This window comes from Metabacillus halosaccharovorans (assembly GCF_002019635.1).
In the GTDB taxonomy this organism is placed as follows: Bacteria; Bacillota; Bacilli; order Bacillales; family Bacillaceae; genus Metabacillus; species Metabacillus halosaccharovorans.
Genome location: NZ_KV917371.1, coordinates 2,104,120 through 2,161,790 on the forward strand (window position 1 = coordinate 2,104,120; position 57,671 = coordinate 2,161,790).

General features: G+C 35.1%; 63 protein-coding genes (2 of these 63 only partly in view). 58 read left to right on the forward strand and 5 right to left on the reverse strand.

The genetic code is table 11. From position 1 onward, the window contains the following. The 3 genes from BK577_RS09890 to BK577_RS09900 form a co-directional block, all read left to right on the forward strand. Positions 1–574 carry the 3' portion of a bifunctional 3,4-dihydroxy-2-butanone-4-phosphate synthase/GTP cyclohydrolase II gene (locus tag BK577_RS09890; protein ID WP_078432733.1) on the forward strand. 620 nt of this gene lie to the left of the window's left edge, so 574 of the gene's 1,194 nt are visible here — the last part of the coding sequence; its start codon lies beyond the left edge, outside the window; its stop codon occupies positions 572–574. 23 nt (positions 575–597) lie between these two features. Beyond that, positions 598–1,065, forward strand: coding sequence for a 6,7-dimethyl-8-ribityllumazine synthase (gene ribH / locus BK577_RS09895; RefSeq protein ID WP_026560266.1), 468 nt, complete (start codon positions 598–600; stop codon positions 1,063–1,065). A gap of 217 nt (positions 1,066–1,282) precedes the next feature. Then, the gene (locus BK577_RS09900) at positions 1,283–1,639 is read left to right on the forward strand and encodes a GNAT family N-acetyltransferase (protein ID WP_078432734.1); all 357 of its coding nucleotides are present in this window, start codon (positions 1,283–1,285) and stop codon (positions 1,637–1,639) included. 89 nt (positions 1,640–1,728) lie between these two features. On the opposite strand, the gene BK577_RS09905 is transcribed toward BK577_RS09900, so the two are convergent. Continuing rightward, positions 1,729–2,280: a DUF309 domain-containing protein gene (locus BK577_RS09905; RefSeq protein ID WP_078432735.1), complete on the reverse strand. Its 552-nt coding sequence runs from the start codon at positions 2,278–2,280 to the stop codon at positions 1,729–1,731. Positions 2,281–2,406: 126 nt separating this feature from the next. Further along, entirely contained in the window at positions 2,407–2,499 is a 93-nt protein-coding gene (locus BK577_RS09910; protein WP_026560263.1) for a YjcZ family sporulation protein, read from the reverse strand. Between the two features lie 208 nt (positions 2,500–2,707). Here BK577_RS09910 and BK577_RS09915 point away from each other — a divergent pair, with 208 nt between their 5' ends. The 15 genes from BK577_RS09915 to BK577_RS09985 all read left to right on the forward strand — a co-directional run bounded on the left by BK577_RS09915 (position 2,708) and on the right by BK577_RS09985 (position 17,583). Continuing rightward, positions 2,708–3,457, forward strand: a complete 750-nt coding sequence (locus tag BK577_RS09915; RefSeq protein WP_078432736.1) for a segregation/condensation protein A — start codon at positions 2,708–2,710, stop codon at positions 3,455–3,457. Further along, positions 3,458–4,051, forward strand: coding sequence for an SMC-Scp complex subunit ScpB (scpB, locus tag BK577_RS09920; protein WP_078432737.1), 594 nt, complete (start codon positions 3,458–3,460; stop codon positions 4,049–4,051). Between the two features lie 147 nt (positions 4,052–4,198). Then, on the forward strand, positions 4,199–5,350 hold the full coding sequence (locus BK577_RS09925; RefSeq protein WP_078432738.1) for a D-alanyl-D-alanine carboxypeptidase family protein: 1,152 nt from the start codon (positions 4,199–4,201) through the stop codon (positions 5,348–5,350). After that, entirely contained in the window at positions 5,343–5,930 is a 588-nt protein-coding gene (locus BK577_RS09930) for a nucleoside recognition domain-containing protein (RefSeq protein ID WP_026560259.1), read from the forward strand. The genes BK577_RS09925 and BK577_RS09930 overlap by 8 nt, the downstream gene beginning before the upstream one ends. 6 nt (positions 5,931–5,936) lie before the next feature. After that, positions 5,937–6,467 (forward strand): spore maturation protein, encoded by a 531-nt coding sequence (locus BK577_RS09935; protein WP_026560258.1) that lies wholly within the window; start codon positions 5,937–5,939, stop codon positions 6,465–6,467. A gap of 434 nt (positions 6,468–6,901) precedes the next feature. Beyond that, positions 6,902–7,636, forward strand: coding sequence for a 23S rRNA pseudouridine(2605) synthase RluB (gene rluB / locus BK577_RS09940; protein WP_078432739.1), 735 nt, complete (start codon positions 6,902–6,904; stop codon positions 7,634–7,636). A gap of 91 nt (positions 7,637–7,727) precedes the next feature. Further along, positions 7,728–8,249, forward strand: a complete 522-nt coding sequence (gene resA / locus BK577_RS09945) for a thiol-disulfide oxidoreductase ResA (RefSeq protein ID WP_026560256.1) — start codon at positions 7,728–7,730, stop codon at positions 8,247–8,249. A 17-nt stretch (positions 8,250–8,266) separates the two neighbouring features. Beyond that, positions 8,267–9,889, forward strand: coding sequence for a cytochrome c biogenesis protein ResB (resB, locus tag BK577_RS09950; protein WP_078432740.1), 1,623 nt, complete (start codon positions 8,267–8,269; stop codon positions 9,887–9,889). 18 nt (positions 9,890–9,907) lie between these two features. Continuing rightward, positions 9,908–11,083: a c-type cytochrome biogenesis protein CcsB gene (gene ccsB / locus BK577_RS09955; RefSeq protein ID WP_078432741.1), complete on the forward strand. Its 1,176-nt coding sequence runs from the start codon at positions 9,908–9,910 to the stop codon at positions 11,081–11,083. A 218-nt stretch (positions 11,084–11,301) separates the two neighbouring features. After that, positions 11,302–12,024, forward strand: a complete 723-nt coding sequence (locus BK577_RS09960; RefSeq protein ID WP_078432742.1) for a response regulator transcription factor — start codon at positions 11,302–11,304, stop codon at positions 12,022–12,024. After that, complete coding sequence (locus BK577_RS09965) at positions 12,021–13,826, forward strand: ATP-binding protein (protein WP_078432743.1); 1,806 nt, start codon at positions 12,021–12,023, stop codon at positions 13,824–13,826. The genes BK577_RS09960 and BK577_RS09965 overlap by 4 nt, the downstream gene beginning before the upstream one ends. A gap of 167 nt (positions 13,827–13,993) precedes the next feature. Next, the gene (locus BK577_RS09970; protein ID WP_078432744.1) at positions 13,994–14,572 is read left to right on the forward strand and encodes a cob(I)yrinic acid a,c-diamide adenosyltransferase; all 579 of its coding nucleotides are present in this window, start codon (positions 13,994–13,996) and stop codon (positions 14,570–14,572) included. A gap of 232 nt (positions 14,573–14,804) precedes the next feature. Beyond that, a complete protein-coding gene (gene sigX, locus BK577_RS09975; RefSeq protein WP_078432745.1) occupies positions 14,805–15,356 on the forward strand; it encodes an RNA polymerase sigma factor SigX in 552 nt (183 codons plus the stop codon). Next, on the forward strand, positions 15,334–16,521 hold the full coding sequence (locus BK577_RS09980) for a hypothetical protein (RefSeq protein WP_078432746.1): 1,188 nt from the start codon (positions 15,334–15,336) through the stop codon (positions 16,519–16,521). The genes sigX and BK577_RS09980 overlap by 23 nt, the downstream gene beginning before the upstream one ends. Positions 16,522–16,692: 171 nt before the next feature. Beyond that, on the forward strand, positions 16,693–17,583 hold the full coding sequence (locus BK577_RS09985) for a M23 family metallopeptidase (protein WP_139367292.1): 891 nt from the start codon (positions 16,693–16,695) through the stop codon (positions 17,581–17,583). A gap of 136 nt (positions 17,584–17,719) precedes the next feature. Here BK577_RS09985 and BK577_RS09990 read toward each other — a convergent pair whose 3' ends face one another. Next, a complete protein-coding gene (locus tag BK577_RS09990) occupies positions 17,720–17,968 on the reverse strand; it encodes a ferredoxin (protein WP_026560247.1) in 249 nt (82 codons plus the stop codon). A gap of 304 nt (positions 17,969–18,272) precedes the next feature. Here BK577_RS09990 and BK577_RS09995 point away from each other — a divergent pair, with 304 nt between their 5' ends. The 10 genes from BK577_RS09995 to BK577_RS10040 all read left to right on the forward strand — a co-directional run bounded on the left by BK577_RS09995 (position 18,273) and on the right by BK577_RS10040 (position 28,090). After that, entirely contained in the window at positions 18,273–19,334 is a 1,062-nt protein-coding gene (locus BK577_RS09995) for a YpbB family protein (protein WP_078432747.1), read from the forward strand. After that, a complete protein-coding gene (locus BK577_RS10000) occupies positions 19,331–20,821 on the forward strand; it encodes a RecQ family ATP-dependent DNA helicase (RefSeq protein ID WP_078432748.1) in 1,491 nt (496 codons plus the stop codon). The genes BK577_RS09995 and BK577_RS10000 overlap by 4 nt, the downstream gene beginning before the upstream one ends. A 3-nt stretch (positions 20,822–20,824) precedes the next feature. Continuing rightward, positions 20,825–21,415, forward strand: coding sequence for a CPBP family intramembrane glutamic endopeptidase (locus BK577_RS10005; RefSeq protein ID WP_078432749.1), 591 nt, complete (start codon positions 20,825–20,827; stop codon positions 21,413–21,415). Beyond that, positions 21,412–22,104, forward strand: coding sequence for a LysM peptidoglycan-binding domain-containing protein (locus BK577_RS10010; RefSeq protein WP_078432750.1), 693 nt, complete (start codon positions 21,412–21,414; stop codon positions 22,102–22,104). Before BK577_RS10005 ends, BK577_RS10010 begins: the two co-directional genes overlap by 4 nt. A gap of 88 nt (positions 22,105–22,192) precedes the next feature. Beyond that, a complete protein-coding gene (locus tag BK577_RS10015) occupies positions 22,193–22,654 on the forward strand; it encodes a YpbF family protein (protein WP_078432751.1) in 462 nt (153 codons plus the stop codon). A gap of 186 nt (positions 22,655–22,840) precedes the next feature. Beyond that, positions 22,841–23,635 (forward strand): metallophosphoesterase, encoded by a 795-nt coding sequence (locus BK577_RS10020; protein WP_078432752.1) that lies wholly within the window; start codon positions 22,841–22,843, stop codon positions 23,633–23,635. A 127-nt stretch (positions 23,636–23,762) separates the two neighbouring features. Continuing rightward, positions 23,763–24,731 (forward strand): MerR family transcriptional regulator, encoded by a 969-nt coding sequence (locus BK577_RS10025; RefSeq protein ID WP_078432753.1) that lies wholly within the window; start codon positions 23,763–23,765, stop codon positions 24,729–24,731. A 64-nt stretch (positions 24,732–24,795) separates the two neighbouring features. Further along, the gene (locus BK577_RS10030) at positions 24,796–25,386 is read left to right on the forward strand and encodes a genetic competence negative regulator (protein WP_078432754.1); all 591 of its coding nucleotides are present in this window, start codon (positions 24,796–24,798) and stop codon (positions 25,384–25,386) included. A 275-nt stretch (positions 25,387–25,661) separates the two neighbouring features. After that, positions 25,662–26,933 carry a Glu/Leu/Phe/Val family dehydrogenase gene (locus BK577_RS10035; protein WP_078432755.1) on the forward strand — a complete coding sequence of 424 codons (1,272 nt, stop codon included), beginning with the start codon at positions 25,662–25,664 and terminating at the stop codon, positions 26,931–26,933. Positions 26,934–27,124: 191 nt separating this feature from the next. Continuing rightward, positions 27,125–28,090, forward strand: coding sequence for a YpdA family putative bacillithiol disulfide reductase (locus BK577_RS10040; RefSeq protein WP_078432756.1), 966 nt, complete (start codon positions 27,125–27,127; stop codon positions 28,088–28,090). 112 nt (positions 28,091–28,202) lie between these two features. Here the strand turns inward: BK577_RS10040 and BK577_RS10045 are convergent, their stop codons facing one another. Continuing rightward, entirely contained in the window at positions 28,203–29,174 is a 972-nt protein-coding gene (locus BK577_RS10045) for an asparaginase (protein ID WP_078432757.1), read from the reverse strand. Positions 29,175–29,348: 174 nt separating this feature from the next. On the opposite strand from BK577_RS10045, the gene prsW reads away from it, so the two are divergent. From prsW to fni, 9 genes are all read left to right on the forward strand, one after another. Then, positions 29,349–30,011 (forward strand): glutamic-type intramembrane protease PrsW, encoded by a 663-nt coding sequence (gene prsW / locus BK577_RS10050; protein WP_078432758.1) that lies wholly within the window; start codon positions 29,349–29,351, stop codon positions 30,009–30,011. Between the two features lie 144 nt (positions 30,012–30,155). Next, positions 30,156–31,394, forward strand: a complete 1,239-nt coding sequence (sleB, locus tag BK577_RS10055) for a spore cortex-lytic enzyme (RefSeq protein WP_245823459.1) — start codon at positions 30,156–30,158, stop codon at positions 31,392–31,394. Between the two features lie 15 nt (positions 31,395–31,409). After that, complete coding sequence (gene ypeB / locus BK577_RS10060; protein ID WP_078432759.1) at positions 31,410–32,750, forward strand: germination protein YpeB; 1,341 nt, start codon at positions 31,410–31,412, stop codon at positions 32,748–32,750. A gap of 165 nt (positions 32,751–32,915) precedes the next feature. Further along, on the forward strand, positions 32,916–33,575 hold the full coding sequence (locus tag BK577_RS10065; protein WP_078432760.1) for a flagellar brake protein: 660 nt from the start codon (positions 32,916–32,918) through the stop codon (positions 33,573–33,575). Between the two features lie 51 nt (positions 33,576–33,626). After that, the gene (locus BK577_RS25965) at positions 33,627–33,803 is read left to right on the forward strand and encodes a YpfB family protein (protein WP_169908183.1); all 177 of its coding nucleotides are present in this window, start codon (positions 33,627–33,629) and stop codon (positions 33,801–33,803) included. A 191-nt stretch (positions 33,804–33,994) separates the two neighbouring features. Further along, positions 33,995–34,663: a (d)CMP kinase gene (cmk, locus tag BK577_RS10070; protein ID WP_245823460.1), complete on the forward strand. Its 669-nt coding sequence runs from the start codon at positions 33,995–33,997 to the stop codon at positions 34,661–34,663. Between the two features lie 4 nt (positions 34,664–34,667). Beyond that, positions 34,668–35,243, forward strand: coding sequence for a lysophospholipid acyltransferase family protein (locus BK577_RS10075; protein ID WP_078432762.1), 576 nt, complete (start codon positions 34,668–34,670; stop codon positions 35,241–35,243). A 170-nt stretch (positions 35,244–35,413) separates the two neighbouring features. Then, positions 35,414–36,562: a 30S ribosomal protein S1 gene (rpsA, locus tag BK577_RS10080; protein ID WP_078432763.1), complete on the forward strand. Its 1,149-nt coding sequence runs from the start codon at positions 35,414–35,416 to the stop codon at positions 36,560–36,562. Positions 36,563–36,568: 6 nt separating this feature from the next. After that, the gene (gene fni / locus BK577_RS10085) at positions 36,569–37,627 is read left to right on the forward strand and encodes a type 2 isopentenyl-diphosphate Delta-isomerase (protein WP_139367337.1); all 1,059 of its coding nucleotides are present in this window, start codon (positions 36,569–36,571) and stop codon (positions 37,625–37,627) included. A 78-nt stretch (positions 37,628–37,705) separates the two neighbouring features. On the opposite strand, the gene BK577_RS10090 is transcribed toward fni, so the two are convergent. Next, a complete protein-coding gene (locus tag BK577_RS10090; RefSeq protein ID WP_078432765.1) occupies positions 37,706–37,837 on the reverse strand; it encodes a YpzI family protein in 132 nt (43 codons plus the stop codon). Positions 37,838–37,968: 131 nt separating this feature from the next. On the opposite strand from BK577_RS10090, the gene BK577_RS10095 reads away from it, so the two are divergent. The 21 genes from BK577_RS10095 to trpD all read left to right on the forward strand — a co-directional run. Then, positions 37,969–38,577, forward strand: a complete 609-nt coding sequence (locus BK577_RS10095; RefSeq protein WP_078432766.1) for a YphA family membrane protein — start codon at positions 37,969–37,971, stop codon at positions 38,575–38,577. 1 nt (position 38,578) lies between these two features. Beyond that, on the forward strand, positions 38,579–39,475 hold the full coding sequence (locus BK577_RS10100; protein WP_078432767.1) for a YIEGIA family protein: 897 nt from the start codon (positions 38,579–38,581) through the stop codon (positions 39,473–39,475). Continuing rightward, positions 39,472–39,660, forward strand: coding sequence for a capping complex subunit for YIEGIA (locus tag BK577_RS10105; RefSeq protein WP_026560226.1), 189 nt, complete (start codon positions 39,472–39,474; stop codon positions 39,658–39,660). The genes BK577_RS10100 and BK577_RS10105 overlap by 4 nt, the downstream gene beginning before the upstream one ends. 363 nt (positions 39,661–40,023) lie before the next feature. Further along, positions 40,024–41,334, forward strand: a complete 1,311-nt coding sequence (der, locus tag BK577_RS10110; protein WP_078432768.1) for a ribosome biogenesis GTPase Der — start codon at positions 40,024–40,026, stop codon at positions 41,332–41,334. 113 nt (positions 41,335–41,447) lie between these two features. Beyond that, entirely contained in the window at positions 41,448–42,479 is a 1,032-nt protein-coding gene (locus BK577_RS10115) for an NAD(P)H-dependent glycerol-3-phosphate dehydrogenase (RefSeq protein WP_078432769.1), read from the forward strand. Between the two features lie 583 nt (positions 42,480–43,062). Continuing rightward, the gene (locus BK577_RS10120; protein WP_078432770.1) at positions 43,063–43,263 is read left to right on the forward strand and encodes a DUF2768 domain-containing protein; all 201 of its coding nucleotides are present in this window, start codon (positions 43,063–43,065) and stop codon (positions 43,261–43,263) included. Positions 43,264–43,290: 27 nt separating this feature from the next. Beyond that, entirely contained in the window at positions 43,291–44,013 is a 723-nt protein-coding gene (locus tag BK577_RS10125; RefSeq protein WP_078432771.1) for a hypothetical protein, read from the forward strand. Positions 44,014–44,227: 214 nt separating this feature from the next. Then, complete coding sequence (gene spoIVA, locus BK577_RS10130) at positions 44,228–45,706, forward strand: stage IV sporulation protein A (RefSeq protein ID WP_026560221.1); 1,479 nt, start codon at positions 44,228–44,230, stop codon at positions 45,704–45,706. A gap of 450 nt (positions 45,707–46,156) precedes the next feature. Next, positions 46,157–46,435, forward strand: coding sequence for a non-specific DNA-binding protein Hbs (gene hbs / locus BK577_RS10135; RefSeq protein ID WP_034332307.1), 279 nt, complete (start codon positions 46,157–46,159; stop codon positions 46,433–46,435). Between the two features lie 227 nt (positions 46,436–46,662). After that, positions 46,663–47,229, forward strand: coding sequence for a GTP cyclohydrolase I FolE (folE, locus tag BK577_RS10140; protein ID WP_078432772.1), 567 nt, complete (start codon positions 46,663–46,665; stop codon positions 47,227–47,229). A 109-nt stretch (positions 47,230–47,338) separates the two neighbouring features. Continuing rightward, the gene (gene mtrB, locus BK577_RS10145; RefSeq protein WP_026560218.1) at positions 47,339–47,563 is read left to right on the forward strand and encodes a trp RNA-binding attenuation protein MtrB; all 225 of its coding nucleotides are present in this window, start codon (positions 47,339–47,341) and stop codon (positions 47,561–47,563) included. A 430-nt stretch (positions 47,564–47,993) separates the two neighbouring features. Next, entirely contained in the window at positions 47,994–48,761 is a 768-nt protein-coding gene (locus BK577_RS10150) for a heptaprenyl diphosphate synthase component 1 (RefSeq protein WP_169908185.1), read from the forward strand. 2 nt (positions 48,762–48,763) lie between these two features. Further along, complete coding sequence (locus BK577_RS10155) at positions 48,764–49,471, forward strand: demethylmenaquinone methyltransferase (RefSeq protein WP_078432774.1); 708 nt, start codon at positions 48,764–48,766, stop codon at positions 49,469–49,471. A 234-nt stretch (positions 49,472–49,705) separates the two neighbouring features. Then, entirely contained in the window at positions 49,706–50,668 is a 963-nt protein-coding gene (gene hepT / locus BK577_RS10160) for a heptaprenyl diphosphate synthase component II (RefSeq protein ID WP_078432775.1), read from the forward strand. A gap of 110 nt (positions 50,669–50,778) precedes the next feature. Further along, positions 50,779–51,225 carry a nucleoside-diphosphate kinase gene (gene ndk, locus BK577_RS10165; RefSeq protein ID WP_078432776.1) on the forward strand — a complete coding sequence of 149 codons (447 nt, stop codon included), beginning with the start codon at positions 50,779–50,781 and terminating at the stop codon, positions 51,223–51,225. A 170-nt stretch (positions 51,226–51,395) separates the two neighbouring features. After that, positions 51,396–52,172 carry a CheR family methyltransferase gene (locus BK577_RS10170; RefSeq protein WP_078432777.1) on the forward strand — a complete coding sequence of 259 codons (777 nt, stop codon included), beginning with the start codon at positions 51,396–51,398 and terminating at the stop codon, positions 52,170–52,172. A 77-nt stretch (positions 52,173–52,249) separates the two neighbouring features. Further along, the gene (gene aroC / locus BK577_RS10175; protein ID WP_078432778.1) at positions 52,250–53,422 is read left to right on the forward strand and encodes a chorismate synthase; all 1,173 of its coding nucleotides are present in this window, start codon (positions 52,250–52,252) and stop codon (positions 53,420–53,422) included. Next, on the forward strand, positions 53,422–54,501 hold the full coding sequence (aroB, locus tag BK577_RS10180; protein ID WP_078432779.1) for a 3-dehydroquinate synthase: 1,080 nt from the start codon (positions 53,422–53,424) through the stop codon (positions 54,499–54,501). The genes aroC and aroB overlap by 1 nt, the downstream gene beginning before the upstream one ends. An 11-nt stretch (positions 54,502–54,512) precedes the next feature. Next, on the forward strand, positions 54,513–54,884 hold the full coding sequence (aroH, locus tag BK577_RS10185) for a chorismate mutase (protein WP_078432780.1): 372 nt from the start codon (positions 54,513–54,515) through the stop codon (positions 54,882–54,884). Positions 54,885–55,188: 304 nt separating this feature from the next. Continuing rightward, positions 55,189–56,730, forward strand: a complete 1,542-nt coding sequence (trpE, locus tag BK577_RS10190; protein ID WP_078432781.1) for an anthranilate synthase component I — start codon at positions 55,189–55,191, stop codon at positions 56,728–56,730. After that, positions 56,699–57,671 carry the 5' portion of an anthranilate phosphoribosyltransferase gene (gene trpD / locus BK577_RS10195; protein ID WP_078432782.1) on the forward strand. The gene runs 47 nt beyond the window's last position, so 973 of the gene's 1,020 nt are visible here — the first part of the coding sequence; its start codon is at positions 56,699–56,701; the stop codon falls past the right edge of the window. The genes trpE and trpD overlap by 32 nt, the downstream gene beginning before the upstream one ends.

A 57,671-nucleotide genomic window follows, 5' to 3' on the forward strand; every position in this document is an offset into this window, starting at 1 on the left:
AGTTGAAATTGAATTGCCAACTGAATTTGGTTCTTTTAGAGCAATTGGTTATTCTAATGTATTAGATCAAAAAGAACATGTTGCGTTTGTAAAAGGTGAGATTAACCCTGAAGAGGATATTTTAGTAAGAGTCCATTCAGAATGTCTTACAGGAGATGTATTTGGTTCTTACAGATGTGATTGTGGACCACAATTACATGCTGCACTCTCTCAAATTGAAAAAGAGGGTACAGGTGTATTACTCTACATGAGACAAGAAGGAAGAGGTATTGGTCTTATTAATAAAATGAGAGCTTATAAGCTTCAAGAACAAGGGTATGATACCGTTGTAGCAAATGAAAAGTTAGGATTTGGTCCAGATCTAAGAGATTATGGCATTGGTGCTCAGATACTTAAAGATTTAGGAATTGAAAAAATGAAGCTCTTAACAAATAATCCTCGTAAAATTGCTGGACTTGAAGGCTATGGCTTAACGATTATAGACAGAGTACCAATTGAAATGCCTGCAAGAGAAGAAAATGAGCAATACTTAAGAACAAAATTTGAAAAACTAGGTCATTACTTACATTTTTAAATAGAAAATTGGAGGAATTAAGGATGAAAAAAACATTTGAAGGTCATTTAATTGGAAGTGGATTAAAAGTTGCAATTGTGGTAGCGCGTTTTAATGAATTTATTACTTCAAAGCTACTAGGAGGAGCGGAAGATGCTTTAAAAAGACATGGTGTCGAAGAATCTGATGTAACCGTAGCTTGGGTTCCAGGTGCATTTGAATTACCATTAGTAGCAAAAAAATTAGCTGAGTCCGGCAAATATGATGCAGTTATTACTTTAGGTACTGTCATTCGCGGTGCAACGACTCACTATGATTATGTTTGCAACGAAGCTGCAAAGGGAGTTTCACAAGCATCATTAACAACAGGTGTACCGGTAATTTTCGGTGTATTAACAACTGAATCAATTGAGCAAGCAGTTGAAAGAGCAGGAACAAAAGCTGGTAATAAAGGCTATGAAGCTGCTGTAACAGCAATTGAAATGGGAAATTTATTAAAGACTCTTGATTAATTTTCCAAAAAAGGTGTTTAAAATCGTCGAAAAACTGTTTATAATGATTGAGAACAATGTATAATTTTGAATCATATATATAATTGTATTTATTTGTGAATTTGGCTAAAGTCAAACCTTGTTTATACCTTAAAGCAAGGTAAACCAGCTAATTTTTGTACGGTTTTAAACACTTTTGCTTTCATATTGAAGGCTAATTCGTTAATGAGGGGTATCTATGTTAATTCGCTTTAAAAAAAGTTTTGAAAAAATTGCTATGGGTCTACTGTCATTTATGCCGGCAGAAAAGGACTTAAAGCAATTACAACAAACAATAAAACAATATGAAACATCAGCTGAGTGGCAATTGTTTTTATGGAAACAGGACGAAGATATCATTGGTGCTATTGGTGTCGTTTTTAAAGGAGAAGACCTTGTTGAAGTTCAACATATTACCGTTAACCCGTCTCACAGACAACAAGGGATTGGTAAACAAATGGTATATGCGGTAACAGATCTTTATAAGAACAAAACAGTTATTCCAAATGACGAAACAGAAGCTTTTTTTGAAAAATGTAAAGATTGTAAAGAGTAATTGTTAAATGAAGAGGGTCAGACTTCCTTATCATTTCTCAATACCTTCATATTAGATAGAAGGTAGGAGAAAGTCCGGAGGTCTGACCCTTACAAATTTGGATTATTCTCTGTATGAACAGCTCGATTTTTTTTTCTTTTTTCTAATTCAACTAAACGTTCTTTAATGACGTCAGTTCGATTTCGTCTCATATGTTTATGAATTAGATCGAGGTTTCTTAAGTTACTTTCAATTCCCCATTCCATTCCCTCTTTACGGCAAATTAACAGGCACTCTTTCATTAGGTTTTTATTTATTATTGGAAGGTTTATACTTTTATATGGAAGTTGATGTTGTATATCCTCTTTTCTATTCACAAGTAAATTAAGAAGCTGATCACTATGTAACCCTAATTGTTCGATATGGTCTTTTTCTTTTTCTATAATCTTAATGGCATTTGAAATCATTTTTAAAGCTCCACTAAAATTTTCTCTTCTTTGGTGATAAAGCGCAACGGCGATTTGAATTAACCCAACCCAATATTTCTTTCTATTATTTAGTGCATCTTTTTTCCAGTGTTCTTCAAGAACTTCATGACATTCAAAATAATCTCGATCACAATGAAAATGGACAAGATATTCTATATATGCTCGGTCAAACATTGTACGTTAACACCTTCAATCCCATCATTTCTTAATGACAGTGTAACATAAAACAAGAAATGAATTTATATATGACTCGTTAAAAAGTTTAGAGGTTGCTGAGAAATCAGCAACCTCATTTTGCTATTATAACCAAGCAGCACCTACGATAATTAACAAAATGAACAATACAACAATTAACGCAAAGCCTGCACCGTAGTTAAAACCTTGATCACCCATGTTTTTGAATCCTCCTTCATGTTTAGCTTTTATACACTTGTAATATATGAGTGAAAGATTAAATTGTATAGGCAGAAGTCTATCTTTTGAAGTTTTTAGTTTTTTTTGAAGGTCTTGCCAGTAACCATACAAACGATAAATAACTATTGGACATGTTAAGAATTTAATCTATACTATATGGTGGCTAGTAGTAAGAATGGTGGGATAGATATTGAAGTATCACGTAAAAATAGACGCATTTGAAGGACCTTTAGATTTATTACTTCATTTAATAAACCGTTTAGAAATTGATATATATGATATTCCTGTGTCAGAGATAACAGAGCAGTATATGTTATATATTCATACAATGCAAGAGCTCCAGCTTGATATTGCATCCGAATATTTAGTTATGGCAGCAACATTATTGTCGATAAAGAGCAGAATGTTGCTTCCGAAACAAGAAGAAGAACTTTTTGAGGATGAATATGGAGAAGAGCCTGAGGAAGATCCGCGCGATGAGTTGATGAGGCGATTAATTGAGTATCGTAAATATAAAGAGGCTGCAGAGGATCTTAGATCACTAGAAGAAGATCGTTCACAAGTTTATACAAAGGCTCCAAGTGATTTAAGTGAATTTGTGACTGAATCTACGGCTCATATGGAATCTTTAAATGTATCCATTTATGATATGTTAGGTGCTTTTCAAAAAATGTTACGGAGAAAGAAAATTCAAAAGCCGGTTCAAACCAAAATTGCACGTCAGGAGATTCCGATTGAAAAAAGAATGGAAGAAATATTAACTGATTTAAGGTCAAAACCAGGCCGAAGAAAATTTCAAGATTTATTTCCTTCTAATAGTAAAGAGCACTTAGTTGTGACTTTTTTGGCAATTTTAGAACTAATGAAGACACATTCTATTGTTATCGAGCAAGAGAATAATTTTTCAGATATTTTTATTATGGGGAGTGAAACTTAAATGGCCTTAGGTGTGATTGATTGGAATTCAATCGTAGAAGCATTATTATTTGCTTCCGGCGACGAGGGTCTTTCCCTGAAACAATTAAAGATGGTTTTAGAGGTAGAAGAACAGGAAGTCGTGGATATCATGAAAGAACTTGTTGAAAGTTATAAAAAGAAAGACCGGGGTATTGAGCTTGTAGAAGTTGCAGGTCAATATCAACTTACAACAAAAAAAGAACATGCTATGTATTTAAAAAAATTAGTTGAATCACCTGGAAATGGCTCACTTTCACAGGCTGCATTAGAGACATTAGCGATTGTGGCATATAAACAGCCAATCACTAGAGCAGAAATTGAAGAAATTCGCGGTGTGAAAACAGAGAGACCAATTCAAACACTGGTAACCAAAATCCTTATTAAAGAAGTCGGGAGAGCTGAGGGAACAGGACGTGCAATATTGTATGGAACAACTAAAGAATTCCTGGAATATTTTGGATTGAAGTCAATAAAGGAACTCCCGCCACTTCCGGAAAAAGATAACGAATTTGAACAAGAGGAAGCAGATCTTTTCTTTGAAAAGTTTAACGAAACATTAGAAGACTTGAACTAATTTTGACTGACCTGAAAATACTTTTAGGTCAGTCTTTTTTTTGTCTGATTCACAGGGGGACAGTCGCAATTTTCATTTTTCATTCATAAGCTTTGTCCACGTGCATAAACTTGTACAAAACGAACGAGTAAGGGACGTGGTTGCTTTATGCTGCACATGAAGAAAATAACAACAGTGTTTTTCATCATTATCTTATTACTTGCATGTATACCCAAGCAGACCTACGGTATTGGTGTAAGTGCTCATACTGCCATTTTAATAGATCAAGAATCTGGAAGGGTCTTATATGAAAAACAAGCACATCAAAAAATGAGAATTGCAAGCATTACAAAAATAATGACTGCAATCCTTGCGGTTGAATCCGGTAAATTAAACGAAATGGTCACAGTAAGTGAGAGAGCACTCCAGGCAGAGGGATCTTCTGTTTATTTGCAAAAAGGGGAAAAAATTAAACTCGAGGATTTGGTGTACGGACTTATGCTCAGATCTGGAAATGATGCTGCTGTAGCGATCGCTGAACATGTTGGGGGTAGTCTGGAAGGGTTTGTGATAATGATGAATCAAAAGGCTGAAGAAATTGGAATGACAAACACGGTATTCGCAAATCCTCATGGATTAGATGATCATGAAAATCATTATTCAACCGCTTATGATATGGCGATATTAACAAAGTATGCTATGCAAAATGAAGTTTACCAAAAGATATCGGGTACTGAAACACACCGGGCACCAAATCCTAACGAAAAATGGGACAGAGTCTGGCATAATAAGAACAAACTTTTAACAACCCTTTATGAATACAGTACCGGCGGAAAAACAGGATATACTGTTAGGGCTAAAAGAACATTGGTTTCAACTGCATCAAAAGATGGATTTAACACCATCGTTGTCACGTTAAATGATCCGGATGACTGGAAGGATCATATGAATCTACACAATTTTGCTTTTAACAATTATGAGCTAGTCAAGTTAAAGAATGAAGGTACACTAGATGGGATTGAACACGAATTTTATAAGAAGAATGTATTCATAGATCGAAATGTTCTTTATCCCTTAAGCAAAGAAGAGCAAGAAAAGGTGAAGATTGATATTTCATTACAAAAACCCAAAAAAGATTGGGAGGATGTAAAAAAGGTACCAAATGTTGTAGGTGAAATGACAATTAAAATTGATGAAAAGTCAATTGCCAACATTCCTATCTACTTTGAAAATGGAAATGTGGAAAAACCAAAAGGCTCATTCTGGGACATGTTTAGAAATATCTTTTTTGCATCTGTTGGGGTAAAACGTTATGGTTAATATCATTTGGGTGATGTTGACGGTTATCGGCATTGTTTTTGCGATGTTTAATGGAACGATGGACGAAGTAAATGAAGCCATATTTAAAGGAGGAAAAGAAGCTGTTACGATTGCAATCGGTTTTATTAGTGTTTTAGTCTTTTGGCTTGGGCTGATGAAAGTTGCAGAAAAGGCTGGCTTATTAGAGAAGTTGGGTAATTTATTTAAGCCAATTGTAACAAGATTATTTCCTGAAGTGCCACCTGAACATCCTGCAATGGGATATATGCTTTCAAATATGATGGCAAACCTTTTTGGTTTGGGAAATGCTGCTACACCTTTGGGTATTAAGGCAATGGAACAGTTAAAAGTATTAAATGGTGGATCTGACAAAGCGAGTAGGTCCATGATCACATTCTTAGCCATAAATACGTCAAGCTTAACATTAATTCCAACAACGGTTATTGCAATTATGATGACCTATGGATCTTCATCACCTACCAGTATCGTTGGACCTACATTGATTGCAACATTTCTTTCAACATTAGGAGCTATTCTAATAGATCGTTTCTTTTATTATAGGAGAAAGAGAAAAGGGTGATTGAATATGGGACTCATTGGCGTTATATCATTATGGATCATACCAGTTATCATAGGATTTATTCTGATTTATGGAACAATCAAAAAGGTACCGACATATGAAACCTTCGTAGAAGGTGGTAAGGAAGGAATCAGTATCTCTTTTTCAATCATACCTTATCTAGTAGGTATGTTAGTTGCCATTTCCGTTTTCCGTGCATCAGGAGCGTTAGAGTTTCTAATGAATTTTATGAAACCTGCTTTGGAAGTTTTGAATATTCCTGCAGAAATTGTACCATTGGCATTTATACGGCCAATATCAGGAACGGCTGCGTTGGGATTAACTTCTGATATTATTGCAACATATGGACCGGATTCTTTTATAGGCATGTTGGCTGCGACAATGCAAGGTAGTACAGATACGACATTATATGTGCTCACAGTTTATTTTGGAGCGGTAGGAATCAGGAAAATGGGAGATGCTTTAAAGGTTGGGTTGTTGGCAGACTTAGTCGGGATAATCGCAGCAATTGTCATTGTCACAATTATGTTTTCATAGTAGATTATAAAACTTGGTGGATGCCAAGTTTTTTTTTCGTTTATGAAATTATAAAATTCTTGAACTGTGGATAAGCGCTTCGACATCCAGCTCCAGCGCCTAGCCCCGAAGCACAGGACGTGCAAGTGCAGTCATTGCGACAGTACGTCGCGTTATTGACTGCCTCGAGGTCATAAGCCACAAATGAATTGAAGACAAAGAACGTCTTCTATTCATTTGCGTCTTATTTGCCCGAGGCTGATCAAGGCGCCAGCGCTTTTGTTCTTTTATAAAGAGAGAAATGAATTATTTTTTCACATCAAAACGTAAATTACAACATCTGAAAAAATTATGGTATGATGAGTAAGCACATTTTGACAATCAATAATGGTATTTTATTGTCGATACTTGTGAAAAAATAGAGAAAACAGTAATATGTTATCGAGGTGACAGAAATGGAACGCTTACAAAAAGTAATTGCTCATGCTGGTATAGCTTCTAGACGTAAAGCAGAGGAATTAATAGTAGATGGAAAAGTAAAAGTAAACGGAAAAGTAGTGAAAGAATTGGGGATAAAAGTAACAGATCAGGATCGGGTTGAAGTCGAGGGTATCCCACTTGAACGTGAAGAACCTGTTTATTTACTTCTTTATAAACCAACAGGAGTAATTTCAGCTGTAAAAGATGATAAGGGCAGAAAGGTTGTTACTGACTTTTTTCCATATATTAAGCAAAGAATTTATCCTATTGGCAGGCTGGATTACGATACTTCCGGTATTTTATTATTAACCAATGATGGTGAATTTGCGAATATTCTCATGCATCCCCGCTATGAGGTGGAAAAATCCTATGTAGCAAAAGTTAAGGGAATCCCAGCCAGAGATAAAATAAAGCTATTGGAACGTGGAATTCAACTTGAAGATGGGAAAACAGCTCCTGCACAAGTAAAAGTATTATCAGTTGACAAAAAGAAACAAACAAGCATCATTGAATTAAGGATCCATGAAGGACGAAATCGCCAAGTCAGACGTATGCTTGAAGCAATTGGACATCAGGTAGTAAAGTTGAAAAGGGAAAAATTTGCATTTCTCAATTTGAACGGTTTAGCAACTGGAGATTCCAGAGAACTATCACCTCACGAAGTGAAACAGCTTAGAGCACTTGCCCAACATGGGAAACAGACTCAGTAATTTTCACATAAACTTCAAAATATAGATTATTCCAAGGATTTGGATAGTGTTATAATGACCTAGAATGTTCAAGAAGTAGGGGAGTATGTAAATGAAAAAAAAACGTTTACTTATGCGCTCTATCATATTAATTTTATTAATTGGTGCATTGGGATATACGCTGTATTCAAACTTTTTTGTTAGTAAGGAAAAGGTGAAAGAAGGTTCAAAAGCTCCAGACTTTGTTTTAACAGATTTAGAAGGAAATGAGCATCAGCTTTCTGACTATAAGGGAAAAGGCGTTTTCTTGAATTTCTGGGGAACTTGGTGTAAGCCTTGTGAGCGGGAAATGCCTTATATGGACAACCAGTACGAGTATTATAAAAATCATGGAGTTGAGGTTTTGGCTGTCAATATTGCTGAATCGAATATTGCAGTTCAGAGCTTCGTAAACAAACATGAATTAACCTTTCCTATACTTCTCGATAAGGACCGTCAAGTGTTAAACGCTTACGGAGTCGGCCCATTACCGACGACCTTTATGATCAATCCTGAAGGGGAAGTTGTTGATATTACTTCAGGAACCTTAACAGAAAGAATGATCAGAGATTATATGGAACAGATTAAACCTTAAAATGGGGAGTTTTCAGCATGAATAAGGTCAATTGCGAGTGTGGTCACGCAAATCCGGAAGGTACTATTTTATGTGAATCATGTGGAAATCCGCTGGGAGATAAAGAGAAAAAAGATACTAAACACTTATTGGATATGAAGTACGAAGGTTCTGCTAGACGGTCTCAAACGTATAAGAGGACCTTTGTTGATAAAATTTGGAATTTCTTTTCATCAGTAAAAGTTGGTGTATGGTTAATTTTTCTAACTTTGCTTGCTTCGGCATTAGGTACCGTTTTCCCACAAGAAATGTACATACCGCCTTCTGTGACAGCAAGTCAATTTTATAAAGATGAATATGGAATACTCGGTCAACTATATTATGAGCTTGGTTTTCATAATCTATACGGCTCATGGTGGTATATGATATTAGTTGCATCGATTGGTATTTCTCTTGTCATTGCTAGTTTGGACCGATTTGTACCGTTACATAGAGCATTAAAAAATCAAGGTGTATCAAGACACCATACTTTTATGAAGCGCCAACGATTATATAGCTCAACTAAAACAAATGAATATGATCTCGAACTAGTAAGAGAACGTCTTGCTTCCCGTCGTTATCATGTGCGGGAGGAAAATGGGAACCTTTTAGCTGAAAAAGGCCGTTTTTCCAGATGGGGCCCATATGTAAATCACTGTGGACTTATTATTTTTTTAATTGGAGCAATGCTGCGGTTCGTACCAGGCATGTATATTGATGAAGTTCTTTGGGTTAGAGAAGGTGAAACTGCTGTTATTCCAGGTACGGAAGGACGCTACTATTTAGAAAACAAAGACTTTATTATGGAAGTTTATGAGAAAGATAAAGAAGATGAAGTGTTTGAAGAAGCGATCACCCGAGTAGGTGATGGAAGCGTTGTGAAAAATTTCCAATCTAACGTTATCCTCTATGAAAGAGAAGGGGAAATTGTTCACGGTGCAGAGCCGAAGTTAAACAAAGTAAAAGAAGAAGAGATAAGAGTAAATGAACCGTTAAAATTCGATTCCTATTCTCTCTATCAAGTTGACTATAAATTAAATGAATTAAATAAAATGACGTTTAGTTTACTAAATAAGGAAACAGAGGAAAGCTTTGGTCAAATTCAAGTAGATCTTTTAGACCCTCAAAAAGAATATGATCTTGGGAATGGAATTAAAGTGGAAATATCCACATACTTACCTGACTTTTATTTTGACGAAGAAGGGGTTCCTGCAACTAAAACAAGAATTCCGAATAATCCTGCATTTGTTTTCAAAATGTATACACCTCAGACGCCAGAAGGTGAATCAAGTTTCGTAGCAATTCAGCAAACAATTGAGCCATCTGGTGAAAATCAGTACAAGATGAAATTTGAAGGCATTGAAACAAAAGACTTAACTGCTTTGACAGTGAGAAAAGATTTAACCTTGTGGATTCTTGCTCTAGGTGGAGCTATATTCATGATAGGTGTGATACAAGGTATGTATTGGAATCATCGTCGCATATGGATAAAACAACATAATGAAGAAATTTTAATAGCAGGACATACAAATAAAAATTGGTATGGATTAGCTAAAGAGATTGAGATCGTTGTCGAAGGTACCTCACTTTCTGCACCGAAAGATCAAAAGGAAAAAGAATAAGATAAAGGAGGGAGAATTTTGGCATCACTTAGTAGTACATTTCTTGAAATAGCTTTTATTATTTATTTAATTGCCATTTTCTTATTCGGCGGTTCAATTCGAGATAAGCGCAATAAATCAGAGAACATAAGTAAGTGGACAATTGCTGCAATGGCAACTACTATATTAGGGTTTGTATCACAACTTGCCTACTTTATTACAAGGTGGATTGCATCAGGACATGCACCAGTCAGTAATTTATTTGAATTTACGACAGCGTTCGGTATGATGCTTGTTCTGGCATTTATTATTTTGTTCTTTATATATAAAGTAGCCATTTTAGGTTTGTTTACTCTTCCAATCGTTGTATTAATTATTGCTTACGGTAGTATGTTTCCAAATGATATAAGTCCGTTAATACCATCATTACAAAGTCATTGGTTGTATATTCATGTAACAACAGCTGCATTGGGACAAGCTATCTTGGCCATAAGTGCTGTTGCCGGAATAATCCATCTAGTAACAGTTGTTGATCAAACAAAATCGTCAAAGAAAACGTTTTGGCTGGAATTTATTATGTATGTATTAGTTGTGACGTTAGGCTTTATTATTGTCACTAGCACATTTAGAGGTATGGATTATCAAGCTGATTTTAACTGGATTGATAAAAATGATCAAGAAGCAGTTATGACTTTCAATTTACCAGCTTTAGTTGGCCCGCATAAAGGGGAACTCATAACAGATGGGAAATTTGAGCCTTTAGTCGAAATGCCTGCAATCATTTCTGCAAGCAAGCTTAACACGGTCATTTGGTCAGTAGTTGTTGGGTCTTTTCTATATGGTCTCCTCCGTCTGATTTTACGTAAACGATTGGGGGCAGTAATTAAGCCATTTACCAAAAATGTAAACCTTGACCTTGTCGATGAAATTGGGTATCGTTCTGTTGCAATAGGCTTTCCTGTTTTTACCTTGGGAGCATTAATATTTGCAATGATTTGGGCGCAAATTGCATGGACAAGATTTTGGGGATGGGATCCAAAAGAAGTATGGGCACTGATTACTTGGTTATTTTATGCAGCCTATTTACATCTCCGTTTGTCCAAGGGATGGCACGGTGAAAAATCAGCATGGCTGGCTGTTGTCGGCTTTGCCATTATTATGTTTAACCTAATTTTTGTTAACTTAGTAATTGCAGGCTTACATTCGTACGCATAAACGTGCAAAAAGCTTCAACTTATTTCAAAAGTAGATAAAAATGTGTGACTAGCGTACAATTAGTATAAACACTGCTATCAAAGCCTTCACTCTATGCAGTGAAGGCTTTGTGTTTGTATGTAGGGCTTATTTTAAAAGGACCATGTCAAGACTTTATTCTATACATAATGAAATCATCACCCTTAGAAAAAACTTACTTATGAAGGAGGGTTCTTATTATGGAAGAGAACCAATTTGCCAGAATTTTAGTTGTAGATGATGAGGATCGCATTCGTCGATTACTTAGAATGTATCTAGAAAGAGAAAATTATGAAATTGAAGAAGCTGAAAATGGTGATGAAGCTTTAGAGCTCGCATTAAATAATGAATATGATTTGATTATGCTAGATGTCATGATGCCGGGTATTGATGGAGTAGAAGTGTGTAAGCAATTACGTGATAAAAAAGCAACCCCAATTATTATGCTGACTGCAAAAGGGGAGGAGGCAAATCGTGTTCAAGGTTTTGAAGCCGGTGTAGATGATTATATTGTCAAACCTTTTAGTCCAAGAGAGGTTGTTCTCCGAGTAAAGGCATTACTTAGAAGATCTTCCCAAACGTCATTCTTAAAAACCGAAACAACAGCCAAAAATGTGATTGTGTTTCCTCATTTATCAATTGATCATGATGCACACCGTGTAACAGCAGATGGAACAGAGGTCAGTTTAACACCTAAGGAATACGAGTTATTATACTTTTTAGCAAAAACTCCTGATAAGGTTTATGATCGTGAAAAGTTATTAAAAGAAGTGTGGCAATATGAATTTTTTGGTGATTTACGAACAGTAGATACCCATGTAAAGCGATTGAGAGAGAAATTAAGCAAAGTTTCACCTGAGGCTGCAAAAATGATTGTAACAGTTTGGGGAGTCGGATATAAATTTGAGGTAAGCAATACATGATTTTGTGGCGAAGTGTAGTTGGAAAGTTATGGGGAACGATTCTTTTGCTCGTTTCCTTTGTTTTATTTGTCTTAACGATTTTAATGCTTGAGTTTATCGAAAATTATCATGTAGATAAAGCTGAGGATGAGCTCACACAACTTGCTACTAAAGTGTCTCTGATTATTGAAAGTCATGAAGATCAGGAGCTTGCAAAGTCCATTTCATGGGAATTAGCTGATGAACTTACTCATATTATTATTGTAGAAAACGAAAATAACGTTTCGAACTCACCTATTAAAGATGAAGAATTACCTCATTTAACAATGAAAGACATTGAAGAAGATGATGAGCTTTCACTACCATTAACAAAGCAGCAAAAAATCAGTAAACGAACAAATCTTGAGCAGCCAAATGATGTTTTTGCTAATGGGGAAGATGAAGTTCTTATTGTAGGAGTACCTTATGAGGTGTCAGAAACCAAGACAGGTGCTGTGTTTATTTCTCAATCTCTTAAGGCCGTACATGAAACAACAAAAGAAACGACAAAATACATTATTCTTGCGGCTGGAATTGCCATTATTTTAACAACGATTTTTGCATTTTTCTTATCAACAAGGATTACTTATCCATTAAGAAAGATGAGAGAGGTAGCTCAAGAGTTAGCAAGAGGGAAATTTGAATCAAAAGTTCCGATCATGTCGAATGATGAAATTGGGGAATTGGGTGTTGCTTTTAATCAAATGGGGAAGCAGCTCAAGTTTCATATTAATGCTCTTAGCCAGGAAAAAGAACATTTAACAAACATTTTAAGCAGTATGGCTGATGGTGTTATTACATTAAATATTGACGGAACTATATTAGTAACGAATCCACCTGCAGAAAGATTCCTTACATCTTGGTATTATGAACAAGGCATAAACGTAGAATCTGGTGGGGAGCTTCCCTCTGATATGAAAGCGTTGTTCCAAAGAGTAGTGAGTACTGAAAAAGAACAAATGCTTGAAATCATCATTCAAGGAAGAAGCTGGGTTATCTTAATGACTCCTTTATATAATCAATCACATGTTCGTGGGGCTGTTGCTGTGCTTCGCGATATGACGGAAGAGCGGCGACTGGATAAACTTCGTAAAGATTTTATTGCAAATGTGAGTCATGAACTAAGAACACCAATCTCGATGCTGCAGGGGTATAGTGAAGCAATTGTCGATGATATTGCCAGCACAGAAGAAGAGAAAAAGGATATTGCAAAAGTAATTCATGATGAATCTTTGCGAATGGGAAGATTGGTAAACGACCTGCTTGATTTAGCAAGAATGGAAGCAGGCCATATTACGTTAAATTTAGAAGAAATATCATTGAATGATTTTGTTGAAAAGGTTGGTCGAAAGTTTCAAGGGCTTGCAAAAGAAAAAGACATTTCACTTTTAACAGAAGTTCACATTAAAGAACCTATAAAAGTAATTGATCCGGATCGAATTGAGCAAGTTTTAACAAATTTGATAGATAATGCAATACGCCATACAGGAGAAAATGGTTCAGTTGTCATTGAGGTTAAAGATCATACAGACGGTGTGATAATAGATGTTAGAGATTCCGGCTCTGGAATTCCTGAGGAAGATCTTCCATTTGTTTTTGAAAGGTTCTATAAAGCAGATAAAGCAAGAACAAGAGGAAGAGCCGGAACAGGTCTGGGCTTAGCGATTGTAAAAAATATTATTGAAGCACATAAAGGTAAAATAAGTGTTCATAGTAAAATAGACGAGGGAACGACATTTAGCTTCTTTTTACCTCGAAAAAAGCTGGAATCTGAATATAATTGACGAACAATCTTGTTCCATGCGAAACAACTAAACACATGATATATGAAGCTTATTATCAAAATTTTGTTGATAATAAGCTTTTATAAAATCAGCTGAAATTCTAAAAGACGGGTAATATAGAGATTTCCTATTAATGGAATTCCACAAAATTATGGAGTGTGATAATCGTGAATTTGTATACACGGACTGGAGATAGCGGAAAAACAAGTATTATTGGTGGAAGAGTTGATAAGGATCATTTACGCGTAGAAGCATATGGAACAATAGATGAAGCGAATAGCTTTATTGGTCAAGCCATGACATTACTTACGGATCCAATATTTCAAGATATTTATCAGGAGTTAGAGAAAATTCAACATGAGTTATTTGATTGTGGAGGAGATTTAGCAGTTGTAAAAGAAAAGTATCCATATAAAGCAAAAGAAGAGATGGTTACTTTACTGGAAGAGCGTATCGACCATTATGTAAAAGAAGCTCCACCGCTGGAAAAATTTATTTTACCAGGTGGAAGTAATGCTGCTGCTGTCATTCATATCGCAAGAACTGTCACAAGAAGAGCAGAAAGATGTACGGTTTCACTCCAAAAAGAAATGGATATTAATGGTGAGGTCCTCAAATATTTAAACAGGTTATCAGACTATCTTTTTGCTGTTGCTAGAGTAATAAATTTCCGTTTAGGTGTAAAAGATGTGGAATATGAACGAAGTGCACTTGTTTTTAAAACAAATCCGAAAGATAAACAGTGAAAAATACCATCTGTTTTTTATAAACAATAGATCATAACTATAATCGCCGGGATCATAAATGATTCCAGCGATTTTTTAATGGAAATTAGACTAATAGATTTACCTCCAATATGGTAAAGTAGAAGTTAGTGGTTGTCGATTATTACATATATATTTCAAATATATTTCAACTTACAAGAAGTGCAACTTTACTATATTTTTTTCGACTAAATAAATGAATGGAGGGTTATTCATGGAGGATACCTTTCACCAACTATATGAAAAATATCATCACGATCTTTTTCAGTTTTTGTTTTATATGGTGAAAAGTCGTGAACAAGCGGAGGATTTAGTTCAAGAAGTTTATATTCGTGTCCTGAAATCATATGATCGTTTTGAAGGTAGAAGCAGCGAGAAAACCTGGCTAATTTCAATTGCAAGACATGTTGCAATTGATTGGTTTAGAAAGCAAAAAACGATTCGGCAAAGAATATTAGAACGTTTTGAATGGGACCAACATCAAATTGAAGATGATGGACAGCCGCTTCCTGAAGAAGTTGCTATACAAAATGAACAGGTTCAATGGATATATCGTGCATTGAATGCTTGTTCCATTGACCAACGTGCTGTTATTATTTTGAGATATATTCAAGAGATGTCAATAACTGAAACAGCGGATGTTTTAGGTTGGTCTGTGAGTAAAGTAAAAACAACTCAACATCGGGCGATTAAACAATTACAAAAACAGATGATCAACCTTACGGAAAAGGAGGGACTTTCGATTGAAAAAACGGGAGTGGAATGAAGAGCAACTTCAACAACTTTTACAACAATTACCCTCTGTTAGAGATAAACAAAGTAAAAAAGAATTATATCAAAATATCTATTACAAAAATCAATATAAAAAGAAACGGCGAATTTGGGTTGCTCCAACTGTTGCCACAATTGCCGTATTATTTATTTTAACTTTAATATCACCATTGCTCTTTCAAAGTATTACAAGTACAAATGAGGAAAGTGCTATGGATATGGCATCAACCTCTTCCTCAGAGTCAACAAAAGCTGAAAACAATTCCGGGCAAGAACTTCAAATGGCGGAATCATCACTTGCAGAAGATCGGGATAATGAAAATGTTGAAAATAGCAGAAAGGAAATTGAACAAGAAACATTTGTAACAGATGCAGATAATTCTGCGAATATTATAACAGTTGGATTAACCGATGAGAGTTTACAAAACATCATCCCGGTCAGTTTCAAGGAGGAAGCAGGAAAGGAAGAACTTGATCAAATAGAAACGTTCAATCCAGACAAATTTGCAGAAAAACTTGGACCTTTAAGGATAGTATTGACAAATACAGATCTCGAGGAAGAAAACAATGATGAAATTATAATTAATTATAAATCTGATAATGGTAGTATCACAGGATCTGGTTCTGAAGTTGCTTATAAAGAGTCTATAATTGAAACATTTAGATGGCTGGGGTATAAAAAGGCAAACTTGTTCACAAATGGTGTAGAGGGAATTGAATTTAGCAATTATGGTCAAGAAGAGGAATTAGAAATTACAGAAACGAGAAATAAAGCATATCTTGTATATCAGTATGATGAGTCAAAAGCAAAATTACTTGTCCCGTCCCCGGAATCGCTTCCGACAATTGAAGAGGCAATAGACATAATGAAAAAGGGAATTGACGAGCAGGAACTAAAACCCTCTATCCAGGAACATATAGGGGAAATTAACATTAAAGAAGATGGAGAGCGACTAGAAATTGACTTTACGCAAAATGCAAATGTCGAAAATAATGAAGAAAGCATAATTATGTTAGAATCTATTTTATTAACTGCTAAAGATTTTGGATATAAAACCGTTCAATTCAAAGGTACAAAAGAAAAAGAAATTGGTGTAATGGATGTTTCAAGACCATTAGAAGTACCTTTTTCACCAAATCCTATAGATGAGAATGATTAAGAGACTTAGGAGCTGAGTCTCTTTTTTTAGATATCCGGGTTATCTTTTCAAAAGAAAAATATAGTATATGCTCCTCCAAAATGGTAAATCCTTAAATTTGTACTTTGTTTTTCCATAGTGACAAGCTAAGTAACGTAAGGAAATAGAAAATAACAAAAATGGGGGACAAGAATGCAATCCAGGCAAAATCTTTTTGTATGTACGATTTGTATTTTCATTGGTCTATTTTTAGTTGTTACTAATAGTGCAAGGGCAGAGTCGCACATAAAGGAACTCGAGGACACATGGATTCAACCTGTTCAAGGAACAATAACTGATACATTTGGCACTCGTAATGGAAAACATAAGGGAATTGATATTGCTGCACCTGAAGGAGCACAAATTATCTCAGTGTCTTCAGGTTTGGTAGTGAAATCATATTACTCAGACACATACGGACATGTTGTATTTATCAAACATCCTGAAGGTTATGAAACAGTCTATGCACATTTAAGGGAAAGAAATGTTCAACAAGGAGAAAAAGTAACAAAAGGACAGATACTGGGTATAATTGGAAATACAGGAGTCTCAACAGGAACACATTTGCACTTTGAAGTACATAAAGGGGAATGGACTTTTGAAAAGGAACATGCAGTAGATCCATTGTTTGTATTTGAAGAGGATGTAAAGCAAACTGTTTATGCTGAAGATAGTGCTATTGATTCAGTTGAAACAAATGCGCAAGGCGGTTTGTCAGAAACGACAACCGATAAACAAGAAGAAAACTCACAAAAAAATGTGATTACAGTTGTGAAAGGCGATACGTTGTGGAGGTTATCAAATACATTTAATGTATCCGTTTCATCAATAAAAAAATGGAATAATCTAAAGAATGACGTGATTTTTCCAAATCAGGAACTGACTATTTTTATAAAAAACAGTGCAAATTATGTGGTGCAGCCCGGTGATACAATACAATCAATTGCAGCAGAATTTAGTACAAGTCCAGAGGCAATCAAAAAGATTAATGATATAACTTCGGAAAAGATCTATCCGGAGCAGGTATTAGTCATAAATAAATAATAAAAATAATGAAAAGTTAGTTTTTTTCGAAAAAAAAGATGGCTTGAAACCGATCCTACATTCCTCTTATAGAGAATTTAGCAGCTTTATAAGGGAAGGATGAATCAGTTCTATAAGCCATCTTTTTTACAAACAATTATTCAAATTTCAATGCATCGCCGTCAAATTTCTCATCGGAGATTTTGATTGAATCGGTTGGACAACCTTCAAAAGCATCCATCATATCTTCTTCAAGGGCATCCGGTACTTCTACAATCCCTTGATTATCATCTAATGTTACAAATGCAATACCTTCGTCATCATAATCATAAATATCCGGTGCTGCTGCTCCACAAGCACCACATGCGATGCATGTATCCTTATCAACAATTGTGTATTTTGCCATTATACAAACCTCCTGAAAAAATCATACCATATTTTTTATTATATGGTATTACTGATTAAATGAGTGAATTCCATTGAATACCATCATTCTCTCTTTGCCCTACATAGTATTGTAAATCGGATTTTTCGACTTTTCAATAAAAAACTCTTCTGTTACTCCATTGAAGTCCTTAAATTTCACATCTTTTTGACAAATGTATTCCTAATAGATGTGTGTTTACGAGTAATTATGGTAAACGAATGTCCATAAATTTGTTAAAATAGAGAATGTAATCGAATATTGTCAAACATTGTAGGGTGGTATAATGAAGATAGATTATTTTCATACAGTTTTGCTTAATTGTGTAAACCAACTTAATGGAGAAAGAACAGTCTCCGCTATTTATCATTTACTTAAAGGGAAAAAATCTTCACAAACGATTCAAGATGGCAAACTTTTTAATCTTACTCATTTGTTTGGAATAATTCCTAAGCTATCTAGGAAGCAAATCGATGCGGCATGGGAACTACTCAATCAAGAAGAACTTATTGACATCTTGCCCGATAATCTATGCTTCATAACACCTAAAGGGAAAGAAGTACTTTTGAAAAAACTTGAAGAAAAACCAATACCTTCTTCACTCGATGGATGGCAATATGGTGATGTAAGCAGAGTTTTTTGGAAAAGATTGTCTTTGTTAATTCAAGTAGTGTCAAACTTGACATACGGAAGGAAAGGGTATTTACCTATAACAAAAAACCAGGAAGACCTCCAATGGGTAAAGGGATTTTTAAGACAGAGCAATGTACAAAGGGAAGTTTTAACGGAAAAGCTATATAAAGAACTTGAAACTGTTCTGAAACTACACTCTTCTAAAGAAGCAACAATTGTTGTTCAAAGACTGACATCCTGTAAGAAAATCGGGCTAACTTTTGAACAAATAGCATATAAGCATGATGAGGATCCATTTTATGTGTATTTGGTGTTTTGGAATATCATCCATTCCATTATAAAATTGCAACAAAGCCGGGAAAATAGCTTTGAAATTTTAAATACTATTATTAAGGATAAAGCTAATCAGGCTGCACTGACGACCTCAACTAAAGTGACAAGATCATTTGTTTTACAGGGAAAGAACATCACAGAAATAGCTACTATGAGGAAATTAAAAGAAAGTACAATCGAGGATCATATTGTTGAATTGACTTTACATGATCCTCATTATTATCCGTCATTTTTTTTGCAGGAAAATGACTACAGTAAAATAATGAAAGCAATTGAGGAGTTACAAACACATCAGCTAAAAAAAGTTAAAGAATATTTAGGTCATAAATATAGCTATTTTCAAATCAGGCTGGCGTTTGCTTTAAATGGGAGGAGAAAATGATTGAGCAATTAGAGGACGTCCTTCACATACATTTTAATCTCAAGCATTTTCGAACAGGTCAGAAAGAGATTATTGAAGCTGTTATACAAAGAAAAGATGTTATAGCAATGCTTCCGACCGGTGGAGGAAAATCGCTTTGTTATCAACTGCCGGGCTATATACTACAAGGACCAATTCTTATCATCTCACCTTTGCTGTCTCTTATGGAAGATCAGGTAGAGCAAATCAAGCAGAGGGGTGAAAAGAACGTTGTAGCTTTAAACAGCTCAGTTTCTTTTATGAAAAGAAAACAGATTTTAAAGCAACTAAGGAAGTACCGGTACATCTATGCTTCTCCGGAAATTCTACAAATTGATTATGTGATAGAGGCATTAACAGAAGCAAATATATCACTTTTTGTAGTGGATGAGGCTCATTGCATTTCACAGTGGGGGCATGATTTTAGGCCGGATTATTCTAAACTGGGTGAACTAAGGGAGAAGCTTCATAATCCTCCTTGCTTGGCATTAACAGCAACAGCTACTAAGCAGGTTTTAGAAGATGTCCGGCAAATTCTTCGTTTAAATCATGATGTTAATACATTCATTTACTCTATCAACCGTCCAAATATTGCTATGTCGGTTGAAAAGCATCAAACCATCGATGATAAGATAAATCGATTACAACAAATCGTGTATACTTTAAAAGGTCCGGGAATTATTTATTGTTCAAGCAGAATTTGGACGGAGAGACTGGCACATATATTATTTGAATCCGGAATGGAGCAGGTTGCTTATTATCATGGTGGTATGGATCAAGAACAACGGATATTAATTCAACAACAATTTCTGTATGATCAATTAAACATTGTATGTTGTACAAATGCTTTTGGTATGGGGATAAACAAAGGGAATATTCGTTATGTTATACATTTTCATTTTCCCTCTCAGTTAGAGTCTTATATGCAGGAAATCGGGAGAGCAGGTCGTGACGGACATAAAAGTGTTGCTATCACATTAATAACCGATACGGATTATGAAATACCTAAGTCATTAGTTGAATCAGAGTTTCCTTCCTATGATGACTTAAGCAGAACGATTCACTTTTTACAAAACAAGCACGAACCTTCCTTTGAATTTATCCAACAGTGGTGTGGTCTCACGGAAACGCAATGGAGATATGTAGAACATGCTTATGAAAATCTTTCAAATTTTTCCATGGATACTGAACAAATTATATCAACCATTTGGAAGAAAATTGAACATAGAATAGTAATAAAACAACAAAAGTTATCAGAAATGTGTAATTGGTTAAGGGATGAAGGATGTAGACGAAAAAAACTTCTTGCCTATTTTGATGATATCCTGACCGATCAAGTGAAAAATTGTTGTGATGCTTGTGGGATTGATTTTCACTGCTATCATGAAGAACAAAATAAGGATAATGAAAAGCTAGATTTAAATTGGCAAGAAGAATTAAAGTTGATTTTTGGCAAGGCGAGTGATTAAGATTTGTTTAAAAACCAGAATGAGCTAATAAAACAATTAACAGATAAGCAAATTGTTCAAAATTTGTATTTTACGCAATTATTACTGATTTGTTTTTCTTTTGTCTTGGGAATATTCCTATTTCATGATGTATATGAATTCTTTCAACTATTTCATAAACGAGATCTGCAATTTATCTATTATGGAATGGGTACTGCTTTATTCGTTATTATCGTAGATTTTATCATCTTTAAACTGGCACCAAAGAACCTTGTTGATGATGGGGGTATAAATGAAAAAATCTTTCAAAAAAGGTCTGTTCCACATATTATTTTCTTAACTGCTTTAATTGCAGTCTCAGAAGAAATTTTGTTTAGAGGTGTCATTCAAACTCATTTTGGACTATGGATTGCCAGCCTCATTTTCGCTGTTTTGCATTTTCGATATCTTTCCAAGTGGCTCTTATTTATTATGGTTATATCAATTAGTTTCTTATTAGGAGTTGTTTATGAAATAACGGAGAACCTCTATACAACCATTCTAGCTCATTTTTTGATTGATTTAATCTTTGCCATTCAAATAAGGGTGCAATATGTGAGAGGTGAAAACATATGAATGATCTTGAAAAACGATCAGATCAAGCTGAAGGTTTAAGAACAAGGATGATCGACGAATACAAACAAGAAAACGGGAAATATCCGCCACGAAGTGAGATTCATAAAGGTAAAGACAAAAAAACCAAACCAAAATTGAAATATCCTATTATTAGCATTTTGGCCTTATTTTTTATCCTGCTTCCAATACTTATTTTGTCTTTAAACCTTTACTATGGCTCACAAGAAGATGAAAGCTCGACTGATAAATTGAATATAGGTGAAGATAGAGTATATATTCCTAAAATTAAAGAGTCTGATAACCAATCAATTGAAACAGAACAATCACAGAACGAAAATGAGGTTATTGAGTCAGAAACTAAGGGAAACTCTAACACAAGTGATGAAAATGAGGTTGCTGACGAATCTGCTCCTACTATCGAAACAAAAGAAAAACAAAACGAGTCAGAAACTGTCAATTCAACGAGTACCACTACCAATGAAGTGACTCAATCAGAGGGTAATGAAAAGGATAGTGAGAAGCAATATAGTGAGATTAAAACGCATAAAGTGGCAGCTGGCGAAACACTGTTCAGCATAGCTATAAAGTATTATAATAACCGCTCCGGAGAAGAAATAATTAGACAGTATAATCAATTTTCCGGAAACGAGATATACGAAGGTCAACTATTAAAAATTCCTATTAAATAGAAAAGTACCTAATGATATAGCTCATAACTGTATGGACGACCTCATACAATGTAATACATAATATTTCGTTGTATGAGGGGAAGTGAGCATGATCGAACCAAGTATTCAATTTCTAAGGAATCATACTGATGAGCCGACAAAACAGATGCTCGATCATTTGGTTGACCGTAAACGCAAATTTGAAAAATATAAAATGAAATGTTTTAGAACTCAATTTTTCACGTTCATCTTAATAATGGGGTTCATCGTGTATCTTTATGCATTTATTATAAAACCAACCGGTGGACAAATGGATGTGGTTCTTCATATGATATTCGATAATGAGATGCATATCTTTTTTATCCTGCTTATTGTAGCAGGTTATGCAACAGCACAATATTTTAAGAAAAAAGAAGACAAAGCAGAAACTGAGTATCATAATTTAAGATGTGAAGTGATTAGAAAAAGCACAGAACTTTGGCCACAGCCCGCACAGTGGCAAAATAGACATGAAGTTTTTACCATGATGAAAAAAGAGTTTGATATAAATTTATTTCATGAAAGCAAGTAATAAACCGATATTTCTCCCTTCTTTCGAATTTCAGAAACGAAGGTTTTTTTTTTGTACTTTAAGATTGTTTAACTATAATAATGGATATTAGTATAAAAAAAGACATCGACTTCCTCCATTCTTGGCGGTAAGTCGTGTTTTTCTAATATATAATAGGTATATTGCATGTTCAAGAAGGAGAGAATTATGTTGGAAATTATGCTGGTCATGTTAGTTATCGTAATGAGCTTTGCTATTCTGATGATAATCGTCATGTATTTGAAAGCAAAAGAAAATCGTGTAACGATTCATCATATTAAATTTGATACATTCCCGGCACATTTGGATTCTTTGAAAATTTTCTTTATATCTGATATACATAGGAGAACGGTTTCAGATGAATTATTGAAAAAAATTCCAAGTCAAGTTGATGTTGTAATGATCGGTGGAGATTTAACTGAATCAGGTGTTCCGTTTTCCAGGGTGGAACAAAATATACGAGAACTAAAAAAGTTGGCTCCTGTTTATTTTGTGTACGGAAACAATGATTATGAAGTAAACCAAAAAAAACTAGAAACGCTCTTAGAAAACAATAATGTATGTATTTTAAAAAATACATACAAAGAGCTTTCATCGTCATCAAACGGGAGAATAGTAGTATTAGGTGTAGAAGATATGAGCGGTGAGAGAGATCGATTAGATTTAGCATTGAATGATCCTAAGAAGACAGAAACGGACTTTCGAATATTATTAAGTCATAATCCTGATATTTATCACAAAATTAGTCAAATCGATCGTATTTCCTTAGTGCTAAGTGGGCATACTCATGGTGGACAAATCCGCTTTCTTGGTTTTGGTTTATATAAAAAAGGAAGATTACATAAATTAAGGAATACAACCCTTTTAGTTAGTAATGGATATGGAACAACAGCATTACCACTAAGATTAGGAGCTCCAGCAGAGGCTCATTATTTGTATTTGACGAGAAAAGATCATAAATAGCTTTTATCATATATGTGGACAACAACCATGCTTTCTTAAGCATGGTTGTTCAATTGTTATACAAAGTTTACACAAAATAAAACATTCGATATAATTTTGTTTATAGATTTTTTATGGGGGATTAATTGTGTCAAATCATGAAGGAAAATACAATATAAAGGCAGTTTCAAAGATGCTTGGCATTCAAGCTGGAACATTAAGAGCCTGGGAAAGAAGATATAACATGATTGCGCCAGTCAGAAATGAATCCGGACATCGTTTATATACTGATGAGCATATAAAAATACTTAAATGGTTGATTAGTAAAGTAAATAATGGTTTCTCTATAAGTCAAGCTGTAAATTTACTTGAAACAAACCAAGTTCTATTAGACGATAATGTTGGAATAGTTGACGGAGAAGAACCGATAGATCGATCATTGAACTTAATGGACGAGCTTCTCCAAGCGCTTCTTCAATTTGATGAAAATAAGGCACATGACCTTTTAAATGAAGCATTTAGTCTCTATTCAGTGGATAAGGTTGTTATTGACATATTAGGGACACTATTGGTGAAGATTGGTGACAAATGGGAGACAGGGAAAATTACGTCTGCCCATGAACATTTTGCTTCTTCTTTCTTACGATCTCGTATAGGAATGATCTTACACACATTACCAATAGCTGGTTTCCTGCCGAAAGTAATTGCTGTTTGTGGACCTGATGAATCACATGAATTAGGTTTGTTAATTTTCACATTATTTTTAAGAAGGAAAGGCTTTGAAGTCATATACCTTGGCGGCAGTATTGCAGAGGGAGATATCGATATCGTCTTAAAAGAAGTGAAACCGGATTTCTTATTTTTATCTTGTACTTTGGTTAAAAATGTGAAGAAAACATTGGACCTTATTGATCATCTTTCAGAAGAGTTTCACCAATTAAAAATAGGAATTGGAGGCAAGGCTTTTAGTAAAGTAACAGCCCCTATCCTTGAACCATATATCAGGTATTTAGTAGGTGATGACAAACCACAATGGGAAAGGTGGTTAAAAGAGAGACTAGAAATAAATGACAAAGAAAAGACACATCGTCATCTACACGGTCAGAAAAATTTTTGAACCATCTCATCTAAAAATCATACTATGATCTATATAGAGCGGTCTCACGGCAGGAGGGTATGGGATGCGGCTAGAGCGACTGAACTATGATAAAATAAAAATCTTTTTAACAACAGATGACTTACGAGACAGAGGATTAACTAAAGATGATCTGTGGAAGGATTCATTGAAAGTTCATCAATTATTCAGGGACATGATGAATGAAGCCAGTGTTGAACTGGGTTTTGAGGTGAATGGACCTATTGCAGTTGAAGTATATTCGCTTCATGCTCAAGGGATGGTCGTCATCGTCACAAAAGCCCTTGAAACCGAGGAGCTTGACAATGATTTTTCGGATGAATATATTGAGATGCAGGTAAAAGTGGATGAAAGTTTTGATATTATTTTCGAATTTGAAACATTCGAAGCGTTAATTCAACTTTCACGTTACACAAATCGTCAAAACATTCATGACGGTATGGTTATTTACTTTCAAGAACGTTATTACTTATTGTTAAATGATGAACAGCCAGTTGATATTGATGATCTTGTTTCGATCTTAGCTGAATATGGAAGTCCCTCAACTTTAACAGTCCATAGATTAAAAGAATATGGTAAAATTATTGTAGAGGAAAACGCAATGAAGGAAATATATCATTACTTTTTGGATAAATAAATCATTGAAATGGTGAGTTTAACCTCTGGTCTCTCTAAGAAGAACAATGAGACCACATTGGTTAAATTCACCTTTAATTATATAACATAAAGTTTTGTTGTTACGATTAAATCAATGTTTTATTTTCTTTCTGGTATGGTATCGTTTTCATATTTGAGATGAAATTATATTAATTATCGTTTTTCTGCTTTGCATAAGTGTCTTGAAAGTGTATACTATGTCATGAAAGGTGGACATTCTTTCATTTACTGATTAGATTTAGGAGGTTAACTTTAATGGTAGCCGAGAAAAACACCGATGCACAAAATGATAAATTAGATGTGTTAAAATCAACTCAAACGGTGATACATAATGCTCTTGACAAACTTGGATATCCTGAAGAAGTATATGAATTATTGAAAGAACCAATTAGATTAATGACAGTGAAGATACCGGTTCGTATGGATGACGGATCTGTGAAGATTTTTACGGGTTACAGAGCTCAACATAATGATGCAGTTGGCCCGACAAAAGGTGGAATAAGATTTCATCCGAATGTGACAGAAAAAGAGGTAAAAGCACTCTCAATTTGGATGAGTTTAAAATGTGGTATCGTTGACTTACCGTATGGTGGAGGTAAAGGCGGTATTGTTTGTGACCCAAGAGACATGTCATTTAGAGAATTAGAACGTTTAAGTCGCGGTTATGTCCGAGCAATTAGTCAAATTGTTGGTCCTACAAAAGATATTCCTGCCCCTGACGTTTTTACAAACTCCCAGATTATGGCGTGGATGATGGATGAATACAGCCGTATAGATGAATTTAATTCTCCTGGATTTATCACAGGTAAACCACTTGTCTTAGGAGGATCACATGGTCGTGAGTCTGCTACTGCCAAGGGTGTAACGATATGTATTCGTGAAGCTGCAAAGAAAAAGGGAATTAACCTTGAAGGTGCAAGAGTTGTTGTTCAAGGCTTTGGGAATGCTGGCAGCTATCTATCTAAATTCATGCATGATGCAGGAGCTAAAATCGTTGGGATTTCAGATGCATATGGTGGTTTGCATGACCCGGATGGATTGGATATTGATTATCTCCTAGATCGTCGTGACAGCTTTGGAACAGTAACAAAGCTTTTTAATGATACGATTACAAATAAAGAGCTACTTGAGCTTGATTGTGATATTTTAGTACCTGCAGCAATTGAAAATCAAATTACAGAGGATAATGCAGCAAATATTCGTGCAAGTATTGTTGTAGAAGCAGCCAATGGTCCAACCACTCTTGAAGCAACAAAAATACTTTCTGACAGAGGAATATTGCTAGTTCCAGATGTCTTAGCAAGTGCAGGCGGTGTAACCGTTTCTTACTTTGAGTGGGTACAAAATAATCAAGGGTATTATTGGTCTGAGGAAGAAGTAGATGAAAAACTTGAACACGTGATGGTTAAGTCATTTAATAATATTTACGAGACAAGTCAAAATCGCAGGGTCGATATGCGTTTAGCTGCCTACATGGTAGGAGTAAGAAAAATGGCTGAAGCGTCAAGATTTAGAGGCTGGATTTAAAACTAGGTTTTTAGAAGTGGAGACGAGACTTTAGAATGTCTAGCTACTTTATTTAATTTTGGATCATTAATTTGTTCCAAAAATTGAATAAAGCCTGATGTTACTAACAGTCTGTCTCTTTTTTGTTTTTTTAGATAAGCTACTACACAGCGCCATGAGTTTAACATAATAGGGTACTGGAGGGAATTGTCTTGATTAATGAGGAAACGATTATTGTAGGTGGAGGGCCATGTGGGTTATCAGCAGCAATAGCTCTTTCAAAGCTTGGCAAAAAACCATTAGTTATTGAAAAAGGCAATATTGTAAATGCGATCTATCACTATCCAACACATCAAACTTTCTTCAGTTCTAGTGAAAAACTAGAAATTGGAGAAGTTCCATTTATTACTGAAAATCGTAAGCCGGTTAGAAATCAAGCATTAGCATACTACCGGGAAGTTGTTAAAAGGAAAGAAGTAAGAGTTAATGCTTTTGAACAAGTAGAGATGGTCGAGAAAAAAGACGAACAACAATTTGTTGTAAAAACTAATAAAAAAACTTATGAAGCAAAACAAATTGTCATAGCAACTGGCTATTATGATCATCCAAACTATTTACATATTCCAGGTGAAAACTTGCCAAAGGTTTTTCATTATTTTAAAGAGGCACACCCTTATTTTGACAAAGATGTAGTCGTCATTGGTGGGAAGAATTCGAGTGTTGACGCTGCTTTGGAGCTTGTAAAAGCGGGAGCAAGAGTAGCTGTTTTATACCGTGGAAGTGAGTATTCACCAAGTATTAAACCATGGATTTTGCCGGAATTCGAATCTCTTGTGAGAAACGGTACGATAACGATGGAATTTCATGCAAACCTCCTTGAAATACTTGAAGATTCAGTTGTATATAAAGGGATTGAGGGAACAAAAACGATCAAAAATGATTTTGTTTTTGCTATGACTGGATACCATCCCGATCACAATTTCCTAAAAAAAATGGGAGTGACAATAGATACAGAAACAGGAAGACCCTTATATAACCCTGAAACGATGGAAACAAATATAAAGGGGATATTTATCGCAGGTGTAATTGCAGCAGGAAATAACGCGAATGAGATTTTTATTGAAAATGGACGTTTTCACGGTGAATTAATTTATGATGCTTTACGTAGTAATAAATAATAAAGAGAGAGTACATTGCTCTCTCTTTATTTATGGTCTAGGAAATTATAAAATTCTTGAACTGTAGATAAGTGCGCGACATCCAGCTCCAGCGCTTTTGTTCTGGTCATTTTTAAGTTGAAAAAATAGCTTCTAATTCCTCTCTCTCAGTTGATGTTTCAAGAGCAATCATTAATTTAATTCTAGCTTTTTGACCGTTTAAACCATTGCTGAAAATTAAGCCCATGTCTTTTAATTGTCTACCGCCACCTTCATAGCCATAAACATCTTGTGCAATTCCATTAAAGCATCTGGAAACAACCACAATTGGTATGTTCTTATCCAGGAGGTTTTTAAGGCCGGGTAACATCATCGGTGGCAGATTTCCTTGTCCTAAAGCTTCGATTACTAAACCATCAGGATTTAACTGCTCTATTCCTTTCAAAAGGCTACTATCCATTCCAGCAAAAGCTTTTATTAAAAATACATTTTTATTCAGTTTTGATACATGTAAAGCCCTAGTTAAAATGGGTTTGTGATGGAAGAATACCCCTGCTTTATTTACAATCCCAATTGGTCCGTATTGAGGACTTTGAAATGTAGCAATATTACTGGTATGTGTTTTCGTCACATTTTTTGCCGTGTGAACTTCATCATTCATTACGACAAGTACGCCCATAGACTTTGCATGATCTGCAACAGCCACTTTTATCGCTGAAAGTAAATTATAAAGTCCATCAGATCCCAATTCATTGCTGGATCTCATTGCACCTGTTAATACAACTGGTATTGTCAATGATAGGGTGACATCGAGAAAATAAGCAGTCTCTTCAAGAGTGTCAGTTCCATGCGTAATTACAACTCCATCTAAATGCCTTGTATTGCTTTCTTCTTCTATATATGTTTTAAGATGCAGCATGTTTTCTGGTGTTATATGGGGTGAAGGTAAATGAAATAATTCAGTGGTTATTAGATTGATGTCTGGTAATTCTTTAAGATGATCCATAAGAGGATTTGTTTCTCCCGGCTTCACTTCGCCGGTTTCATGGTCCTCTTCCATTGAAATAGTACCACCTGTATGAATAAGTAGTATGTTTTTGTTCATAGATGTAAAACTCCTTCAAAAAATAGTAAAAATCTTGTGTTTACGACATTCTGACATTTTCAATTTTACGATATCATGATACGATAAATAAAGTGAATTCTATCATATTATTAAATTTGTTTAAATACTAAATAGTATGGATAATAAAGTTATTATTGGAAAAGAGGCCTGTGAATGATTGCAATTATTTCTGCGGGCATTGCCCCAGGTCTTGCTTTATTAAGTTATTTTTATTTAAAAGATCAATATGAATCTGAGCCTATATCATTAGTACTGCGCTCGTTTATTTTCGGGGCTCTGCTCGTATTTCCCATTATGTTTATCCAGTATGTATTGGATGTTGAAGCTGTCTTTTCATCCCAATTTTTATATACATTCGTAGCAGTTGGGTTTTTAGAGGAATTTTTTAAATGGTTTATCTTATTTTTTACTATTTATCAACATATTCATTTTAATGAGCACTACGATGGTATTGTTTATGGAGTTTCTGTTTCATTGGGATTTGCAACTCTAGAAAATATATTATATTTATTTGCAAATGGGGTTGAACACGCATTTGGTCGGGCCATATTGCCGGTTTCGAGTCACGCTTTATTTGGTGTTATCATGGGATATTATTTAGGAAAAGGAAAGTTTACGTCAAAAGAGAACCGTTTTAAATGGATCATTTTGTCATGCTCTATTCCCATCTTACTGCATTCAATTTATGATTCTATCTTGTTAAGTTATCTTAACTGGAAATATATAATGGTTCCATTTATGTTATTTCTTTGGTGGTTCGCTCTTCATAAAGCAAAAAAGGCAAAAATAAAAATAATAGATAATAAGCTGCCCTAGAGCAGCTTATTTTTTTTGCTCTATTAAGAAATATATAATATCAGGTTTTATCTTGAAATCGGTTATTCGTTTTTAGATGAATAAAATACCAAAGACTACAAAAAATACATTCAAGCAACTACATCTATTTGAGGAGGCAGCAACATGAAAAACATGCGCATAATGATGATGGTTGTCGTCATGACGTTTACTACTATCACATACCAGTTTATATTACACCATACCCCAGCGGCACATGCTTTTTCAGGACAAATTATACAAAGAGGTGCAACGGGCAGTGATGTAATCGAATTACAAGCAAGATTACAGTATAACGGATATTATCATGGACCTATTGATGGTGTTTATGGATGGAGTACGTATTGGGCGGTAAAAAACTTTCAAGATATGTTTGGTTTAGAGGAAGTTGATGGACTGGTTGGACAGAAAACTAAGGATATGTTAGCAACATCCACAAAATTTTATAGTGACTTTGTTTATGAACAAATTAATAAAGGACGAAGGTTTACTCATTATGGAGGAGTACCTTTGGATATTCAATCAGCACCAACTGATCAGGAAATAAAGAGAGCTAGACAAATTGCAGAGCAAAGAAAAATAGAATCGGAAAAGCAATACAAAGCACAAGCTAATAACCAACAGGCAAAACAACAAGAGCAGCAAAGACAGCAACAGGCCCAACAAAAACAACAACAAGAGCAGCAACAGCAGCAGGCCCAACAAAAACAACAACAAGAGCAGCAACAGCAGCAGGCCCAACAAAAACAACAACAAGAGCAGCAACAGCAACAGACCCAACAAAAACAACAACAAGAGCAGCAACAGCAGCAGGCCCAACAAAAACAACAACAAGAGCAGCAACAGCAGCAGAACCAACAAGCAAAACAACAAGAGCAGCAACAACAACAGTCTCAACAGAATCAACAACAGAATAATAAAAATGAACAAGCCAAACAACCTTCACAACCGAATAAAGATACTAATCAGCAACAAAATGATTCTACTGCTGTTAACATGCCAGGTGGATTTTCTCAAAATGATATTCAGTTAATGGCTAACGCAGTTTACGGAGAAGCAAGGGGAGAGCCGTATATTGGTCAAGTTGCGGTTGCAGCGGTTATTCTTAATCGTGTTAATAGCCCGACATTCCCAAATACTGTTTCAGGAGTAATTTTTGAACCACTTGCATTCACTGCAGTTGCTGATGGACAAATTTGGCTAACACCAAATGAAAATGCTAAAAAAGCAGTACTCGACGCAATAAATGGATTTGACCCTACGGAAAATGCAACCTATTATTTTAATCCAAATACAGCAACAAGTTCTTGGATATGGGGTAGACCACAAATTAAACGTATTGGGAAACACATTTTTTGCAAATAGAAGGGGTGACAACTTATGATACGTGGAATTTTAATTGGGATTTTATCAGTAGCTGTCCTCGGTTCGGCATATTGGGGATATAAAGAACATCAAGAGAAAAATGCAGTTCTCATTCAGGCAGAAAACAATTATCAACGGGCATTTCATGATTTATCGTATCGGGTTGATCAGTTACATGACAAAATAGGTGCTACACTTGCGATGAATACAAGGCAGTCCCTATCTCCAGCACTTGCGGATGTTTGGCGAATAACTTCAGAAGCACAATCTGATGTAGGACAACTTCCATTAGCATTAATGCCATTTAACAAGACTGAAGAATTTTTAGCAGGAATAAGTGATTTTAGTTATCGTGCAGCTGTTCGTGACCTTGAAAAAGATCCATTAACAGAAAAAGAATATGAAACGTTAAAATCTATGTATACAAAAGCAGCTGATATTCAGAATGAGTTACGTAGTGTTCAAAACCTCGTATTAGATAATAATTTAAGATGGATGGATGTAGAACTTGCTTTAGCATCAGGACAAAAACAAGCAGATAATACAATTATCGATGGTTTAAAAACGGTGGAAGAAAATGTGAAGGGCTACTCAGAGACAGATTTTGGTGCAACTCAAACATCAATGAAGACCGAAAATGGCTTTGAAAAGTTGGGGGGAAAGGAAATAAGTAAGAAAGAAGCTAAAGAAGTAGCTAAAAAGTTTGTTGAAAATGAGGTAACTGATATTAAAGTAACCGAAAATGGGGAAGGTTCCGATTTTGGCTTTTATAGCGTGTCAATGGATGATAAGGAGCAAAAAGTTGATATTAACATGGATATCACTAAAAAAGGCGGATATCCCATTTACTTAGTACAAAATAGAGAAATTAAAAATAAAGAGATAAGCCTTAATCAAGCAACCGATCATGCAACTGAATTTCTAAAAAAACACGGCTTTGAAGATTTGGATCTATTTGAAAGTGCACAATATGATAATATTGGTGTTTTCACATTTGTATCCATTCTAGATGGTGTAAGAGTCTACCCAGATGCAATTCGAATGAAGGTAGCTTTAGATAATGGTGAAGTAATTGGCTTTTCAGCTAGAGACTACCTAGCTGCTCATAAACAACGGGAAATTCCAAGTGCAAAAATTTCAAAAGACGAGGCTGCTAAAAAGCTTAATCCTAGTCTGGATGTTCAGGAAGACCGGTTAGCTATCATTGTAAATGAATTTGGTGAGGAAGTACTATGTTATGAATTTTTAGGAACAATTGAAAATGATACGTATCGGATATTTATTAATGCTGACAATAACACAGAAGAAAAAGTGGAAATGTTGAAAAATCCAGAGCCGATTTTCCAAGAAATATAAGAAAGCAGGGGGATGCCTATAAAAATGGGTATCCTTCTTTTAGTTGTTATATCTTGTGTTATTTAAAAAACGATATTATACATATGTTTAATAATGAATTGTCTCTTGCACAACGGATTTGTCCATGCTTTAATAAGAAAGAGAGTACTTAGAGAGAGTGATAATGTGCTGAAAATTGGGGATGCCATTACGTTAGAAACAAAAGGTGAAAAATTAGAAAGATTAAAATGTAAACTAGTTGAAAGAAAAGATAATAAGCTTTTTATTGATTATCCTATTAACCTGGATACTGGCCGTACGGCTTTTTTAATCATTGGAACTGAGCTGGTTGCCTCTTTTGTAACGAATGATAATGTTTATCGATTTCAGACAGAAGTAACAGGTCGAACGAAGGAAAATATTCCAATGATTTCACTAACATATCCAGGTGATCATCAGCTTATTCGTATACAAAGAAGACAGTTTGTTAGAATTGACACAAACTTAGATGTTGCAATACACCCGATTGGGAATGAATTTCAGGCTTTCACAGCTGTAACTTCAGATATAAGTGCGGGAGGGACAGCTCTTCTTCTTCCTCGTACGACGAACCTTAAGAAAGATCAGGAGATATTAATATGGTTTGCTCTGCCTTTTCAAAAAGATCAAATGGAATATATAAGTGTTAAGGGGAAAATTATTCGGGTAATACCAGCAGAACATGAGTTATATGTGAAAGCTCCTATAGAATTTATAAATATTGACGAAGAGACAAGACAAATTTTGCTTCAATTTTGTTTTAATCAACAAATTCAGTTGCGTAGAAAAGGTCTTGTCGAAGAATAATATTCGGTATTTTTAACCATACTAGTAAGAAAATACCGGAGTTGAATCGTAATGGAACGTGTTGAACGCATATTAATTAAATTAATAGTTATACAATTCATAGCACTTGTTTGTGCGCAACTTTTAATTCAAAATTCGCATGTTCAACCTTATCTTTCCCGTGTTGTTCAGTATGAAGGTGTGAATAAAATTACGATAACTGAATGGCTAGAAACATTTAGCCAATAAATGATGCAGGTGCCCTTTGACCTGCTTCATTTGTTTGTCTTTCTTTATGGGTATGATAGGGAGCTCTCGAGCTCTCGAACATGATAATAACAGAAATCGTATAGAACAGTTAAATATGGATAACCAAATATGTTCTGATGATGCGACATGAAAACTACTAGACTAAAAACCTATTTGGAGGAACTATGACATTGAAAAAGATCTCGGTAGCAATAGATGGACCAGCTGCAGCAGGAAAAAGTACAGTTGCAAAAATAATCGCAGAGGATTACTCATATATATATATTGATACTGGTGCGATGTATCGTGCACTAACATATATAGCATTACAGGAAAATGTGGACTGTAAAAATGAACAGAAAGTAGCAGATGTGCTCTCCAGAATTAAAATTGAGCTTTTCCCTTCAGAAGATGGACAAATAGTTAAGGTTAATTCTGAAGATGTTACCGAAGTGATTCGAACAAACGAAGTAACAAATCATGTATCATATGTTGCTATGCATCCATTAGTTAGAGAAGAAATGTTAAAACGTCAGCGCCAACTAGCTTCACAAGGTGGAGTGGTAATGGATGGGAGAGACATTGGTACGCATGTATTACCAGATGCTGAATTGAAAGTCTTTTTACGGGCTTCTGTTGAAGAAAGAGCAAAAAGACGACATGATGAAAATCTAAAAAAAGGATTTGATTCTGATCTTGATAAACTTAAACAAGAAATTGCGAATCGGGATAAGCTTGATTCGGAAAGAGAGGTTGCTCCTCTTAGAAAGGCAGAAGATGCAATTGAACTTGACACTACTGCTTTATCAATTCAACAAGTCGTGAAAAAAATAGAAGATTATATAGAAGAAAGGCTTTGATACCGTGTCATTATATCCTTTTGCAAGGTCAGTTGTTGCAGGTTTATTAAGACCAACATTCCGAATTAAAGTGGAAGGATTGGAGCATTTCCCTAAAGAAGGCGGAGTGTTGTTATGTACAAATCATATAAGTAATTTTGACCCTCCTGTAGTAGGGGTAACAGCGCCGAGAAAAGTATTATTTATGGCAAAAGCGGAACTCTTTAATGTACCAGTCCTTAAGCAATTGTTATCTAATTTTGGGACATTCCCTGTAAAACGCGGTGGGGGAGATCGTGAAGCAATCCGTGCGGGTCTTAAAGTATTAAAAGAGGGTCATGTTTTAGGTTTGTTTCCTGAAGGGACTAGAAGTAAAGATGGTAAATTAGGTAAAGGACAAGCTGGTGCCGGATTCTTTGCACTTCGTTCTACTGCTGCTGTTGTTCCATGTGCTATAATAGGACCATATAAATCATTTCGCACTCTTCGGGTTGTTTATGGTAAACCTATAAATATGGAAGAATTTCGAGAGAAAAAAATAAACGCAGAAGAAATGACAAGTATTATTATGGAAGAAATAAATAAACTGCTTCAAAAATAAAAGAAATGAAGTCTTCTTGCTTGACAAAAAGTAGCATTTATTAGAAGTTTAAAATGAAGGAATTTTTCATTTTATTTTAGGGGAAGAAAAACTCTTTGTTTTTTAATAAAATGAAATCTTACATATAGTTAATCAAAAGTAGCGCAGGTTTTGACAAGGAGGTAATTGAGATGGTAGAAGAATTAAACAGTGTTCAAGTGGAAACACCTGAAGTTGGTGATGTCGTAAAAGGAATCGTAACAAAGGTAGAGGAAAAACAGGTAATTGTAGAAATTGAAAATTGTAAGCATTCCGGTATCATTCCAATCAGTGAGCTTTCAAGCCTACATGTTGAAAAAGCTTCTGATGTCATAAGCGAAAATGATGAACTTGAATTAAAAGTATTAAAAGTTGAGGAAGAAGCACTGGTTCTATCAAAAAGAGCTGTTGATGCAGAAAAAGCATGGGATGAACTAGTGAGAAAGTTTGAAACAAAAGAAGTTTTTCATGCTGATGTTAAAGATGTTGTAAAAGGCGGTCTTGTAGTTGACCTAGGTGTCAGAGGGTTTATTCCAGCATCATTAGTGGAAGCTCATTTCGTAGAGGATTTCTCAGAGTATATGGGAAAAACTCTTTCTCTTATCGTAGTTGAACTAGATAAAGAGAAAAACCGAGTAATTTTATCACATCGAGCAGTTATAGAAAAAGAGCAAAGTGAAAAAAAATCTGAGCTTTTAGATTCTATAAAAGTTGGATCTACAATTGAAGGGACCGTTCAACGTTTAACTGATTTTGGTGCATTTGTAGATATCGGTGGTATTGATGGATTAGTGCACATTTCACAATTATCACATCAACATATTGATAAGCCATCTGATGTTGTGCAGGAAGGACAGAAGGTTTCTGTGAAAATTCTTGCAGTTGACCGTGATAATGAAAGAATTTCGTTATCAATCAAAGAAACATTACCTGGACCATGGGCCAACATTAAAGAAAAAGTTCAGGTTGGTGATGTTGTTGATGGTGTAGTAAAACGTTTAGTTTCCTTTGGAGCGTTTGTAGAAATACTTCCAGGTGTTGAGGGGCTTGTACATATTTCACAAATATCTAACAAGCATATTGGTACTCCCCATGAAGTATTAGACGAAAATCAGCAAGTAAAAGTAAAAGTTTTGGATATTAATGAATCTGAACAAAGAATATCATTAAGTATCCGAGAGCTTGAAGAGACAACAAAAGCTTCAGATGAAGATGTTAGTCATTATCAAGCCCAGGAAGAGGCATCTTCAGGTTTCCAATTAGGAGAAATGATTGGAGATCAATTAAAAAAATTAAAATAAACGGTGATTAAGGTGAGTAAAAGAGCAGAGCGAAAAATTGAGCATATTCAACATGCCATGTCTACAGGACAACAACTTACAAATGGACTTGAAGATATAACCTTTGTTCATCAAAGCTTACCAAATTTGTCTGTTAACGATATTGATTTATCAACCCAAGTTGGCGAACTTTTTCTAAGTTCGTCTCTTTTAATAAATGCGATGACAGGCGGTGGCGGTGAAGACACAAGGATCATTAATGAAGCGCTGTCTAAGGCTGCGGGTGAAACGAATATTGCAGTAGCTGTTGGTTCACAAATGTCTGCGATAAAAGACAAAAGTGAGAGGCCTTCTTATGAAATTATGAGAAAAGTTAATCCAAACGGAGTGATATTTGCGAATCTTGGTAGTGAAGCAACTGTAGAACAAGCAAAAGTCGCAATCGACATGCTTGATGCAAATGCCTTACAAATACATTTAAATGTTGTTCAAGAGCTTGTCATGCCCGAGGGAGATCGTGATTTTACAAATGCATTAAAAAGAATTGAAAATATTACCAAACACATTTCTGTGCCGGTTATTGTTAAAGAAGTTGGTTTTGGGATAAATCGTGAAATTGCTTTTAAATTGAAGGAAGTTGGCATTACTGCCATTGATGTTGGAGGTTATGGAGGGACGAATTTTTCCAAAATAGAAAACCTTCGTAGACAACGGGTTCTTTCATTTTTTAATGCATGGGGAATTTCAACAGCTGCTTCAATCGCTGAAATACATAGTGAAAATCTGGATATCTCCATTATCGGTTCGGGAGGTATTCAAAATGCTCTTGATGTCGCAAAAGCTATTGCGTTAGGATCATCAATGGTTGGAATGGCAGGTTATTTATTAAAAATCTTTATTGAAGGAAGCTATGATGACTTAGTTCAAGAAATAAGAGATATATTAGAAGATCTAAAGATCATTATGACAGCTTTGGGAGTAAAGACTATACAAGAGCTTAAACAGGCACCACTGGTTGTTAATGGACAAACACATCATTGGTTAACCGAAAGAGGTATACAAACGACAACATACAGTAATAGATAAACAAAAAAGAGGAGACCTTTTTAATTAAGGTTCTCCTCTTTTTTGTCTTACATTAATACAAAAGTTCGTCTTTTATTATTATTTATTTCGTTTTCGAGCTGCTTCTGGTCCTTCTAAAGTTGTTGCTCCAGGATAATTTAATGATTGGTCACGATCTGACTCAACTCGTTTACTTTCTCTTAGTTTTTTCTCCTGGCGGTCTTTACCCATTTATTTTTCCCCCTTTTCTATTTATAGTTCATTTTTTGTTGTTTTTCGTCCTTCTATGCTTGCTATTTTTTACTAATTTTCGATTAAAGCTAATGAGAAATAGACATAATGGGAATAGTAGGAGGAGTGAGATGGAAGGAATTTTTTTTTATTGGATTATGTGGTTGGCTTGGATTTTCACAACATTCATGATGGATAAGAGCAAGAAACGTCTGCAAGTTAGTATATGTATTTTAGTCTCTATATTGTTAAGTAAATGGTATGTAGTTTTTTCAACTTATTCTATCAATATGACATTGTTATTATCTTTATTTTTGGGATATTATCTGGCTGTAAACGAAGGTAAATTTAAATTGATTTCTTTTTATTTAACTAGCTTAACAATTACATTTGCGTATGCAGGAATCATGTTGTTTAGGGTATATGATCCAGTATGGTTTATCTTAGATATTCGCTTTATCATTGGCGTTTTCATAAGTATATTAGCCATTTATTTAGGGCGTGCATCGTTACAGCGTTATTCATTGTATATTATTGCGCTCTGTCAAGGGGAAGTTCTTTATTGGATCGTATTAGGGCAATTTCATAATGAAATAACATTTGGGACAGAATCTTTTTTAGATATGTTATCAATAGGATGTTTCATAATCTTTTTATGGAGTGGTATACAACATTTCACAATGGTGGTTGAGAACTCGATAGTAAAATTGCAAAAACCAACAAAGGAGAAACAAGGATAAAATGAATGAATACACATTACCTGTTTTATTTGGTGTAATTGTTGGAGTTCTTACAAGGTTACATATGTTAAGAACTGATTACAGGCAATATCCAACATACTTGCATGGGAAAATTATTCATGTAGCACTGGGCTTTATTGCTGCAGGCTTAGGAACAGTTGCCGTACCTTCTATTATGGAGGAAGATTTTACAGCAATCACATTTTTAACTGTTGCCGCGTCACAATTCCGTGATGTTAGGAATATGGAAAGAAATACGTTAACTGTGTTAGACGAATATGAGCTGGTTCCACGGGGAAATACATATATTGAAGGAATCGCGATAGCGTTCGAAAGTAGAAACTACCTTGTTATTTTTACATCCCTTTTTACGACTTTTTCGTATTTAGTCGTAAATGTGTATGTAGCCATTATCGTTGGAATTGTCTGCTTTTTAATATGCCGTAAGTTAATGTCAGGAAGCAGAATAAAAGACCTGGTTGACATTGAATTTGTAGAACCGCATTTTGAAGGTGCTGGATTATATGTAGATAATATTTATATTATGAATATTGGGATACCAGATAAACAAGAAGCAGTTTTAAAATATGGGATGGGTTTCGTCTTGACACCCAAAAATGAAAATTCTCGAACAACAATTGCGAATCTAGGACAGCGTCAAGCGATTTTACATGATGTGTCGACTGCAATGGGGGTTGTTCGGGACTCTGGTGAGCCTTCTTTAGTTCCACTAGCAAAGCGTGACCTTGGTGATGGTCGTCTGGGAGTGTTTGTACTGCCACAAGACCGTGATGTTGATAAAGCTGTTCGAGTTATCGGAAATGTACCAACTCTTGAAAATGCCATTAGAATGCCGTCTGAAGCGAAAGCAAATCGTCGAGGAGGGAATTTTAGTTGAGTGCACTAGAAAAATATATATTGGCTATTATAACAACCGATAAAACAAAGGCGGCAGGTGGGACAGCCATTTTTATATGCAAAACAACAGAAGAAATGAATTTTTATGCTAAAAATCTCGAAGCAATACTTGATGGTATCGCACACGGTATTGGTGATGATATGTATGTCATCGTCAAGCACTAAGTTGTGGATTTAGGAAATGTTTGATAATATATAAAAGTTAAGCCCTTCTTGTTAATATAGAAGGGTTTCTTTTATAAGAATCAGACAAAGTTATGAAGAAAATGAAAGTGTTATCCAATTATGACTTGGTAAAGCAAGTCAGGTTTTTAATAAGAGAAATAATTTGCATTGAAGTGATTGTTTATTATTCGTAAAATAAGCTAATGAATACATATATAGAGTTTCGGTGGATGGAATTTGGTTTGAGATGAAGAATTATCTCATGTTAAATGTAAGATCAATTCAGAACTTTTTATAGGAACATCACCATAATGTCGCTCTTATTTGCAAATTGAGTTTAAATAGTCAGGGAAGGTGTATTGAATGGCAAAACCAGTAATAGCAATTGTAGGAAGACCAAATGTAGGTAAGTCAACGATTTTTAATCGAATTGTCGGTGAACGTGTTTCAATCGTTGAAGATATACCTGGTGTTACAAGAGACAGAATCTATAGTTCCGGCGAATGGTTAAATTATCAATTTAATATCATTGATACAGGTGGAATTGATATTGGGGATGAACCTTTCTTAGCACAAATACGTCATCAAGCAGAAATCGCCATTGAAGAAGCGGATGTGATCGTGTTTCTAACAAATGTGCGAGAAGGGGTAACTGCTGCAGACGAAGAAGTTGCAAAAATTTTATATCGATCAAATAAACCGGTAGTTTTGGCTGTTAACAAAGTTGATAATCCGGAAATGCGTGCGAATATCTATGATTTTTATTCTCTTGGATTTGGAGAACCTTTTCCTATTTCAGGTTCCCATGGTTTAGGATTAGGGGACTTATTAGATGAAGTGGCTAAGCATTTTAAACATATTGGATCAGAAGATTATGATGAATCAACAATTAAATTTTCTCTAATAGGTCGGCCCAATGTAGGGAAATCTTCACTTGTTAATGCTATTCTAGGAGAAGACCGGGTAATTGTTAGCGATATTGCGGGAACGACCAGGGATGCAATTGATACTGTCTATAAATATGAAGGACAAGAGTTCGTTATTATTGATACAGCCGGTATGAGAAAAAAAGGAAAAGTTTATGAAACGACCGAGAAATATAGTGTTATGCGTGCATTAAAAGCGATTGATCGATCAGATGTTATTTTGGTTGTTATTAATGGTGAAGAAGGAATCATTGAACAGGATAAACATATTGCCGGGTACGCACACGAAGCTGGCAAGGCGGTTGTTATCGTTGTAAACAAGTGGGATGCTGTTGAAAAAGATGAAAAAACAATGAAGGAATTTGAGGCCAATATTCGTGATCATTTTAAGTTTTTAGATTACGCTCCAATTGTCTTCTTATCAGCAAAAACGAAAAAAAGAATTCATACATTAATGCCACACATCATATTAGCTAGTGAAAATCACTCAAGACGAGTACAAACAAATGTATTAAATGATGTTGTGATGGACGCCGTAGCGATGAATCCAACACCTACACATAAAGGGAAACGACTAAAGATTTTCTATACAGCTCAAGTGGCAGTAAAACCGCCAACTTTTGTGGTGTTTGTAAATGAGCCTGAGTTAATGCATTTTTCATATGAACGATTTTTAGAAAATAGAATAAGAGCAGCCTTTGAGTTTGATGGTACACCGATAAAGATCTTTGCAAGAGAAAGAAAATAATTAATTTATTATGATAAACTAAAAAGTGCATGTTGAAGAAATGTCGATTCATTTCAACATGTACATTTGTGTTTGCATCTAGTCACCTATTTACAGATAAAGGGCGTGAGATTATGGAGCAAATAACGGTATTAGGTGCAGGTAGCTGGGGAACAGCACTTGCTATTGTACTAGCTGATAATGGACATCATGTCAAACTTTGGGGCCATCGTCCTGAATTAATTGAGGAAATTAATGCTACCAAAAAGAATGAAAAGTACTTACCAGGTGTGGAACTTCCGTCAAATATTGAAGGGGTTTCCCATTTCAAAGAAAGTTTAATGGATGTAAATACAGTTGTTTTGGCAGTTCCAACGAAGGCGATTCGAGATGTATTGAAAGATATGCGACAAATCATAAAGAAACCTGTCACTATTGTTCATGTTAGTAAAGGGATCGAGCCGGATTCCTTACTTAGAATTTCAGAAATTATTGAATTGGAAATGCCTGAGGAATTATTAACAGATGTTGTGGTACTTTCGGGCCCGAGTCATGCTGAAGAAGTAAGCCAAAGGCATATCACAACAGTAACCTCGTCCTCCAAGAATATGAAAGCAGCGGAATACATACAAGATCTCTTTATCAATCAAAATTTTAGAGTATACACAAATCCCGATATAATTGGGGTGGAAATCGGCGGAGCACTTAAAAATATCATTGCATTGGCTGCAGGGATTACAGACGGACTCGGATATGGGGATAATGCCAAAGCGGCACTGATTACACGCGGTCTAGCGGAAATTGCCCGTTTAGGCAGTATAATGGGGGGGAATCCTCTCACTTTCTCAGGATTGACTGGAATCGGTGATTTAATTGTCACTTGTACAAGTGTTCATTCAAGAAACTGGCGTGCCGGTAATTTGTTGGGTAAAGGCCACAATTTAGATGAAGTATTACAAAATATGGGGATGGTTGTTGAAGGTGTTAGAACGACAAAAGCCGGATATCAATTAGCCAAAAAGTATAATGTGAAAATGCCGATAACTGAAGCTTTGTATGATGTCCTATTTAATGGGAAGGCACCTAAGGAAGCCGTGGATGCTTTAATGGCACGTGTTAAAACTCATGAAATGGAAGACCTTGTAAATATTATGGAGAATCGGTAATTGATGTGACATTCGCCAGTGATATTGCATAAAATACAAAGAAATAAAACAAAAGAACATAATATCCTATAAGGTATTTTCTACCTGCATAAAGTGGTTGGTAGGTTTTCATACCTCAGATTCCTAAAAGCCAGTTCATTAACTGAAATAACAAAGATTAATGGCGACAATAGGCATTAGAGGATACAAAAGCTTCCTCTTCCGCATAAAATGCATCGTAGTCAAATAAGAGTTGTTCTTATTGTTGGGTACTATTTAGTCGGTTTACCATTTGCTGAAGTAAAGATCGTCCCCTCTTTACTTCAGTATTTTTTAATGTCAGGAAATGCTGCAGTAGGCACTGTATAAAAGGCATAGGGAAATGGTGGCAATTTAGTTTTTCCATTACTACCAATTAGTCAGGTTATGTAATGGTATGATTAAAGTGAATTTTGGACAAGCAATTAGAAGTGTAATATAATCTACGATGAGTCAGCTGAATTTTTAAAAATACATAATGGTGCTTAAAAAAAGTGGTAGCTCAATTGAAATGTTAAGTTCAACTAAGACGTGATTTAAGCGTTGCCACAAAGGAGGAATCTTGGTGAGTCCAGCATTAATGAAGATGTGGATTTCGTTTGCATCAATGGGATTCATGTTTATCTCTATCATACTTATTTATTTTAGTCGTTTTAAGCTGAAAGGTGTAATCAAAGCTATTGTGACAATTTTAGCCTACATCTTTATGATTCTAGCAGGAATCATTATTATCTTTGTCGTTTTTACAGGACCTGTTTCAGAATAAATATATGTTAAAAGGAAGTTATTGACTATGAAATTGTCAAATACGCTTGTTATCATAATAAGCTGTTTCTTATTGACAGGATGTTTATATCCTGAAGAAAAGCTTCAAAAAAATACAATACCATATAATGATCAAATCCAAGCGGTACAAACCTCAATTGATCAATATCAGCAAGATACGAGTGGTCTATTGCCGATAAAAACAAGAGATATGTCAACTCCGATTTATCAAAAGTATCCAATAGATTTTTCTGCTTTAACTCCAAAATATATGGCTGAACCGCCTGGAACTGCTTATGAAACGGGCGGTATTTATCAATATGTTTTAGTTGATGTTGAAGAGGATCCAACTGTTAAATTAATTGATTTAAGAATGGCTGAAGAAATCCATGAGCTTAATGTGAAACTGAATGTTTATCGTCAGGCTAATGGGTATCCTCCTTTTAAAGATGTTATTACAGATGAAATTTATTCGTTAGATTATGAAAAACTTGGTTATAAGGAAGATCCAATGGTTGAGAGTCCTTATTCAGGTGAATTTTTGCCATTGGTCATTGATAAAAATGCACAGATTTATGTAGATTATCGAATTGACCTTAATAATGCCCTAAAAGATCATGAACATAACTTTAAGCAAGGCGACGATATTAGAGAAATATTAGTTATGAAGTACCAATTTGTTCCTGCATATTCCCTTCCGTATACAATCGATGAAAAGGGAGAGCCTGTTTTTTTAACAGAAGATAATTAAATGAAAATTTTAGTCATGAACCCTTCATAAGAGAATAAACTCTGAAAGAAGGGTTTTCTTTTTCGCTTTTTCTAAACCAATTCTTAATAAGGCGATACTTGAAAAAATTTTCGAAACAAAGTCATAAATAAATAGGACAATGTCATACATATATAGTGTCCTATTAGAAAACGGATAAGCTTTATCCCAAATTGTATGATCGGGAGGGGATCACTTGGAAAAAGTAGATATTTTCAAGGATATCGCTGAACGAACCGGTGGCGATATATATTTAGGTGTAGTTGGTGCAGTACGAACAGGTAAATCTACTTTTATTAAAAAGTTCATGGAATTAGTTGTACTACCTAACATTGACAATGAATCTGACAAAGCGAGAGCTCAAGATGAATTACCGCAAAGTGCTGCTGGTAAAACCATCATGACAACAGAGCCAAAATTTGTCCCTAATCAAGCTGTTTCCATTCATGTTGATGAAGGACTTGATGTCAATATTAGATTAGTAGATTGTGTCGGCTACACAGTACCTGGTGCTAAAGGTTATGAGGATGAAAATGGCCCTCGAATGATTAATACTCCATGGTATGAAGAACCAATACCTTTTCATGAAGCAGCAGAGATTGGAACGCGTAAAGTTATTCAAGAGCACTCGACACTTGGTTGTGTGATCACAACTGATGGTTCTATCGGAGATATTCCGCGCAGAGACTATTTAGAAGCTGAAGCACGAGTAATTGAAGAGTTAAAAGAAGTCGGTAAACCGTTTATTATGATTATTAACACGGTGCATCCGCATCATCCTGAAACAGAAGCCCTTCGTCAAGAATTAAATGAAAAGTACGATATCCCTGTATTAGCGATGAGCGTTGAGAGCATGAGAGAAACAGATGTAATCAACGTTCTTAGAGAATCGTTATACGAGTTCCCGGTATTAGAGGTAAATGTGAATCTACCTAGCTGGGTAATGGTACTAAGGGAAGACCATTGGTTAAGACAGAGCTACCAAGAAGCGGTTAAAGATACTGTAAAAGATATTAAGAGATTAAGAGATGTTGACCGAGTTGTTGGACAGTTTAGTGAGTATGACTTCATTAACCGAGCTAGTTTGGCTGGTATTGAGATGGGGCAAGGTATTGCGGAGATTGATTTATATGCTCCGGATGACCTATATGATCAAATCTTAAAAGAGGTTGTGGGAGTAGAAATTCGCGGGAAGGACCATTTACTTCAATTAATGCAGGACTTTGCATATGCTAAGGCCGAATATGATCAAGTGGCTGATGCTTTGCGAATGGTTAAGCAAACAGGGTATGGAATTGCAGCGCCAGCATTAGCTGATATGAGTTTAGATGAGCCAGAAATTATCCGCCAAGGTTCAAGGTTTGGAGTAAGACTAAAAGCTGTTGCTCCATCTATTCATATGATAAAAGTTGATGTGGAATCAGAATTTGCTCCAATTATCGGAACAGAAAAGCAATCAGAGGAGCTTGTCCGATATTTAATGCAGGATTTTGAAGATAATCCATTATCGATTTGGAATTCAGATATATTTGGAAGAAGCTTGAGCTCAATCGTTCGTGAAGGCATCCAAGCAAAACTATCGTTGATGCCGGAAAATGCACGATATAAATTAAAAGAAACATTAGAAAGAATAATCAATGAAGGCTCCGGTGGATTAATTGCAATCATTTTATAATGATTAGACCTCTTAATAAGGGGTCTTTTTTTGTACAATCGAAAGGATATATTTATGAAGTTAATTGGACTAGTAAAACAGTAGTTTATTTTATCAGAACGTTCAGAAAAACGAATAATCTAACGGGAAATTTTACAGATTTAGTCAAAAAATAGAACGAATGGTCGTGTTGGAGTTGGAAAGCCTTGGTACCATTGGTTTTTTATTTTGTTTTCTCTTGATTCACATGAATGATTATGTTAATCTTTTTACAGAAATTCTTTTCTCTGTTGGTCGATTCTTCCTAAATATCCATTTATCATGATGAAAATGATTGAATTATGTTGAAAAATCGTTTAAGATAAGCGTGTTACGAATAAAATCATGAATTTATCATGTATACAATTGATGAAAACTGTGAAGAAATGAAGACTAATAAGAGTTCCATCCCTTTGGGAGGAGGTGAAAGGCATGAATAAAACAGAACTTATCAACGCAGTAGCAGAAGCTAGTGAATTATCTAAAAAAGACGCAACAAAAGCAGTTGATGCTGTTTTCGATACAATTTTAGATGCACTAAAAGATGGTGATAAAGTACAACTTATCGGTTTCGGTAACTTTGAAGTTCGTGAGCGTGCGGCTCGTAAAGGTCGTAACCCACAAACTGGTGAAGAAATTGAAATTGCTGCAAGCAAGGTGCCTGCTTTCAAACCAGGTAAAGCATTAAAAGACGCTGTAGCAGGAAAATAAGTTAATTTGTCATGTAATAACTATTACATACAAGCTTCTTTATGAAAGCCCCTTTTTATAAGGGGCTTTTCATTTGGGATAAAATTATTATGTGATCATGCTCTTTTTTCCTCAAAATAAATATCTTAAACGGAAATTAACTAATATTGCCCGCTTTGTCTACTTTGCTTTTCTTCGAGTGTATATGCTAGAATCTGTATCAAATAAATGACCAGGAGGCTAAATCGATGGTGCATGTTAATCATGAAAAAATTGAACAAGCCGTTATATTAATTCTTGAAGCAATTGGAGAAGACCCTTCAAGAGAAGGGTTGATAGATACACCAAAAAGGGTAGCTAAAATGTATGCTGAAGTATTTAGTGGCTTAGGTGAAGATCCAAGCGAACACTTTAAAACGATTTTTGGAGAAGACCATGAAGAACTTGTTCTGGTAAAGGATATTCCATTTTATTCAATGTGTGAGCATCACTTAGTTCCTTTTTTCGGTAAAGCACATATTGCTTATATTCCTAAAGGTGGAAAGGTAACAGGATTAAGTAAACTTGCTCGAGCAGTAGAAGCTGTTGCAAAAAGACCACAACTCCAGGAGAGAATTACGTCAACGATTGCTGATTCAATTATGAAATCACTTGAACCTCATGGAGTCATGGTAGTTATTGAAGCAGAACATATGTGTATGACGATGAGAGGTGTAAAGAAACCGGGATCACAGACAGTTACATCAGCGGTAAGAGGGATTTTTCGGAAGGATGAAACATCAAGGTCTGAAGTGCTGTCACTAATTAAAGGGTAGTTATGCTTATCTATACCACGAACATTTTTATGAGCTTTCTCTAATAGAAAATGGTATGATGTATAAGAGAATACATACAGTTAATCTGTAAAAACAGGCGGGTGTAAGGATGAATCAAAAAAATGATTTTGTAGTAATTAAGGCAATTGAAGACGGAGTTCATGTTATTGGCTTAACAAGAGGCTCTGATACAAGATTCCACCATTCTGAGAAACTTGACAAAGGTGAAGTGATGATAGCTCAATTCACAGAGCATACTTCTGCCATTAAAATAAGAGGTAAAGCTCAAATTCAAACGGCTATTGGAGAATTGGAAAGTGATTCTCGCAAATAAATATTCCTTGTATTATGGACGTGATGACTGTTGGATACGCTTGTATTCTGATTGTTCTAATTCTAGTTTATACAAATGTAAAGAGTGTCATAGGATTTGTATCAGGGAGAGAGCAGGCGTTCTGTACAGTCTGAAATGTTTTTAAGCATTAGGAATAAACTATATTTAAAATAAAAATCCATTTTTGGTTATGATATAATAAAATATGTTTATTTTTATTATTATATAAATAGTACATATAGATCTAATTTATATTTGTTCTAAAACCTAATAATTAAGTGGAGTAGAGGCCATTAAAATATAATTTAAATTTGTCCCCTTTTCCACATATGGCAGGTTCTTACTAGTAGAGTAAACACATTTTAGCAGAGATCAGGCTAGTAAGTGATAGGATAGAGATAATGTTAATTCGGGGACAAGGGTGATATATTTGCAGGACTTAGTAGTACATTTAGCTAAATTAAAGAAAGATTTAGAGGAGAAGCTCGAACATCCTTTTTTAGTCAAGCATTTACCTTCACCCAAGATTGATGAAGATAAATTGCTACTGTTATGTGCGATTTTTGATGAGATGGATCTTTCTGATGAAGTAAAGAGAAGCTATATTATGACGGCTATGTTTGTTCAAATTGCCCTTGATACACATGATGATGTTACAACGAATCTTCATAGTAATTCCGAAGAATTTGTACAGAGACAACTAACAGTCTTAGCTGGAGATTACTTTAGCGGGTTGTATTATTTGTTGCTTTCTGAAATTGAGGATATCAAGATGGTTCGAACGTTAGCAATGGCAATTAAAGAGATTAACGAACATAAAATTAGATTATATCATGAACATAATCTGAATTTACCCTCAATGATGAATAGTCTTCAAATTGTTGAAACCAGCCTGTTTCAACACGTAGCCAATCATTTTAAGCTTAATTCTCATAAGGCATTTAGTATAGACTTCCTAACTTATAAAAGACTATCTCATGAAAAATTTCAACATGCAAATGGAATAGTACGTAGTCCATTTACGATTAATTATTTGACAGAAACGTGTAATGTGTATTTTGAAAAGTCTGTTTCTCTTCTTAATTCAGGATTTTTAAGAAGATCTGCCTTTAGGGAACTGTTATCGGATCGACTTCATTCAATCCGTTTTCACGATGCATTACTACATGAGAAAAAGACAGTGGAAGAAGGTTTATAAGTATGGGTCAGTCGAAAGAAGAAAGAGTCCATGGTGTATTTGAGAAGATTTATGAAAATTATGATCAGATGAATTCTGTCATTAGTTTCCAACGACACAAAGCATGGCGTAAGGAAACAATGAAACGAATGAATGTTAAAAAGGGACAATCTGCTTTAGATGTTTGTTGTGGTACCGCAGACTGGAGCATTGCCTTAGCAAATGCAGTAGGACCCGAGGGTAGTGTAACAGGACTTGATTTTAGTCAAAATATGCTAAAGGTAGGTCAGCAAAAGGTACAACAGCTGGGGTTACAAAATGTAAATTTGATCCATGGAAATGCAATGCAGCTTCCTTTTAAAGATCATAGTTTTGATTTTGTTACAATTGGATTTGGTCTCCGAAATGTTCCTGATTATATGCAAGTATTAAAGGAAATGAATCGTGTATTAAAACCTGGTGGAAAGGCGGTATGTTTAGAAACCTCCAAACCAACTTTACCAGTATTTAAGCAATTCTTCTTTATTTACTTCCGCTATGTAATGCCGCTATTTGGGAAAGTTTTCGCAAAAAGCTATAATGAATATTCATGGCTCCAGGAATCCGCACGTGACTTCCCAGGAATGTCTGAACTAGCTACAATGTTTAAGGAAGCGGGCTTCATTGACATACAAGTAAAAGCCTTTACAGGTGGTGTAGCAGCGATGCACCTTGGTAGTAAGCCAAAATAAGAGAATGAATAACAATGATAGGTATGACCAATTCTTAAAAAGCGGGTTTAAGTAAGTGAATTAATAAACTCTTTTTTGTACTTTAAGAAAATTTCCTTTTATTTAAGGTTTAGAGTATTAAAGAAATCGACTTCCGTATTATTGACGGTAAGTTGTGTTCTTCTTGAAGTGGTCATTCATTATTACCGGGTACTCTTATCCACAACAATTAATCGGAGTTTAAGGTGAATTCGTATGAAATTAAAAGCAATGTACTCTTTTTTAAATAATGACCTTAATATAATCGAACAAGAACTGGAAATAACAGCTGTTTCAGAATACCCTTTACTGCGGGAAGCAAATGTAGAATTACTAAAAGCAGGTGGGAAACGAATTCGCCCAGTATTTGTATTGCTGTCTTCTATGTTCGGAAACTATGATATAAACATAGTTAAACATGTGGCTGTTGCATTAGAAACAATACATATGGCTTCACTTGTTCATGATGATGTTATTGATGATGCTGAGTTAAGAAGAGGTCAACCCACTGTAAAAGCAAGATGGGACAATCGGATCGCGATGTATACAGGGGATTATTTACTCGCAAGGTCACTAGAAGTGATGACAAAAATAGATAATACGACAGCACATAAGATCTTATCAAAAGCAATCGTTGATGTATGCTTAGGGGAGATAGAACAAATAAAAGATAAGTATCGATTTGACCAATCAATTCGAACTTATTTAAGGCGAATTAAGCGTAAAACAGCACTCTTAATCGCAGTAAGCTGTCAGCTTGGAGCCATTTCTTCGGAAGCACCTGAGGAAATCCATAAAAAATTATTCTGGTTCGGATACTATGTAGGCATGTCGTTTCAAATTACAGATGATATTTTAGATTTTACCTCGACTGCTAAGGAACTTGGTAAACCGGTTGGCAGCGATCTTTTGCAAGGAAACATCACTCTGCCTGTGTTGTATGCCCTTGAAAACCCAACTATAAAAAAAGAGATAGAAAAAATTACGATAAATACTACAGCAGAAGATATTAAACCAATACTAGAAATGATCCAATCCTCAGGAGTTATAGAGAAATCTGTAAAAATAAGTGATCGTTATCTACAAAAAGCCTTTCTAATATTAGAAGAGCTTCCTAAAAATCGGGCAAGATCAACTCTGTACAGTATTTCGAAGTATATTGGAAAAAGAAAATTTTAAATTAATTATTATATCTCCACCCTTTCATTGCAATCTTTTCCCCTACATGATATTATTTTTTTGAGTGTGAAAGCCTATACATAAATTTTCTATGGGGTGGAGAATATATTATGGAAAAAACATTTTTAATGATAAAACCTGACGGGGTACAACGCCAACTAATAGGGGACATTGTTAGTAGATTCGAAAGAAAAGGCTTACAAATGATTGGGGCAAAGTTGATGACAATTCCTGTTGAATTGGCTGAACAGCATTATGGAGAACATAAAGGGAAGCCATTTTATGATAATTTAGTGCAATTTATAACTTCTGGACCGGTTTTTGCAATGGTTTGGGAAGGTGAGAATGTAGTGGAATTAACTCGTAAAATGATGGGGAAAACAAACCCTAAGGATGCCGAACCAGGAACAATACGTGGGGATTACTGCATGTATGTTAGTAAAAACATAATTCATGGGTCAGATTCGACGGAAAGTGCTGATAGAGAAATAAGCCTGTTTTTTAATGATAATGAACTTGTAAGCTATAATAAAGCAATAAATAGTTGGATTTATTAACAGATTCATAGGAAACATAGGGGTTCGGATGCCAATTCGAACCCCTATTTTCTTTTACAAAACAAGTTTCGGCAATTTTCTTTAAAAATTGAGCAAATTCAAACAAATTTAAGATATACTATAAAGTAATATTGAATGATTATATTTGACAAGTTTTAGGAGAGCTGACAATGGTTGACCAAGATTATGAATTATTCATAAAAAACATCAAAAGAAAATCAGGAATTGACCTATCTTTATACAAAGAAGCCCAAATGAAAAGAAGATTAATATCACTCTATGAAAAAAGAGGATTTACAAGTTTTAGTCAATTTTTTGAAGGAATATCTAAAAAGAGTGAATTATATTATGAATTTTTAGATCGGATGACAATTAATGTATCAGAGTTTTATCGTAACTATAAAAGATGGCAGGTTCTTGAAGAAAAGATTCTTCCCTCTTTAATAGAGAAAAACGGTCATATAAAAGTTTGGAGTGCTGCCTGTTCAACGGGTGAAGAGCCTTATACAATTGCCATGATACTGTCAAAGTTCATACCTTTAACAAAAGTGAAGGTGTTAGCAACTGATATTGATGAAAATGTTATAGCAAGAGCAAAGTTGGGAATATACCCTGAGCGTTCCTTAAATGAAGTACCTGCCGAAATAAAGAATAAATACTTTAAAAAAGATGGCACTAATTTTATAGTTAGTGAGGAAATTAAGAAAACAGTCCAATTCAAAAAACAGAATTTATTATCAGATACGTTTGATACAAACTTTGATTTAATTGTTTGTCGAAACGTTTTAATATATTTTACAGAAGAAGCTAAGGAAACTTTATACTCAAAATTTAGCCAAGCCTTAAGAAAAGACGGGATTTTCTTCGTTGGAAGTACTGAACAAATTTTTAATGCCGATCGTTTTGGTTTTAAATCTGCAGATACATTTTTTTATCAAAAGAAGTAAAAACTTGCTATTTTATTTGAATAACTTATGTTATATTTATACTTAAAAGCGTTAGTGCGTTGAAGGGAGAGAGAACAATGAGATATTTAACAGCTGGTGAATCTCACGGGCCTCAATTAACTGCTATTGTAGAAGGTGTACCGTCAGGACTAAATTTAACAGCAGAAGCGATAAATATTGATTTAGCAAGAAGACAAAAGGGTTATGGTCGCGGCAGAAGAATGCAAATTGAAAAAGACCAGGTACAAATATTAGGTGGAGTCAGACATGGAAAAGCACTAGGATCACCTATTTCTTTAGTTGTTGAAAATAATGATTGGAAACATTGGACAAAGATTATGGGTGCAGAGCCAATTTCCATGGAAGAAGAGAAAGAAGTTAAACGACAAATTACACGTCCACGCCCTGGTCATGCTGACCTTGTCGGTGCAATGAAATATGGTCATCGAGATATGCGTAATGTACTTGAGCGCTCATCTGCACGTGAAACGACTGTAAGAGTAGCAGTTGGGGCATTAGCTAAGCAAATTCTAGCAGAGCTAAATATAAAAGTTGTTGGTCATGTTCTAGAAATTGGTGGAGTACGTGCTGAAAATACAGATTATGATAATATTGATGATTTATTAGCAGTGACTGAGGAATCTCCAGTAAGATGCTATGATCGTGAAGCAGAATCAAAAATGATGGAAGCTATCGATAATGCGAAGTCAAATGGCGATTCAATTGGTGGTGTAGTTGAGGTTGTTGTGGAAGGATTACCGGCAGGTATTGGTAGTTATGTACATTATGACCGAAAACTTGATAGTAAAATAGCAGGTGCGATTGTTAGTATTAATGCATTTAAAGGTGTAGAATTTGGAATTGGATTTGAAGCTGCCCGTAAATTCGGCAGCCAGGTTCACGATGAGATCATTTGGTCCGAAGAGGGCGGTTATACAAGAAAAACAAATCGCCTTGGCGGTTTTGAGGGAGGCATGACAACTGGAATGCCTGTTGTTGTCAGAGGCGTTATGAAGCCAATTCCAACTCTTTATAAACCGCTGCAAAGTGTAGATATTGAAACAAAGGAACCATTTACTGCAAGTATTGAACGTTCAGATAGTTGTGCAGTACCAGCAGCAAGTGTAGTTGCCGAGGCTGTTGTAGCATGGGAAATTGCAAATGCTATAGTGGAACAATTTGGTATTGATCGGATGGATTTAATCAAGGAAAACGTTGAAGCAATGAGAAAACACACGAGGGATTTCTAATGAGATCAATTAAAATCAAAACAACAGAATCAGAGTATCCCGTCCTTGTGGGAGATAACGTTATAAGTGAACTTACAACGATTCTAAACGATTTATCTCCTTCAAAAGTTTTGATTGTAACAGATTCAAATGTTGACAAGTTATATGGTGAGAAATTAGTAAGCACAATATGTCCTCACTTTACAACCTATAAGTATGTTATTACTAGTGGGGAAGAAGCAAAATCTTTTGATGTGTTTTATGAATTACAGACTTATGCATTAAAACAGCAGTTGGACCGAAAGTCTGTCATTCTTGCTTTTGGTGGTGGTGTTGTCGGAGATTTAACCGGATTTGTAGCAGCTACATTTATGAGGGGAATTCCTTACATACAAATCCCAACAACTCTTTTAGCACATGATAGTGCTGTTGGAGGAAAGGTAGCGATCAATCATCCGGAAGGGAAAAATATGATCGGTGCATTTTATCAGCCTAAAGCAGTTGTTTATGACAGTCACTTTTTAGAAAGTCTGCCAATTGAAGAAATGAGATCCGGCTTTGCAGAGGTTATAAAACATGCACTAATTCGAAGTGAATCATTATTCCAATATTTACAAAACGAAATACATGATTTGCAGGATGTGAATAATGAGCGACTAGAAAAAATGATTCTTGAAGGAATTAAGATTAAAGCAGATGTTGTTTCAAAAGATGAAAAAGAGCTAGGGATAAGGGAAATTTTAAACTTTGGTCACACTTTAGGTCATGCAATTGAGGCTGAAGCTGGATATGGAAAACTTTCCCACGGAGACTGTGTTGCAACTGGAATGTTATTTGCTACTTGGCTAAGCATGAAATCTTTAAACATATCATTACCATATGAAGAATTAAAAACATGGTTTAAGAAAATAGGTTTTCCAACGACCATACCGGATTCACAAGACACTGAAAATTTGATTAAAAGAATGACTAAAGACAAGAAAACAAAAGCGAATCAAATTAAAATGATATTGCTAAAAAAGATCGGAGAAACGACATCTTTAACGTTTACTGATGAAGAACTACACATATTGGTAAATGAATGGAGATCTATCGAATAGGAGGAAGTCGCTTGATCAGGGGGATTAGAGGAGCTACCACCGTTACAGAAGATAATGAACAGCAAATTCTGAAGGAAACAGATGAGTTATTAAAGGAAATGATTAAAAAAAATAGTATTCAGCCGGAACAAGTAGCACAAGTTATAATAACGGTAACAGAGGATCTTATATCGACTTTTCCTGCAAAGGCATTGAGAAACATCGAAGGGTGGACGTATGTTCCTGTTATGTGTATGCAGGAAATACCTGTTAAAGGAAGCTTGAAAATGTGTATAAGAGTTATGATGACTGTAAGTACAGACATTGAGCAGGATAAAGTCAATCACGTTTATTTAGAAGGAGCAACTGTCCTTCGCCCGGATTTGTCCGTTTCCTCTCAATAATTATTTGAAAATTTCAAACAGTATAACATCCAATCTTGACAGGTTGATTAGATTTATAATAACATGTTGGAGAAGATTGATTAGTAGATGAGTAGAAGAGTTTAGATTAGGGTAGCCGAGAATGAGTGAGTTTAGTTGAGGTTTTTTCTAAAAGGCACAAGTCTACCCAAAAACCGTTCGTGTTTTTGGGTTTTATTTATATTATCATTATTTGAAAATATTAAATATTGTGCTAACACAATCTTCAAATTTTACAACCTCCTAAATGCTCGTTCTCCAAAATTTCTTGGAGGAGTGAGTTATATTGAATTTTTCTTCATTTTCCACTTTCTGTGAAGATAGCAAGCAATTTCGTACGATCCCCATTGTGAAAAAGTATATTGTGGACACCTTCACACCTATTCAATTATTTCAATTATTTAAGGAAGAAGCTGTTTATTTGCTGGAGAGTAAGGATGCTGAATCAGAATGGTCCAGATATTCATTTATCGGCTTGAATCCGTTTTTATTTATTGAAGAAACACATGGTGAATTTTCATTGTTAAATGAACAGCGTAAAACAATTACAAAGTCCGCATCCATTACACAAATGTTTAAAGAACTTCAAAAACACTTATCTATAAAATTACCAGAGCTTGATATACCTTTTGTTGGTGGTGCAGTTGGATATATTGGATATGACACAGTATCTGTTATAGAAAAGGTTGAAAAACATAGGCTAAATGATTTGAATCAACAAAATTGTATGTTCTTTGTATGTGAAACGGTTGTTGCATTTGATCATCAAGAGAAACAGCTTTATTTTATTCACTTTGAGCGGGTGAATGGTACCGAATCTGAGGAGCATTTAAAAGCTACTTATGACCTTGCTGAAGCCAAATTGAATAAATACGTAAGCATGCTTAAGCAAAAGCCACAAGCAGAGAACATGCCGCTTGCAGTTTCAGATCAATTTGATCTGAATTTTGATGAAATTAAATCAAACTATGAGAAATCAAAGTTCTTAGAGGATGTTGAGAAAGTAAAAGAATACATTAGAGCCGGGGATATCTTTCAAGGGGTGCTTTCACAAAGATTTGAAATACCGATTTCAACAGATGGTTTTTCACTTTACAGAATTTTAAGGATCGTTAATCCATCCCCATACCTTTTCTATATTCGAATAAATGATACAGAGCTTGTTGGAAGCTCACCTGAAAGATTAATTTATATTCAGAATAAGCATTTGGAGATTCACCCAATCGCAGGTACAAGAAGACGCGGGAAAACGATAGAAGAAGATTTGTACTTTGAGGAAGAACTTAAACATGACGAGAAAGAAAAAGCAGAGCATTATATGCTTGTTGATTTAGCTAGAAATGATTTGGGTAGGGTTGCAGAATATGGATCTGTCACCACTCCAACATTAATGGAAGTTGGCCGATTTTCTCATGTTATGCATTTAATTTCAAAGGTAACCGCAAGATTAAAAGATGACATACATCCGATGGATGCTCTTCTTTCATCATTTCCGGCCGGAACTGTTTCCGGTGCACCTAAAATTCGTGCTATGCAAATCATACAGGAGCTAGAACCGACAGCAAGAGGAAGTTATGCTGGTTGTGTAGCATATGTAGGATTTGACGGCAATGTTGATTCTTGTATAACAATTAGAACAATTACAGTGAAAAATAATATTGCTTATGTTCAAGCAGGAGCAGGTATTGTTGTAGACAGTGTACCTGAGCTTGAATGGAAAGAAACTTGTAATAAAGCTAGTGCAATGTTAAAGGCTATACAGTTAGCTGAAAAAGTCTTTTCAAAGGAGGAGAAAAGTGATGAAAGAGCTTCTAGCAAAATGTATTGAGGGGAATACGTTAACAGAAAGACAGGCGGAAGATGTAATGGACTTAATTATGACAGGTGAGGCGACCCCTAGTCAGATTGCTAGTTTAGTATCTATCATGCGATTTAGAGGAGAAACTGTTGATGAACTTGTAGGGTTTACAAAATCAATGAAAAAACATATGTCCAGTTTATCGTATAAAAGTGATGTCATCGATACGTGCGGTACTGGTGGCGATGGTGCTTCTACATTTAATATATCAACTGCAGCAGCAATTGTTGTATCGTCTTTAAAGGTGAAAGTAGCAAAACACGGTAACCGGGCAGTTTCCTCAAAAAGCGGAAGTGCTGATGTTCTTGAGAAACTTGGAGTGAATATTCAGACATCAAAAGATGAAGCGTTGGAAAGTTTAGAAGAACGTCACATGAGTTTTCTCTTTGCACCAATGTTTCACTCTTCCATGAAGCACGCAGTAGCTCCAAGAAAAGAACTGGGGTTTCGTACTGTTTTTAATTTGTTAGGTCCTCTTTCTAATCCGGCCAATGCTAAACGACAGGTCATCGGCGTTTTTTCTACAGAATATGCGGAGAAAATGGCAGAAGCATTAAAGCGTTTAGGTGCTGAGCATGTCATGCTTGTAACAGGCCGTGATGGACTAGATGAAATATCGATAACAACTGCAACAGATATTGTGGAATTAAAAAATGGCGAGATTAAGAGATATGTTCTTAAACCTGAAGATGTAGGGTTAAATAGTGGTATTATAGATGAAATTCAAGTGTCTAATGCAGAAGAAAGTGCGTTGTTAATCGAACAAATCCTAAAAGGAGAAGGACCAGTTAGTGCCGAGAATATAGTTGCCCTTAATGCCGGTGCAGCACTATATGTCGCTAATCAAGTCCCTACATTAGATATGGGTGTTATTTTAGCGAAGGAAGCAATAAAAAATGGTTCTGCATACA

What these genes read in the sequence shown, in the direction of transcription:
- BK577_RS09960 (WP_078432742.1), top strand. Translation starts at nt 11,302, where the DNA reads ATGGAAGAGAACCAATTTGCCAGAATTTTAGTTGTAGATGATGAGGAT.
- BK577_RS10010 (WP_078432750.1), top strand. Translation starts at nt 21,412, where the DNA reads ATGAATGATCTTGAAAAACGATCAGATCAAGCTGAAGGTTTAAGAACA.
- BK577_RS09900 (WP_078432734.1), top strand. Translation starts at nt 1,283, where the DNA reads ATGTTAATTCGCTTTAAAAAAAGTTTTGAAAAAATTGCTATGGGTCTA.
- BK577_RS09910 (WP_026560263.1), bottom strand. Translation starts at nt 2,499, where the DNA reads ATGGGTGATCAAGGTTTTAACTACGGTGCAGGCTTTGCGTTAATTGTT.
- folE (WP_078432772.1), top strand. Translation starts at nt 46,663, where the DNA reads ATGGTGCATGTTAATCATGAAAAAATTGAACAAGCCGTTATATTAATT.
- BK577_RS09990 (WP_026560247.1), bottom strand. Translation starts at nt 17,968, where the DNA reads ATGGCAAAATACACAATTGTTGATAAGGATACATGCATCGCATGTGGT.
- BK577_RS10035 (WP_078432755.1), top strand. Translation starts at nt 25,662, where the DNA reads ATGGTAGCCGAGAAAAACACCGATGCACAAAATGATAAATTAGATGTG.
- BK577_RS10170 (WP_078432777.1), top strand. Translation starts at nt 51,396, where the DNA reads ATGGTTGACCAAGATTATGAATTATTCATAAAAAACATCAAAAGAAAA.
- BK577_RS09930 (WP_026560259.1), top strand. Translation starts at nt 5,343, where the DNA reads ATGGTTAATATCATTTGGGTGATGTTGACGGTTATCGGCATTGTTTTT.
- BK577_RS10015 (WP_078432751.1), top strand. Translation starts at nt 22,193, where the DNA reads ATGATCGAACCAAGTATTCAATTTCTAAGGAATCATACTGATGAGCCG.
- BK577_RS10100 (WP_078432767.1), top strand. Translation starts at nt 38,579, where the DNA reads ATGAATGAATACACATTACCTGTTTTATTTGGTGTAATTGTTGGAGTT.
- BK577_RS25965 (WP_169908183.1), top strand. Translation starts at nt 33,627, where the DNA reads ATGGAACGTGTTGAACGCATATTAATTAAATTAATAGTTATACAATTC.
- aroB (WP_078432779.1), top strand. Translation starts at nt 53,422, where the DNA reads ATGAGATCAATTAAAATCAAAACAACAGAATCAGAGTATCCCGTCCTT.
- aroC (WP_078432778.1), top strand. Translation starts at nt 52,250, where the DNA reads ATGAGATATTTAACAGCTGGTGAATCTCACGGGCCTCAATTAACTGCT.
- der (WP_078432768.1), top strand. Translation starts at nt 40,024, where the DNA reads ATGGCAAAACCAGTAATAGCAATTGTAGGAAGACCAAATGTAGGTAAG.
- ndk (WP_078432776.1), top strand. Translation starts at nt 50,779, where the DNA reads ATGGAAAAAACATTTTTAATGATAAAACCTGACGGGGTACAACGCCAA.
- resB (WP_078432740.1), top strand. Translation starts at nt 8,267, where the DNA reads ATGAATAAGGTCAATTGCGAGTGTGGTCACGCAAATCCGGAAGGTACT.
- BK577_RS09925 (WP_078432738.1), top strand. Translation starts at nt 4,199, where the DNA reads ATGCTGCACATGAAGAAAATAACAACAGTGTTTTTCATCATTATCTTA.
- BK577_RS10095 (WP_078432766.1), top strand. Translation starts at nt 37,969, where the DNA reads ATGGAAGGAATTTTTTTTTATTGGATTATGTGGTTGGCTTGGATTTTC.
- BK577_RS09985 (WP_139367292.1), top strand. Translation starts at nt 16,693, where the DNA reads ATGCAATCCAGGCAAAATCTTTTTGTATGTACGATTTGTATTTTCATT.
- BK577_RS10020 (WP_078432752.1), top strand. Translation starts at nt 22,841, where the DNA reads ATGTTGGAAATTATGCTGGTCATGTTAGTTATCGTAATGAGCTTTGCT.
- BK577_RS10045 (WP_078432757.1), bottom strand. Translation starts at nt 29,174, where the DNA reads ATGAACAAAAACATACTACTTATTCATACAGGTGGTACTATTTCAATG.
- BK577_RS10125 (WP_078432771.1), top strand. Translation starts at nt 43,291, where the DNA reads ATGAAATTGTCAAATACGCTTGTTATCATAATAAGCTGTTTCTTATTG.
- BK577_RS10155 (WP_078432774.1), top strand. Translation starts at nt 48,764, where the DNA reads ATGGGTCAGTCGAAAGAAGAAAGAGTCCATGGTGTATTTGAGAAGATT.
- hbs (WP_034332307.1), top strand. Translation starts at nt 46,157, where the DNA reads ATGAATAAAACAGAACTTATCAACGCAGTAGCAGAAGCTAGTGAATTA.
- mtrB (WP_026560218.1), top strand. Translation starts at nt 47,339, where the DNA reads ATGAATCAAAAAAATGATTTTGTAGTAATTAAGGCAATTGAAGACGGA.
- scpB (WP_078432737.1), top strand. Translation starts at nt 3,458, where the DNA reads ATGGCCTTAGGTGTGATTGATTGGAATTCAATCGTAGAAGCATTATTA.
- BK577_RS09905 (WP_078432735.1), bottom strand. Translation starts at nt 2,280, where the DNA reads ATGTTTGACCGAGCATATATAGAATATCTTGTCCATTTTCATTGTGAT.
- sigX (WP_078432745.1), top strand. Translation starts at nt 14,805, where the DNA reads ATGGAGGATACCTTTCACCAACTATATGAAAAATATCATCACGATCTT.
- hepT (WP_078432775.1), top strand. Translation starts at nt 49,706, where the DNA reads ATGAAATTAAAAGCAATGTACTCTTTTTTAAATAATGACCTTAATATA.
- BK577_RS10115 (WP_078432769.1), top strand. Translation starts at nt 41,448, where the DNA reads ATGGAGCAAATAACGGTATTAGGTGCAGGTAGCTGGGGAACAGCACTT.
- rpsA (WP_078432763.1), top strand. Translation starts at nt 35,414, where the DNA reads ATGGTAGAAGAATTAAACAGTGTTCAAGTGGAAACACCTGAAGTTGGT.
- BK577_RS10000 (WP_078432748.1), top strand. Translation starts at nt 19,331, where the DNA reads ATGATTGAGCAATTAGAGGACGTCCTTCACATACATTTTAATCTCAAG.
- ypeB (WP_078432759.1), top strand. Translation starts at nt 31,410, where the DNA reads ATGATACGTGGAATTTTAATTGGGATTTTATCAGTAGCTGTCCTCGGT.
- prsW (WP_078432758.1), top strand. Translation starts at nt 29,349, where the DNA reads ATGATTGCAATTATTTCTGCGGGCATTGCCCCAGGTCTTGCTTTATTA.
- sleB (WP_245823459.1), top strand. Translation starts at nt 30,156, where the DNA reads ATGAAAAACATGCGCATAATGATGATGGTTGTCGTCATGACGTTTACT.
- resA (WP_026560256.1), top strand. Translation starts at nt 7,728, where the DNA reads ATGAAAAAAAAACGTTTACTTATGCGCTCTATCATATTAATTTTATTA.
- rluB (WP_078432739.1), top strand. Translation starts at nt 6,902, where the DNA reads ATGGAACGCTTACAAAAAGTAATTGCTCATGCTGGTATAGCTTCTAGA.
- BK577_RS09935 (WP_026560258.1), top strand. Translation starts at nt 5,937, where the DNA reads ATGGGACTCATTGGCGTTATATCATTATGGATCATACCAGTTATCATA.
- BK577_RS09965 (WP_078432743.1), top strand. Translation starts at nt 12,021, where the DNA reads ATGATTTTGTGGCGAAGTGTAGTTGGAAAGTTATGGGGAACGATTCTT.
- BK577_RS10090 (WP_078432765.1), bottom strand. Translation starts at nt 37,837, where the DNA reads ATGGGTAAAGACCGCCAGGAGAAAAAACTAAGAGAAAGTAAACGAGTT.
- BK577_RS10030 (WP_078432754.1), top strand. Translation starts at nt 24,796, where the DNA reads ATGCGGCTAGAGCGACTGAACTATGATAAAATAAAAATCTTTTTAACA.
- BK577_RS09995 (WP_078432747.1), top strand. Translation starts at nt 18,273, where the DNA reads ATGAAGATAGATTATTTTCATACAGTTTTGCTTAATTGTGTAAACCAA.
- ribH (WP_026560266.1), top strand. Translation starts at nt 598, where the DNA reads ATGAAAAAAACATTTGAAGGTCATTTAATTGGAAGTGGATTAAAAGTT.